Genomic DNA, 51,034 nt, shown 5'->3' on the forward strand with positions numbered 1-51,034 from the left:
ATTCTTTTAATTAAATGATAAAAAAGTAATTTCTGACTAATAAAACATCAAAACAAATACCAATCGGTCAAATAGCAATCAACAATAGACCTAATGGACACAAATGATGCCTTTACGATAAACCCTCCACATCCATTTACTAAATATTAATCCATCATACGAAGTTAAGCCCACTTCCACTAAGAACAGAAGTGAGCTTAGTTATTATCGAATATTATTCGGCCGTTTTTGCTTGCAGATTTTCAAGTTGAATCTGTAGCTCTTCATATTTAGCGACCAACGCAGCTTCTTGTTCAATTGGTGTTGCTGCGGCATTCAAATCAACACTTGAATCAACTTCCGCCCCCATACTTTCAAGCTGTGCTGAAATAGCATCTACACGATATTGAGCTTCTGCTAGCGCGTCACTATTTGCGAAAGCTGCTGTAGAAATCACTGTTGCAGCAAGTAAAGCTAAAGTTGTTTTTGTAAGTGCATTCATAATATTTCTCCATTACTTGATAGTTTTCAATTCTAATAAAGGTTTTTATTAAGAAGGACTGCGCCCCCACGAGAGAAACAATAGCAATAGGTTTTCATTAAAAAAGCATCAAAGAGCTGCTTCCCTGTTTGATTCAGAATGAAAACGATAAACTCTCGATTGACTACTAAAAGTAAGAGTAGGTAAAGAAAAACTGACGAAATAAAAGAAATACAGACACTTTACTTAGAGACTTAACCTCCAAATAAAGCACTATAATGTTGATATTTTTTTTAAGAAATGACCTTGGAAGAAATAACAGGAATGGAATAACTAACAATCATTTTTTTAGTGGTGATATCCACCTTATAAGCGAGCACCTCAACCCCCTTAGAAAGCACATCTTCAAATGCCAATGCATATTTTTCATCAATATGAGCAGCCGGAGAAACAGAATCAATCCCTGTATGACTCACACAAAAGAACAAAACAGCCCGATGACCTTCCTCAACCATCTTGGCGAGCTCATACAAATGCTTACGCCCTCGATCTGTTACTGCATCAGGAAAGTAACCATTACCATCTTCCTCTAATAAGGTAACGTTTTTCACCTCAACATAGCACTTTTGACCTTCATTTCCTGTTAAGAGCCAATCAATACGACTATTTTCACCATATTTCACTTCGGCTTTTATGCCGCTATAATCAAGCAACTCTTTAACCACATCATTTTCAATCGCTTCGCCAATCAACTTATTCGGCAAACCTGTATTAATACAAGCCAGATGCTTGTTATCAATCTCAACCAACTCCCACGTATAACCTAACTTTCGTTTCGGATTCGTACTTTTGGAAAGCCACACACGAGCGCCGTCTTGTTGGCAACGCTTCATCGAACCTGTATTTGGACAATGCGCAACCACTATCTCGCCATTCGGTAGTTGGATATCAGATAAAAACCGTTTATAGCGTTTAATCAATCGACCTTCTATTAATGGGGTAGGAAAATCCACATCATTACTCCAATGCTTTTATAGACATAATATAAATAAAAAACGGCCCTCTTTAACTAAAAAGAGAGCCGCCTATCTATGAGTTCAAATAAAACAATTAACGAGAGGGAACTATTCCCACTCAATCGTTGCTGGCGGCTTAGAAGAAACATCATAAGCCACACGAGAAATGCTCTCGATTTCATTGATAATACGGCCAGAAACTGTTTCCAATAACTCGTACGGAAGATGAGCCCAACGTGCTGTCATAAAGTCGATAGTTTCAACTGCTCGAAGTGCTACTACGTATTCGTAACGACGACCGTCACCAACCACACCTACTGATTTAACAGGCAAGAAGACCACAAACGCTTGGCTCGTCTTGCCATACCAACCAGAACGACGAAGCTCTTCGATAAAAATCGCATCCGCACGACGCAAAATATCAGCGTATTCTTTCTTCACTTCACCCAAGATACGCACACCAAGACCTGGCCCAGGGAACGGATGACGATAAACCATGTCATGAGGCAAACCAAGTGCAACACCTAGTTTACGCACTTCGTCTTTAAACAACTCACGAAGTGGCTCAACCAACTCCATTTTCATGTCTTCAGGCAAACCACCCACATTATGGTGAGATTTGATAACGTGAGCTTTACCTGTTTTAGAAGCAGCAGACTCAATGACATCTGGGTAAATTGTGCCCTGCGCAAGAAACTCGATGTTGTTCAATTTCGAAGACTCTTCATCAAAGATATCAATGAAGGTGTTACCAATAATTTTGCGTTTTTTCTCTGGGTCATCTTCCCCGGCCAACTTACCAAGGAATAGATCCTCCGCATCAACACGGATCACTTTTACGCCCATGTTATCAGCAAACATCTTCATAACTTGATCGCCTTCGTTCAAACGAAGTAAACCGTTATCAACGAAAACACACGTCAATTGATCTCCGATTGCTTTATGCAACAAGGCCGCTACAACAGAAGAATCCACACCGCCAGACAAAGCCAATAGAACTTGCTTGTCGCCCACTTGCTCACGCATTCTTTCGATAGCATCTTCAGCGATATTGGCCGGCGTCCACAAAGTGTCACACTCACAAATATCTACGACGAAGCGAGATAGAATTTTTCCACCTTGTTTCGTATGCGTTACTTCTGGATGAAATTGAACACCGTAAAACTTTTTAACTTCGTTCGCCATTGCAGCAATTGGGCAACTTTCTGTAGACGCCATCAAAGAGAAGTCCGCAGGCATTGCAGATACTTTATCACCGTGACTCATCCAAACATCTAATGCAGCAACGCCATTGTTCGCCACGTGATCTTGAATACCTTCCAATAAAGAAGAACCTTCGTGCTTACGGATTTGAGCATAACCAAATTCACGTAACTCAGAACCTTGAACTTTACCGCCCAATTGTTCTGCCATTGTTTGCATGCCGTAACAGATACCGAAAACAGGCACACCCAAAGTGAACACGGCTTCTGGAGCACGCGGAGAACCCGGCTCAGGAACAGATTCAGGACCACCAGCTAAGATGATACCTTTAGGTGCAAAATCAATAACCTCTTGATCTTCCATATCAAAAGCACGAACTTCACAGAAAACACCGATTTCACGAACACGACGTGCAATCAGCTGAGTGTACTGAGAGCCAAAATCAAGAATAAGAATTTTATGAGCGTGGATATCTTGCGACATTGTTAGCCATTCCTTTCACTCTATCTAAAAAGAGCATCGTCTTTAAAAATAGAAGTAGTTAATCAATAGATAGTAAGGGTAAAAAATAAAGATGGGGCGTGTTATACGCCCCATCCGAACATCAAATTATCAAGCGATTAACCCACGTGATAATTTGGTGCCTCTTTCGTAATCGTCACATCATGGACATGACTTTCACGCATACCGGCACCGGTAATTTGAGAGAACTGAGTTTTCGTACGCATCGTCTCAATGTCTGGAGATCCAGTGTAACCCATTGAAGAGCGAACGCCGCCCATCAACTGATGAATAACAGCCACCATTGGCCCTTTTGATGGTACACGACCTTCAATTCCTTCTGGAACCAGCTTCTCGACGCTGCTTGAATCTTGGAAGTATCGATCACTTGAACCTTGAGACTGAGACATAGCACCAAGTGAGCCCATGCCACGATACGCTTTAAATGAACGACCTTGGAACAAAACAACTTCACCAGGCGCTTCATCTGTACCTGCAAGCAAACCGCCCACCATGATGACACTTGCACCGGCCGCAATTGCTTTACCGATATCTCCAGAAAAACGGACACCGCCATCAGCAATAACAGGAATGCCACGAGGGTTCATCGCTTCTGCTACATTCGCTACCGCACTGATTTGAGGAACACCCACACCAGCAACGATACGAGTAGTACAAATTGAGCCTGGGCCGATACCTACTTTCACGCCATCAGCACCCGCATCTGCAAGCGCAATCGCCGCATCCGCTGTTGCAATGTTACCGCCGATCACTTGGATATGAGGAAACGTTTCCTTCACCCAACGAACGCGATCGATAACACCTTTTGAATGACCATGAGCCGTATCAACGACAATAATATCAACGCCCGCATCAGACAAGGCTTTCACACGATCTTCAGTATCAGCGCCAGTACCAACAGCCGCACCCACACGCAAACGACCTTGGTCATCTTTACACGCATTTGGATAGGTTGTTGCTTTATTAAAATCGGTTACCGTTACCATGCCGCGTAATTCAAACTGCTCATTCACGATCAGCACTTTCTCAATACGATTTTCGTGAAGCAATTTACGGATAGAACCAGAAGACGCACCTTCAAGTGCGGTTACTAGTCGATCTTTCGGTGTCATGATATCAGCAACGCTTTTATCAAAATCTTTAACGAAACGAACATCACGGCTTGTAACGATACCGACAAGATCAGTACCTTTAACAACAGGTACACTAGAAATACTGTTTGAGGCAGTTAATGCCATCAATTCATGCACAGTCGCTTCTGGATGAATGGTAACAAGATCACGAACAATACCGCTTTCGTATTTTTTAACACGACGAACTTCTTTCGCCTGCTCTTCAATGGTCAAGTTTTTGTGCACAATGCCTATGCCGCCTTCTTGAGCCAAAGCAATCGCCATGCGATGTTCGGTAACAGTATCCATTGCAGAAGACGTAAGCGGAATATTCAGCTCAATGTCTTTCGTGATTTTAGTTTTAAGGCTAACATCCTTCGGAAGAACTTCGGAATAGCCAGGGATGAGCAATACGTCATCAAACGTTAGAGCTTCTTGAACGATACGTAACATAAGGGGAGTTTCCAATGCCAACAAGGGTGTTAAGATGGCAAGTAATTCTACTCCTATAGTTGCATTCGGTAAATCAAAACCACGAGAGATTGATGAATAATTTTACAACTTCTGCCTCACAAGAAACCGCATTTAGTGTCTCGCAGCTAAATAGACAAATACAACAACTACTTGAAGCCAGTTTACCTTGGATCTTAGTCGAAGGTGAAATCTCCAATTTGGCCAAGCCGGGTTCGGGACATTGGTACTTTTCACTCAAAGATGACAAAGCACAAATTCGCTGCGCCATGTTCAAAAGCAAGAACAACACAGTACGCTTCAATCCAAAAGATGGCGACAAGGTTCGGTTGCGTGCTCGAGTGACTTTTTATGGTCCTCGCGGTGACTGTCAGCTCAGCGTTGAAAGTATGAAATCGGCAGGCGAAGGCGCACTTCAACAAGCTTTTGAGCGACTCAAAACCAGTCTACAGCTAGAGGGCTTGTTTGACGCAAAGCACAAACAACCATTGCCAACCAAACCTGAACGTGTCGCAATTATCACTTCTCCTGTTGGCGCAGCCGTGCGCGACATGATCATCGCCTTTCGTCGCCGTTTCCCCTTAACGGAACTCACTATTCTACCTTCGTTAGTACAAGGCAAAGACGCAGCGAAAAATATCTTAAGGCAGTTACAACGAGCAGACGACAGTGGTCATTTCGATGCCATCGTGCTTGGTCGTGGTGGTGGTTCATTAGAAGATTTATGGAGTTTTAACGACGAGACTTTAGCCCGTGCCGTTTTCAATACGAAAACGCCGATTGTTTCTGCAGTAGGCCACGAGACAGACTTCACCATTACCGATTTTGTTGCCGACGTTCGCGCCGCCACACCCACGGCGGCGGCGGAACTATTAAGCCCAGATTGTAATCAACTGATTCGACAAATCGAGCAACAAGAAAAACAACTGGCTCGACGTATGTCTCGCATTCTCGAACAAAGCCAGCAACAGCTCGATTTCACGACAAAACGCATTCGTCACCCGAAAGAGCGCATTGATCAACAACAAAACCAACTAAATCAACTGATGCATCGTTTGCAGCAAAACATTCAACGCAAAGTATCAGAGCAACATATTCAGACGAGCAACCTCGTCCACCGACTTGAAAGAAACAGCCCTACTCGTCGTATTAATCAAGAAAGGCAAACGCTCAACAATATAGACACGCGACTTGCCCATGCTCTACGTAACAACCTAACCAACAAACAAACCGCTTTTGCTCGCATCATAGATAAACTCAACCTCGTCAGCCCACTCAATACTTTATCTCGCGGCTACGCCATTGCATCGAAAGGTAAACAAGTCATTCGTTCTATTCATGACGTAGAGAAAGGCGATGCTATTAAAGTCAGAGTTCAGGATGGTGAAGTCAGCTGTACGGTTAAAACAACTAAGGCGATAAGTTAGTTTATCTTTCAAAATATTGCTTTCGCCTTCATAAATACCCAAGATGAACCTCATGTTTAATTTGTGGTCAAACCTGTCACACATATACATTTTCATACATTTTTTCCGACTTACGTCGTCGGTTTATTTTTTCATTTTTTACAACAAAGAGCTTTTATGAATATCACCCATATATTGCAGTCCTTTATTCCTACACAAAAAAACAATCGCTCTATATTCTACTCTCTTTGCATTACCTCTTTGAGTCTACTCACAATCAGCTGTAGCCTCACAGAGATAGACAGCTCTAATGATTTTGAAAATAATGGCCGAGACACAACCGCATTGAAGCGCGATTTTTTGTACTTAAAAGAAAGTCTACCACCAGGATTACCCTATCCTGACGCCAGCTTTCAAAATGGCCTACAACAACAAATCGCCTATTTGAATCGGATCTCAGACAAACAGTACTTACTTGAAAATACACAGACAAACACCGAAGACTTAAAAACTGTCGCCAACGAAATTAACAGTTGGCTACAAAACCCAGCTCAACAACCACAACTTATCGCCCACCAATTAGCCGGACAAGATAAAAGAGGCAACGTACAAATCACCGGCTATTACGTTCCTATTTTACCTGTGCGTCATTTGCCTGATGAAAAATACCGCTACCCCTTATACCGAAAGCCAACACAAAGAGATGAAAATGGTAATTTCCCGTCACGGGAAGAAATCGATTTTGAAAGTGCGTTAGTAGGACAAGATTTAGAAATTGCCTACACCTCAGATTTAGTCGACAATTTCTTCTTACATGTACAAGGCTCAGGCGTTGTTGAATACGAAGATGGCGAACAAAAACTGTTGTCTTGGGGCGGTGTGAATGGCCACGCCTATCGGAGTATAGGAAAAGAATTGATCGAACAAGGTGAAATAGATCGAGCCGATATTTCAGCACAAAGTATTCGCCAGTGGCTAGCAGACAACCCTGACCGCATGAGAGACATTCTTTCAGCTAACCCAAGCTATTTGTTTTTTAGTGAAGGACCGCGTGATCCTGTTGGTGCCGCAAACGTACCACTAACACCTTTGTATTCTGCGGCCGTTGATCCGAGTGTTATCCCACTGGGTTCTATCTTGTTAGCCCAAGTACCTAAACTCGATTCCTACGGAAATTTGGTTGGTCATGAGTTTCGTCTTCTGCTAGCTCAAGACAAAGGTGGTGCGATTAAGGGCCCAGGACATATAGATTGGTATCAAGGCATTGGTGAAGAGGCACATTTCCATGCTGGACAGCTTAAACATTTTGGGAAGATCTGGTTACTACTACCTCTGAATCCGAGCCCTAAAAAGCTTATTGCTAATTGATAAAACCTTACGAATAAACAGCTATTAATAAAACGCCGCTGCTCATGTCTCAATTTGAACATAAGCAGCGGTATTTTTAAATTTCGTAAAAATATAAACTCAAATTATATGATTATAAATTAACGATAATCACTCAATTTGAATGAAACTGGCAGACTAATTCTCAGTTCGGTTTCTTTCATATCGCTAGTAAACTTAGGCAAAGGTGTCGATTTTCTAATCATGTCCAATACTGCTTTATCTAAGCGCTTATAGCCTGAACTCCCAGTAATCGACACATCCGACACTGAACCATCCGCGTGGGCAATAAAAGACAATGTCACGACACCTTCTTCATTACGTCGTCGAGATGCTCTCGGGTAACGTTTATTTTGTGCCAATATAGAAAGTAACTGAGTTGTATAATTTGCCTTGGTTCCAGGATTACCACCACTGTTTGCTGAGTTACCAGAACCTGTCGTTGCTTTCATGTTCGCCATTGATTCCGGTGCATTCTTCTTCGGTGTCGGCTTCACTACTGGCTTAACATCTTTCTTAGGTTCAGGTTCAGGTTCGACAATCGGTTCTGGCTCTTGTTCTGGTTCAACCTTTTTCACCTCAATAGGAGACTCTTGCTTAACCTCAACGGGCTCAGGCTCAATTTCTGGTTCTGGTTCTGGTTCTGGTTCTGGTTCTGGTTCGACTATTGGTTCTGGCTCTTGTTCTGGTTCAACCTTTTTCACCTCAATAGGAGACTCTTGCTTAACCTCAACGGGCTCAGGCTCAATTTCTGGTTCTGGTTCTGGTTCTGGTTCTGGTTCTGGTTCGACTATTGGTTCTGGCTCTTGTTCTGGTTCAACCTTTTTCACCTCAATAGGAGACTCTTGCTTAACCTCAACAGGCTCAGGCTCAATTTCTGGCTCTGGTTCGACAATCGGCTCTGGCTCTAGTTTAACTTCTGGCTCAGGCTCAGGCTCAATCTCTGATTCTGGCTCAACAATTGGATCTGGCTCAACCTCTTCTTGAATGTCTTCAACATCTTTTGTTTCTTCTTGAGCAAGCGTTGTTTGTGCTGATGCTCCGAGATCTCCCATCATACCAAGACCAAATTCAATTCCTTGGGAACCTGCTGCTTGGCTGCCTTCAACTGGGTTATAAAACACTGTATAAAAAGCACCAGCATGAACCGAAATAGCCAGCCCACCAGCAACAATCCAATGACGCGTGGAAATCATTCTTTTCCTCGCTCAAGTTGAGTTGCCAGACTGACTTTCGTTAACCCAGCCAAACGAACCTGATTAAAAATCGGTCGTAACTTATCTAATGAAATAGCGCCATCCGCTTTAATTTGCACCCAGAATCCTTCTTTATTCAAAGACGACGAAAACTTCTCGTCCAAATAAGGCTGTACGCTTTCTATTGTTTGTAATTGATCATCAACATAAAGACTATTATCCCCCCCTACGACGATAACAACGTTTGGATCGTTTGCTGCGCGGGTTTCGTTAATAGAATGTGGAGGGACCACTGCAATAGGGTCTGCTTTTTTAATTTGACCGGCGACCATAAAAAACACCAACATTAGAAAAACAACGTTGATCAGAGGTACCATATTGTCATCATCGCTGGCGATACGCTTGGCGAACTTCTCATCTATTTTCATGGTGTCTCCGGCATAGCAAAAGCATTAGCAATAGAGACCGTTTTGGCGCCATTAAATTTTAGACGATCAGCAAGATGCATCAAGGTTTGTAATGTCACCCCATCTTCCGCTTTAATGATAAATATACTTTTCTGATGATCTTTAATGAGCCCTTGAAATCGTGTTTGATCCGTAAAGTGAATAACTTGTTTATCTACCCATACTTGATCATCGTTTAATTTTAAGGTCAGTATGACATTTTCTTTTTCTTCAATTGTTTCTTGGCTATCAGTCGGCACAGACAATGGTGTATCAACAATACGCCAAGGTACAAAACTTGAGGTCAACATAAAGAAAAGCAAAAGAATAAACACCACATCAATAAGTGGCGTTAAACTAATGGCATTTTTACGTTTCGGTTGAGAAAGGTTAAGCGGCATGTAACATCTCTTGCGCCGCTTTTTCTGTCAGAGCTTTTGCTTCTTTACTGGTAAACACCTGAGTAACAGCATCATTCATATTATGAGCAATACGCTCTACTTTACGCTCTAACCAACTTTGCAATGTCACCACAGGAATCGCAACAGCCAAACCTACAGCAGTGGTTAATAAAGCCTGCCATATACCACCAGATAATACAGAAGGGTCAACTTGACTGCCTGCACCTTCCATTTGTTGGAAAGCGGTAATCATGCCTAAAACCGTACCTAACAAACCAAGCAAAGGACTCAGGGTCGCGATAATTTCTAAAGGACGAAGATAAGAACGAAGTTGACTGAGCTGATTCATTGCACGACGCTCTGCTTCTTCACGTATTAAATCAGCACTGATATTTGCACTTAATAAAGCGCGCATGGTGTAACCCACTAAAGCATCGATCGGACGCTTTTCATCTAGTTTTTCTAATGACTTTTCACCTTTGCCATTACGCCAATCATCTAATGCTAACTGCGACGTTTTAAGACTTTCGGCACGCAACGAAGAAAACTGCCATAACTTTAAAAGAACGATTGTCAGAGCAACAACTGAAAACACCATCAAAATCCATACGACGGGACCACCTACCTGCAAAAAATCGATAATTCCTTGCTGTACTGAATCTTCCACAACACTCTCCATTGAATAAAAAACACCACAGTATAAATGGTATTCATTCTCAACAGCATTTTCAATAAATAGTTTGAGTTAGTTTGTAAATAGCTACATTGGTAAAAACTAATAATTATTATGTATCAACGTCAAATAAATCATTTTAAATAAACGTTCACTCGGAAAATTAAACCATTAAATTTAAGAACCAAGCTCAATCTTCCTAAGTAGTCGCTGATACATATTCCAAGCACATAAGCCTGCCAGTAAATTGCCGATCAAAACCCCAACAAAAAGTCCTTTTAGACCCGCCAGTTCAGAACCAATCCACAAACAAGGTAAAAAGAAAACGAATAAACGCAGTGCTGAAATACTTAACGCTGTATAAGATTTTCCTAAAGCATTTGCAACAGACACCATCAGCATGCAAATACCTAAAGAACCAAGACTGATGGGGACTAAAACTAAATGCCAATTTAAAATCTCAGAAACTGCTTTCTCGCTTGTCATTAAATTCGCCAAAAAATCTGAGGCAAGGAACGTCACAATCGCCACAAGCAATTGAAAACCGAGAACAAAACGACAAGCAATCGACACAACTTCTCGTATCTCTGCTATTTTGTTTGCGCCGAGTAAACGACCAACCATAGGCGGCATAGACATAGTTAGCGCCAAAACAGAAACAATAATAAAGAATTCAAAGCGTGACCCTAACGCCCAAGAAGCAACCGCCGCGGTTCCAAATCCAGCAATCAGTTTCGTCGCCAATATAGAGGAAGCCGAAGGCAATAGCTGACTGACCATTGCCGGTCCCATGATGTGGCCAATCGACGCCAAACTTTTCCCTACATTAAGGTCTTTCCAATCAAACGATACCCAATGCTTTCTTGTCACTTGTGAAGCAACAATTAACAAGCCAATAATAAATGACAGTATGGTTGCTATTGCTGCACCGTTTAAGCCAAGATCTAAAGTAAAAATGAAAATAGGGTCCAATATCAGATTCAAAACACTGGTCACCACCATCATAATACCAGGTAAAAAAGTATTGCCGTTGGATCGACAAATACTGTAATAAAAATACGTTAATGCACCAACAAAAACACTGAATAGCCAATAAGGCCAATAAGCGTCGATAACAGGAAAAACAGACTCAGGCGCACTCAACAACGTCAAAATAGGATGGCGTAACCACCAAATAAGTAGGCAGAAGCACACCATACCTACGCTGCCAATCATTAAAACCAAACCACCAAGCTGTTTCGCATAATTCTCATTTCCAGCACCAAGCGCTCTAGCAATAATGGCTGTCGTAGCAATACCAAGACCTACCTGCAAACCAATGACAATCATTTGAATCGGTAAGGTAAAGCCTTGAGCGGCCAATGGAAGAATACCAAGTTGACCGATAAACGCACTGTCCACAAGCTGAAAACTCATCATCGACAAGACGCCAAATAACATAGGCCATGTCATAGAAAAAAGTTGTTTCGCTAATGAAGTGGTCGACTCAGATTGGGAAGACATGACGTTCTCTTGAGATAAATAAATGGACTGAGATTCTACCTCATTTTAGGCATATTTAATGAGAAAACATCTTCATAATTCCACTTGTCTAAAGCGACTTCCGTACTTCAACATAATCAAAGCCAAAACCGAAAATAGTAAAAAGCCACTCGCTAATGGCATTACCGTAGAATGATAAAACTGGCCAACAGTAGTAGATAAAAGAATCGCTAATAGACTTGAAAGCGATGAAATCAAAGACGCGCCTAACCCAGCCATTTTCCCTAAAGGCTCCATTGCCATGGCATTCACATTACCGAACACCATGCCAAGACAAGAAAACATAACCATACCCAAGCCCATAAAAAGTACAAAAGGAGGTACGCCGTCAAAATACAAAGCCGAGATCAACAACAAAAACGACACTGTGATGAGCACTTTTAAAGCAGAAGTCACACAACGCAGCATACCGACACGCTGCACAATTTTACCGTTATAAAAATTAACAATTGAAATACCGATGGCGAACATCGCAAAGAAGAAAGGAAAACGATCACCCGTTTGATAAATATCCTGAAATATCGATTGGGCTGTACTAATGTATAACATCAAGCCTGCGAACATGCAGCCGAGTAACACCGTAAACGCCACCACATCTCGACGCCGTAAAATGATACCAATATCCATCATTAATCGAACTCGATTAATGGGAGTTCTATTCTCTTTAGACAGCGTTTCTGGCTGTCTTACCATGAGCCAGACAGCTGCGACTGTTGCCTGAACAATAAGCAAGGCAAAAATCCAATACCAGTTTGCCACATGAATAATTAACTGACCGACCGTTGGTGCTAATAAAGGCACTAAAATAAACACCATCATCACAAAAGACATAATTCGCGCCATTGCCACGCCTTTGTACATATCTCGAATTAACGCCCTTGAAGCAATTTTGGGACCTGCAACACCAAACCCTTGAATCATGCGTCCAATTAAAAACTCAGTCAAAGATGAAGCAGACAGAGCTACCAATGAGCCGACAATATAAATGCAAATACCAATCAGAATACTTTTTTTACGGCCTATCGCATCAGACAATGGGCCAAAGACAATTTCACCAAACACCATCCCAAAAATCAGCGCAGAAACAATCCACTGTGTTTTTTGATAATCCTCGATTGCTAGCGCTTCAGCAATATAAGGAAACGCTGGCAACATAGAATCCATACTTAATGCCGTCAGAGACATCATTAAAGCAAATAATGCTACTAGCTCTTTTTCAGGAAGACGTTTAATGGATTTATCAATGGCTGGAGAAATGGAATCTGGCATATATCGCTCTGTAAAACGTCAAATGAAATAAGTTTACTCGTAGAGAGTCTGAATGGAAAAATAGTTTATATATTATGCTTTTATAGCGTCATAAGACATTGAAATAACAAGATAACAAGCTGCACGATTCGTGTAAATTTCGTATGATAACCTCTTTAGACCATCCCGGTTATTTAGAAGGACTGTATGGAATTTACTTGGATTTTATTCGCATTTGTCTGCGGCCTAGCCGTTAAGGTAATCAACTTACCACCGCTAATTGGCTTCTTATTGGCTGGTTTTCTACTAAATTATTTGGGTTTCGAAGCAAGCAGCACTTTGGACTCTCTTGCAAACATCGGCATCACTTTAATGCTCTTTAGTATCGGTCTAAAGTTACATGTTAAAGACTTACTAAAACGCGAAGTATGGGCCTCTACACTTAGTCACATGAGTTCTTGGACAATTCTTTTTGGTGGAATAGCTCTCTTACTTGGTACTTTAAGCTTACCCTATTTTGGCGTTCTCGATCTCAAAACGGCGGCACTTATTGGTTTCGCGTTAAGCTTTTCAAGCACAGTATGCGTCATGAAATTACTTGAAGAAAACGGTGAACTCAAAACCCGTCATGGACAATTATCTCTTGGCATCTTAGTAATGCAAGACATCGTCGCCGTGGTTTTCTTAGTCGCGGCAACGGGGAAAATACCATCTATTTGGGCGCTTGGCCTCTTCGCATTATTACTGGTTCGTCCTCTTATTAATAAAATTGTCGATCGCGTGGGCCATGGTGAAATGTTGCCATTAACCGGTATATTTCTAGCGCTTGGTGGTTATGAGCTATTTTACCTTGTTGGTGTAAAAGGCGATTTAGGCGCATTAATTTTTGGTATTTTATTAGCTTCGCACCCGAAATCAACTGAAATGAATAAGTCTTTGATGAATTTCAAAGACTTATTTTTGATTGCCTTCTTCCTTTCTATTGGTTTTACCGCTTTACCAACGCTTGAAATGGTCGGTATGAGTGTCATCATCACACTCATCATTTTGGCTAAATTTGCCCTTTTCTTTGGTTTATTAACCAAGTTCAAGCTGCGTGGCCGAACGTCTTTTTTATCTGCTTTGATCCTCTCAAACTACAGCGAATTTGGCCTCATTGTTGTTGCCCTAAGTGTGACCAATGGTTGGTTAGAAAAAGAATGGCTAGTAATTTTAGCGCTTGCCGTGTCTTTTTCATTCGTTATTACGAGTGTTATCTACCGCCAATCACATCGTCTCTATCGAAACAACAAAGAAGCCATTCGTCAGTATGAAAGTCCAAAATATTTACCTGAAGATGCATTCACTCAACCTAGAGACGCTGAGGTACTAATCGTTGGCTTAGGTCGAGTTGGACGAGGCGCTTTTGACTCCCTTAAAAATCTCATTGGCGACAATGTTACAGGTATGGATGCAGATCGAAACCGTATCAAGCTCATGCAAGATATAGGTGAAAACGTCTTCTATGGGGATGGTGAAGATGCCGACCTTTGGGAGCGACTAGATACTAAGAAATTTCAACTGGTCATGTTGGCACTACCAATCGCAGAAGACAGCACCAATATCGCCATACAATTACGTAAAGCCAACTACCAAGGCCATATCGCGGCGATTGCACGCTATCAAGATGAGCGAGAAACCTTGTTAGCCTCAGGCATTGATAATGTCTTCAACTTCTACACGGAAGCCGGTACTGGTTTTGCAGAAGAAAGCTTGACCCTAATTCGCCCACAGGAAAACCTAAAAACGACAATATAAAGGGCTCGTGAGCAACTTAACGCTTTGCTTCATCCAGTTTTGCTTTCACCGCTTCGGCTTGCTCAGTCAATTCTGAATAGCCTTTTATGTCGCCGCTGCGCTGAGCTTGCATCGCTTTCTCGAGTAACACGCCATATTCTTTATCGAGTTTTTTAATAGGATCAGATTTCAAAAAGTTAAACATAGTTAGCCTGTTTTCATAAGTTAATGTATTGATAAAAAGAATACGACGCTAACATGAATTTAGATCTTTTCTAACCTAATACTTTATTCTATAGACATAAAAAACGCTGATCAGATGTCTCTGATCAGCGTTTTTTATAGAACAGAACTAAGATTTAAACGTCTAAGAAGTCCATGATACCTTCTGCCGCTTTACGGCCTTCATCAATGGCGGTAACCACTAAGTCAGAACCACGAACCATATCACCACCAGCGAAGATTTTTTCATTCGTGGTTTGAAACATAAACTTGCCTTTACTCGGAGCAACAACGCGACCACGAGAGTCTGTTTCGATACCGAATTTTTCAAACCAAGGTGCAGGACTCGCTTGAAAACCAAAGGCAACAAGAATCGCATCAGCAGGAATAATCTGCTCGCTGCCTTCAATGATCTCAGCACTACGGCGGCCGTTTTCGTCTGGCTCGCCCATTTGAGTTTCTACGACTTTGATACCTTCAACTTTACCATCACCAATGATTTCTACTGGTTGACGGTTGAAAAGGAACTGTACGCCCTCTTCTTTAGCATTCTGTACTTCTTTACGAGAACCCGGCATGTTTTCTTGGTCACGGCGGTAAGCACAAGATACGCTCTTCGCGCCTTGGCGAATCGCTGTGCGATTACAGTCCATTGCCGTATCACCACCACCTAAGACAACCACTCGCTTGCCTTTTAGGTTAATGTAATCCGCTTCGTCTTCTTCAAAATCTAAACAGTGATTCACATTAGAAATCAAATAATCCAAGGCATCATAAACACCAGGTAAATCTTCACCTGGAAATCCGCCTTTCATGTATTTGTAAGTACCCATGCCTAGGAAAACAGCATCGTATTCTTCCAATACATGTTCAAACGGTACGTCATCACCAACCGATGTGCCTAAGACAAACTCAACACCCATTTCTTCAAAAATTTCACGACGGCGAGTCATGACACTTTTTTCCAGTTTAAACTCTGGAATACCAAAGGTCAGCAAGCCACCAATTTCTGGGTACTTGTCAAAAACCACAGGTTTAATACCGTTACGAACCAAGATATCAGCACAGGCAAGACCGGCAGGACCAGCACCAACGATTGCCACTGTTTTATTAACTGGCACGACGTTAGACATATCAGGACGCCAGCCTAAAGCAAACGCCGTATCTGTGATGTATTTCTCAACAGAACCGATGGTCACTGCACCAAAGCCGCCTTCGCCAAGCGTACAAGCGCCTTCACAAAGTCGATCTTGTGGGCAAACACGACCACATACTTCTGGCAAAGAGTTAGTCTGATGACTCAACTCTGCTGCTTCCAAAATACTGCCTTCACTAACCAGCTTTAACCAATTAGGGATGTAGTTGTGAACGGGGCATTTCCACTCACAGTATGGGTTACCGCACTCTAGGCAACGGTGCGATTGATCTTTCGCACCAGCCTCTTCGAATGGTTTATAAATTTCGACGAATTGCGCCTTACGTGTAATTAAAGGCTTCTTCTTAGGATCCTTACGATCCACTTCGACGAATTGAAATGCATTGTTCAAGCGCTCAGACATAAGCTGCTATCTCCTCGGCCGTTTACAACTAAACGGCACTTCTCTCAAATGGGTCAGACTGATTTGTTCATAGCACTTGGCTTTATAGCCAAGTGCTATAACAGCGCGTTTTATTCCGGACGTTGACGAGTACTAGCCAATAGCGCGCCTAAACTCGCTGCTTTTGGTTTTACTAGCCAGAACTTGCCAATGTAGTCATAGAAGTTCTCTAAGATTTCATGGCCCCATTCGCTGTCGGTTTCTCGCACATACTCTTCGATGACAGAGCGAAGGTGTGAACGATACTCTTCCGTTAACTCTGTACCAATACGGTGAATTTCCACCAATTCGTGATTATATTTATCAACGAAAGTACGGTCCAAATCGAGTACATAAGCGAAACCACCGGTCATACCCGCACCAAAGTTGTAACCTGTATTACCCAGTATGGTGACCATGCCACCAGTCATGTACTCACAACAGTGATCACCAGCACCTTCAATCACCGTATGCGTACCTGAATTACGTACCGCAAAACGCTCACCGGCTGTACCCGCAGCGAATAATTTACCGCCCGTTGCACCATACAAACAAGTGTTACCAATGATCGCTGAAATCTGGGATTTGAAAGAAGACCCACGCGGCGGACGAATAACAAGCTTACCGCCTGTCATACCTTTACCAACGTAGTCATTCGCATCACCATCCAGATACATATTCAAACCACCGGCGTTCCAAACACCAAAACTTTGACCCGCTGTACCAGTCAATCTCAATGTAAGAGGAACATCGGACATACCTTGGTTACCGTAACGTTTCGCTATTTCACCAGATAAACGTGCGCCAATAGAACGATCACAGTTAGTCACGGTAAATTCGAATTCGCCTCCTTCTTTCTCTTCAACGGCATCTTTCACCGCATCCCACATACGAATAGCGTGCTCGCCTTTATCATGTGGTGGATTAAAAGGCATATCGCAATATTGTGGCTTATCAGCAGGAATCAGGTCATTGTTCAAAATGGACGACAGATCCAAATTACGTTGCTTATCGGTTTCACCAGGAAGCGTCATCAATAAGTCTGTGCGACCAATCAAATCCTGTAGACGTGCTACACCTAATTTAGCCAACCATAACCGAGTATCTTGCGCCATGAACAAGAAGAAATTCTTGATCATATCAACCGTACCGATGAAATGGTCGTCACGTAATGCTTGATCCTGTGTCGCAACACCGGTAGCACAATTGTTAAGGTGACAAATTCGTAAGAACTTACAACCCATTGCAATCATTGGCGTGGTACCAAAACCAAAACTCTCTGCACCCAGAATAGCTGCTTTCACAACATCCAAGCCGGTTTTTAATCCGCCGTCTGTTTGTAGGCGAATTTTGCCTCGAAGATCATTAGAGCGAAGCGCTTGTTGAGCTTCTGCCAAACCCAATTCCCAAGGCGAACCCGCATGGCGAATCGACGTCAGTGGTGACGCTGCTGTACCGCCGTCATAGCCAGAAATCGTGATCAAATCTGCGTAGGCTTTTGCCACACCCGCCGCGATCGTACCGACACCCGGTTCAGAAACCAGCTTCACAGAAACCAGAGCTTCTGGGTTAACTTGTTTCAAATCGAAAATCAGCTGAGCCAAATCTTCAATTGAATAAATGTCATGATGTGGTGGAGGCGAAATCAAAGTCACACCCGGTACGGCATAACGCAAACGCGCAATAAGACCGTTTACTTTACCGCCTGGTAACTGACCACCTTCACCGGGTTTCGCACCTTGCGCCACTTTAATTTGCAGCACTTCTGCGTTAACTAAATATTCTGGTGTCACACCAAAACGACCAGAAGCAATCTGCTTAATTTTAGAGCGACGTTCCGTACCATGGCGAGCTGGATCTTCACCACCTTCACCAGAGTTCGAACGACAACCTAATTCATTCATCGCTTGAGCCAATGCTTCGTGTGCTTCTGGTGACAAGGCACCTAAAGACATACCAGCAGAGTCAAAACGAGGCAGTATGCTTTCAACCGACTCTACGTCATCAACAGAAATTGCTTTTGCTTTATCGGACAAAGCAAACAAGTCACGCAACATAGACGCCGGACGCGTGTTAACCAATTCTGCATACTTACTGAAATCTTCAAATTTACCGCTACCTACTGCTGTTTGTAAATTACGCACAACATCAGGGTTAAAGGCATGATATTCAGCATCATGAACGTATTTTAGATAGCCGCCTTGTTGAATTGGCTTACGCAATTTCCAAGCATTGCTTGCAATCGTCGCTTGATCTTGTTGGAAGTCTTCAAACTTGGCGCCTTTAATACGGCTAGCCACACCTTTGAAACAAAGATCAACAACCGCAGTATCCAAACCAATGGCTTCAAATAGTTGCGCACCACGGTAAGAAGCCATAGTAGAGATCCCCATTTTAGAGAGAATCTTCATCAGGCCTTTGTTAATACCTTTGCGATATTTCGTATGGCAAGAAATTGGGTCGCCCAATACTTCGCCTTTATCGATCATGTCATTAATCAAACGGTATGAAAGATACGGATAAACCGCTGTTGCGCCAAAGCCAAGTAACACAGCAAATTGATGCGGATCACGAGCAAAACCAGTATCCGCAATGATGTTTGAATCACAACGAAGCCCTTGAACGGACAAGTAATGATGTACAGCACCAACGGCCATTGGCGCTGGAATTGGCAAATGTGTCTTTTCTAGATCACGATCCGTCAACACAAGAATCACAGCGCCATCGCGTACTGCTTTTTCTGCGCTGATTTGCAGATCTTTAATCGCCTGTTCAAGCGATACATTCTCAGGATTGTAATTTGTGCTCAAACGAACCAAACGGAAACGGTGGTCATTCATTGCCAACAAACGGCTGTATTTACGTGGCGACAATACTGGCGAAGACATGATGATACGGTTCGCGTGCTTTGGCGTTTCTTCAAACAAATTACGCTCAACACCGATGCAAGTTTCCAATGACATTACGATAGATTCTCGTAATGGATCAATTGGTGGGTTTGTCACCTGAGCAAATTTTTGACGAAAGTAATCGGTTAATGGACGTGTCTGGCTAGACATAACCGCCATTGGCGTATCATCACCCATAGAACCAACCGCTTCATGACCGCTTTCAGCCAATGGACGGAAAATTTGTTCACGCTCTTCAAAAGACACCTGAAACATCTTTTGATAAATCAGCATTTCGTCTTTCGTAAAAGGGACAAATTCTTGAGACGATTCTTGCAACAAAGATTCGATACGAATCGCTTCTTGCTTCAACCATTTTTTGTATGGGTGTAAGGCTTTCAAGCGATTATCGATGTCATTGGTATGTAGGATTTTACCGTTTTGCGTATCGACAACCAGCATCTGCCCTGGACCAACACGACCTTTTGCAACCACATCTTCAGGCTTGTAATCGTAAGTACCGATTTCAGACGCCAAAGTGATAAAGCCGTTTTTCGTCACAACCCAACGGGAAGGACGCAAACCGTTACGGTCCAACATACAAACCGCATGACGACCGTCTGTCATTACCAAACCAGCTGGACCATCCCACGGCTCCATGTGCATAGAATTGTATTCGTAGAAAGCACGTAACTCAGGGTCCATATTTTCTACGTTTTGCCATGCCGGTGGAATAATCAAACGCGCTGCACGGAATACATCCATGCCACCTGTAACAAGCACTTCCAACATGTTATCCATAGAAGAAGAGTCAGAACCCGTCAGGTTAACCAGAGGCTGTAAATCTTGCAGCTCAGGAATCAATGGCGAGCGCAGTTTATTCGCACGCGCCAAAGCCCAATTACGGTTACCTTCTATCGTGTTGATTTCACCATTGTGAGCCAACATACGAAACGGCTGAGCAAGCGGCCATTTAGGCAAAGTGTTTGTTGAGAAACGTTGGTGGAATACACAAATCGCTGTTTGCAGTTTTTCATTGCCTAGATCTTTGTAAAAAGACGGTAAATCCACAGGCATCATCAAACCTTTGTAAGACAAGACCTTGTCTGACAAAGAACAAACATAGAAGTTTTCATATTGCGTCAATGCGATTTCGGCTTGACGACGAGCAACAAACAAACGCGTCGCAAAGGTACGCGCGTCCATACGGTTACTATCGACAAACACTTGTTCGATACGAGGCAAACATTCCACAGCAATACGACCAAGACAAGAAGAGTCCGTTGGCACATCACGCCACCCTACTACTTTTAGCCCTTGTCCTTCTAATTCTTTTGTCAAAACATCACGCTGCTCTGTCGCTAGCGCTTCGTCTTGATCCAAAAAGACCATGCCAATGCCGTATAGATCTGACAAAGTATGTTTAAACAAAGTGTCTGCTTCTGCTCGTAAGAAAGCATCTGGCTTCTGGATTAATAGACCACAACCGTCACCGGTTTTTCCATCGGCAGCGATACCGCCACGGTGCGTCATACATGTCAAAGATTGAATCGCTGTTTTAAGCAATTCATGGCTCGTATTGCCTTCCATATGTGCAATTAACCCAAAGCCACAGTTATCTTTGAATTCGCCAGGACGATAAAGACCTGCATTCATACACCAACTCCCACAGTTGAAACGTAAAAAATAATAATTAGATAAAAATTGAATATCAGATGGCGGTGCTATAAAGCGACAATGTAAATAAATTCGCTTTAAGAATGACTATTATTTACTGAAGAGACCACCCAAATGGACGATTATATTACCCTGACAGAAAGCACTACTCAAATTAGCATAGGCATGATTTATGTTATGTTGGCGTTTTTTATAGGGTATTTAGAGGCAAATACGAAGGAGTTAGAGAATTATCTGTCGCCAGAGTTTTTGCAAACAGAAAATTCCACTGTTCATACAGGTTTTTTAGGTGATTACAGTTAATTTTACTAAATTACAGTATTTCTAATACAAAATTTTCACAAAAAAAGCTTGAAAGGCGCTTTAGACGTTTGAAATTTGAACTAAAAACAGTGATTTGTTCTTACAACAGAATAAATCACTGCGCTTTGTTAATATCGTCTTGTATTCCACGAGCACTGCGCGCCCAAGGGTTAAGTGCACGAATATCACTAGGAAGTGTTTCTGCTGCAGCAATGGCTTCACTTCGGTTACGGTAAGTACCATAAACGACGACAAACCAATCCCTATCCTTGTGTTTCGATTTGAAATAACCAAACGCCTCCACACTGCCTTGAGCACGAATAAAGTCTTTTACTGCATTTATATTATGTGTCCCTAAGAGTTGCAGAGTGTAACGATTAGGGTTCTGTGATAACCACCACTGTGTTTTGTCAGCAGGGTCTTTCGTTACAGCCACATTTTCTTCCGGTGGCTTAACAGCCTCTTCAGGCGCTTCAAAAACAGGAGCAGTTTTAACTAACGGTGCCTCCGATCCAACAGGTGCTAACCCAATTGGGGCTAATCGGATAGGTGCAGTTGGAACGATTCCTATATTACTCGCCGTAGTGCTTGGCTCAGCACCGACTGGAGCTCTGTTCGATGCACCATTGGACGTACTAATTGGTGGTAGTGAGCTTCCTGTCGGAATCGGTGGCAGAACGATCTCACCCTCTTGTCCAATTTTACGCTGCATAGCGTCAATCCGAGCAATTGTTTCTGGCGATGACTGCCCTTGCCTTGGACTTAGTGGAATCACATTATTGGCTCTATCTATCGCAGGATCTGGCGATTTATCAGAGAAAAGTACAGCAACCAAAATACCAAGCATAACAACAGAAAGCAGCGCCATATGAGCCAAAGGAAAGCCCATAGCAAGATTAAAACGCATGCCCGGTTTCTTAAATTTGTCGCCACTCCCCATCATTGCCTGAGCAATCTGATTGATTTGTCCAGGATAGCCGCCCGACTCTTGATGAATTTGCACTATTTGCTTTTCATCAAAAGGAAGGTTAATACCGCCGCCTACCGCACGAACTCGATGAAGTAAATAAGCTCGAGTCTGCTCTAATGAATAAGGCGCAAGTGTGAAAGAGTGACTCAGTTGCTCATAGCGGGAACGCTGGTAGGCATCTAAATTACGAGAAAGAGGATATTCACTAAACAAAACAATATGAGGAACTGTTTGATTATCTGTTGCTAAGGACATCATATCCAGCAGCATACTTACAGCATCTGTATTCAGTTCTTGAGCATTATCGACTAAAACAAGAGTAGATCGGCCTTTTTCTTCAGCATCATGAGAAAACTTAAGTAAAGGACCAAAAGTGGTTTCATTTGGCGGCTGTTTAAAATGATCTGCAAAACCAGCATAGATAGCTTGTAATAACTGACCCGCAGTCATCAACATAGAAGCTTTAACGCTGCTCACTATGACGGTGTCATCTTGGTGTCGATCAAATTCCATCATGAAGCGGCTTTTACCACTCCCTTGAGGCCCTTGAACAACAGAAAGTAAGCTACTGTATCGACTTAGATGCTCAAGCAAGGCAAGTTGTTGATTACCTTCTTCGGATGCGAAATAGACAGACGTGTCTTTTGAGCCAAAAGGATCCCTCAGCGTCGCTTTTGAGGGCTGATTGAGCTCTTCCTCTAAATCAAACTGAAACTCTGGCTTAGGCATAGTCGTCCTTCAACAATAATTCACCAAAAAAATCAAACAATATGAGCCTGTTTACTCGCCTCTAGCGCATCCGAAAGACTGTCATTAAAGTCTTCCATCGGAAAGTCCGAAGTAACAATAGCGTCACCTAGTGACGCTAATAAAACCAAACGCAAGCTGCCATCTAACACTTTCTTATCCAGTGCCATACGCTCAACAAAGCTTTCTAGCGTCATAGTTTGAGGCGGCAAAACAGGTAATTTAGCGGCTTGAAAAAGTGCAACAGAGCGGCTCACATCTTGCTCAGTTAGATTGCCCATTCGCCAAGAAAGGTCAATTGCTAAGACACTTCCCGCTGCAACGGCTTCGCCATGCAACCAGTTACCATAACCCATTTCAGTCTCAATCGCATGACCGAAAGTATGACCAAGATTTAAAATAGCACGAATGCCACCTTCTCTTTCGTCTTGTGCAACAACCTTCGCTTTTGCCAAACAAGATTGATAAATCGCGTCACTAATTTTATCGTTATCTAACGACATCAACGCAGGCATCTCTTGCTCTAACCAATCAAAAAATGGTGCGTCACAAATTAAACCGTATTTAATGACTTCTGCCATACCCGCCGACAATTCACGTTGCGGTAGGCTCAATAAGGTTTCGGTATCAATAATCACCGCTTGAGGCTGATAAAATGCGCCAATCATATTCTTGCCAAGAGGATGATTCACACCTGTTTTACCGCCAACAGAAGAATCCACTTGTGATAACAAGGTAGTCGGAACTTGAATGAAAGGCACACCACGCTGATAGGTTGCCGCTGCGAAACCAGCCATATCACCAACCACTCCGCCACCAAGGGCTATTACTGTGGTTGTTCTATTATGTTTAGCTTCTAGCAAGGCCGTCAAAATATTGCCGTATATTTCCAATGTTTTGAAAACTTCACCATCAGGCAATACACAAGTATCTACTTTATAGTCTGCAGACAACATCGACACCATAGCATCAAGATACAAAGGCGCTATGGTGTCGTTTGTCACTATCATGACTTGTTTACCATGAATGGCGTCATCAAATAGTGCTTTTTGCTGACGAATACCATATCCGATAAATATAGGGTAGCTGCGATCACCAAGATCAACGGTTAACGTACGCATTAAGATACAGAAGTCTCCATGTTGAGATGTCGTTTTATCGCGTCCAGCACTTTATTGGCGACAGCCTTGGGATGACGCGCATCAGTTTCTATTACTAAGGTCGCGACTTCTCGATAAAGAGGATCACGCACCTCAAATAACTTCCTTAAAGTGGCTTTAGGATCGCCTGTTTGCAAGAGAGGTCGATGCGTACTTTTCGACGTACGATACAATTGCTGCGAAACAGAGGCATACAAATAAACCACCAATGCATCATCGCGAAGAAGGTCTCGATTTTCTTTACGCATTACAATACCACCACCCGTCGCTAATACAGAATTACCTGTATCTTCTTGAATGATTGCTGTTAAAGCTTGAGTTTCTCTCTTTCGAAAGCCGTCTTCTCCTTCCCTTTCAAAGATCCAGGGAATATCAGCACCAGCATTGTCTTCTATGACTTTATCTAGATCATAGAACTCTTTGCTCATCGATTGAGAAATCAAACGGCCTATCGTTGTTTTTCCAGCGCCCATTGGGCCTACTAAAATAATATTGGGGACTTTTATCATTGTATTCAATTACATCGGAGTTAAGCAGATTTAGACTGCGGCCTAGTTATCTGACATTTGTAGCAGCTTTGGCGTAATAAATACAAGTAATTCAACCTTTTCTTGTTGTTTAAGGCGCCTTTTAAATAACTCACCCAACCATGGAATAGCACTCAAGAAAGGCACACGACTTTCGGACTCGAACTGCTCTTCCCTAAAAATCCCTCCCAAAACCAAGGTTTCTTGGTTTTTCACCACTACTTGAGTTTTTAATCGATTCGTCTCTAAGCTGGGAACACCGTTGACCAAATCCCCCACCGAGTCTTGATGGATATTCAACGACAGCAAAATACGATCTCCGTCTTTTACAAAAGGCGTTACCTCCAACATCAGAGCTGCCTGTCGAAAATCGACACTCACCTCGCCATCACTTACCGTCTGATACGGCACTTCCGTACCCGATTCAATCCGAGCCATTTGACCTTCTGAAGTGACGATTTTTGGTTTCGAAACAATGTCTGCAGTTCCTTCGCTTTCCATCATATCCAACGTAAAAGACAATAAGCTAGCCCCGCCAATACGGGTGAAATCAAGATTTGTCGTCGGCACTAAAGCACTTAAATCTACAGCACCACCAATTGATGAACCTACGCCCTCAGACAATTGCGTCGTCCAATTCACACCAAACTGAGATTGCGCCGTACGGCTAACTTGAGCAATTTTGGCGCTAATTTCAATTTGCCTTAGCGGCACATCTAACCAAGCTAAGGTTTCTTGCAAGCCACCGAGTACATCGCAAGAGTACGTCACGATTGAATTCGTACGACCATCAACAATTAAAGATAAAGATGGATACAATATTTGTAAGTGCTTACCAACTACCTCTGCTTTAGCGTGTTTTATCATCCAATAAGAGCGCTGACAGTTAAATGAATTCGATATACCCTCATTCATTTCCGCATTTAGCGCCGGCATTAAAATCGCCACCCGGCCTTGCCATTCAAGATGAATGTTCGGTTGTTGCGCAACCGCTTCCATTACATCCTTCCAGCTAGCGTCTTTAATCGACAACGTAAGCTCTTCTTTTATTTCAGGACTAATCACCACACTTTCACCCATCTGCGACGCCAGCCACGGCAACACTTCTTGCAAAGAGCGAGATTCAAAGTACACATCCATCGCAAGACCAAGGCGCGACAAAAACAACATAATGACCAGCAGCACAACTTTCATTTGAAATTTAATCATCCATGTCACCTATTTTACGAACCGTTAATGCTATTTGAGAGCCCTCTTTAGTCATTAACGTTACCTGATCAAAAGTCACTGTATCGACAGTTAACCCAGCTGAAGGTAACCAGCTTCCTTGGCGAACCCAATGACGCTGTTGCTTGTATTCTAAAAGAGCAGATGCGTTCTCACCCACTCTCATGGTCGATAAAACTTGCCAATCTTTTTCTACGAAAGGATAACTCCGTAATTTTGTTGGTAACCAATTATGGTATTCCCGATTTGCTTTAGGTATTTTAATATCGAACAACAAGCACCCTTGCCACTGACCATTCGGCAACCTTTGCCAATGAACCGATTGCATACCAAGAGCAACATGCTCTTCTACTTTTTCAAGTAAGGTTTGCCACTCAATCAACCCCGCCGTGCCCTCAATAAACCATTGAGTAGGTACAGCATTTTTTTCCGAAAAAATATGATGGCTCACCCAAACCTCATTTAAAAACGTCATTCCTTTAAGTCTATTCGCCTGTCCTTGTATTTTTTGCCACTCCGTTTCTGCTCGTTCTTTTCGCTTTATGTGGCGTTCCAGATCATCCTGAGCGCCAGATAGCAAGGGATACCAAATAGCCAGTTGCAACATAATAAAGATACAAACTGTCGAGCCTGTAATATTACAGAGGGATGAAATATCAATTTTTAGATATTGAGATAGAAGCATCTATCACCTCGCTATTGAATCCAGAAGGTTTATCAGCGGTGAGTTGCTCCCATTCAAATTGCAAAGACGAATCACCTTCACGCCAACGTTCAATCAATGTCGCCAGTTCACGCTGGGGCAAGGTCACCTGAAGAAACGCTTGATCAAAACCTGCATCGAACTGCATAAGACGAACTGAAGTAGGTAACGCCTGAATCAATCCGAGTATAGATTCAGCAAAAGGTGAATTTACTTGATCAGACTCCCATTCAGAGATAAGCGTTAAGGTTTTTTGACGGTCAATAAGGGCTATTTCTGTTTGTTGTTGCAAGTTCCAAAAATAGACATATGCTCCACTGTGTACAAGTAAACTCAACAACACCAAAATGAACCAAAGCCTCTTTGTTTTTGTATTTTTTTCTTTATCAGGCTGGTAAATAGACAAGGCATGTTTCCGTAAACTAGACCAAGAAGTGTTCCGAACTGACGCATCAGCCCATTGTGTTTGAGACATTAAAAGACAAGATGCGCCAAGCATTTTAAAAGGCGAACACAATTGATTTGCCCATTCATTTGAGCATGCAAACACCGTCAGTTGTGTCTGATTTCTATCTAGCACAACTTGACGATAGTTAAACATGAGCGCTTCAGGTGCAGTAAAGGTGGTTTCAGTGGCATAACTCAACGCAGCTAAAGGCGCCAACGAGATAGGAACAAGATGATCGATTTTGTGCTGTGTGACTGAAATCCAGCTATCGGGAATCACGACAATTATTTTGGCGCTGCCTGCTCTATTATTGAAAATCGGGCGATGGAAAGTATCGTCGTTTAGAGGAATATCTTTAAACGAAATATCTTTTTGAATAGATTCTAACTGTATCGAATCAGGAGAGATGTCTTGGTTTTGAGGATGGCAAATAACCATTCCATCAACGTCAGAGCTGTCGAAAAGTGTGCATTTTTGCGACGAGTACACAGCCACAAAATAGGCATTCATAAGCTTCATTATTCATCCTTGAAATAGTAAGCAATAGAGCGAAAGTTTATTTTTGGCTTCCTTACCAATTAATTAACAAGATAACACGATTTGATGCAAAGTTAAGCGCCATTTTTGCGAAGATCTTAGGTATAATTCTATTTTCTATACAGCATGAATTGGTTTTATATGGTCAAGGCATTCAAAATATTATTTATTCTAAGTCTTCTGGGTGCATTATGCGCTGTAGGAATAACTTATGCCGTTTATTACAATGTAAAAGACCGTATTCCAACGGTTGCCGAATTAAAAGATATTGAATTACGTATCCCATTACGTATTTATACCGCTGACAACCAGCTCATTGGTGAGTTTGGCGAGCAACGCCGTTCGCCTATCAGCCATTCTGAAATACCAAAAAATTTAGAACATGCTATTTTAGCCGCGGAAGATACTAATTTCTACCATCATCCTGGTGTTGATGTATTAGGTTTAGGCCGAGCTGTTGTTCAGCTAATCACCACTGGCGAAAAACAAGGCGGTGGTAGTACCATTACAATGCAGGTAGCAAGAAACTACTTTCTATCATTCGAACAAACTTACACACGTAAATTCACAGAAATTTTTATCGCATTAAAAATGGAGCGTGAGCTTAGCAAGCACGAAATTCTCGAACTTTATGTTAATAAGATTTATCTAGGTAACCGTGCTTATGGTTTTGAAGCCGCAGCACAAGTTTACTATGGTAAAAACCTTGTAGACTTGAACCTTGCGCAACTCGCCATGATTGCTGGACTTCCAAAAGCACCCTCTCGTTATAATCCCGTAGTGAACCCTTCACGTGCACTGATTCGTCGCAATTGGATTCTACAACGCATGTTGTCATTAGGTATGATTGACAAAGTAGCTTACCAAACTGCTGTTGAAGCACCAGTCACTTCCAAAAATCACGGTATCACGCCAGACATTGAAGCTGGCTACATCGCAGAAATGGTTCGCTCTGAACTTTATAGCACTTTCGGTGACGACCTTTATAGTACAGGCATGACGGTTCACACAACCATTGATGCTGGCCGTCAAAAAGCAGCGAATCAAGCCGTATTTAATGGCGTTCTAAGTTATGACACTCGTCATGGCTATCGTGGCTCTATCGAAACGCGTATCGATTTAATCGATGCGCCGCTAGAAGAACAAGAAAAAGTCTTACAAGAGATTCCGAGATTTAGTAATTGGCAAACTGCTTTAGTGATCGCAACAGAAGAAACCAATGCAGATGTTCGTTTGGCGGATGGCAGCCGTGCAACTTTATTATGGGATGCAGTGAAGTGGGCAAAACCCTATATTGATGAAAATTCACAAGGTCAATCACCTACTACCATGGAAGACGTTCTGGTACCAGGAGACATCATTCGTCTACGCCCAGATGAAACGCTAGGCTGGGTGTTAACACAAAAACCAACCGTCCAAACCGCTCTTATTTCTCTCAACAGTAAAAACGGTGGCATTCAAGCGTTAGTCGGTGGCTTTAACTTCTACGAAAATAAGTTCAATCGAATCACGCAATCAAAACGCCAGCCTGGCTCGAACTTTAAACCTTTCGTTTACGCCAGTGCATTAAGCCGAGGCTATACAGCAGCGAGCATCATCAATGACGCACCTGTTGTCTTTAATGACACAAATCTAGCTTCCGCATGGCGACCAACCAATGACGGTGGAAGATTCTATGGCCCGACTCGTTTACGCCAAGCTCTTTATCGTTCACAAAATATTGTGTCGGTTCGTTTGCTTGATGAATTAGGGATTCGTCCAACACTTAATTTCTTACGTCGCTTTGGGTTTGATCCTGACGAACTGCCTCACAACCTTTCTCTTTCATTAGGCAGTGCAAACTTATCACCACTACAAATCGCCACAGGTTATGCGGTATTTTCTAATGGCGGATATCAAATACAACCTTATTTGATTGATAAAGTCGTCGATAGAAACAACGAAGTGTTATTCCAAGCCAATCCATTGACGGTTTGTATAACTTGCACGACGCTTGAAAAAACCACCAATAACGAACCTCAAATGGGATTGTTTGAAACTAATGACGGCATTCAGAGTTTGCCATTAGCACCTCAAGTTCTCGACCCAGAAGTGAACTACATTATTTATGACATGATGCGTGATGTTATTAAATACGGTACTGGACGACGCGCTCTTGTACTGCGCCGTGATGACATAGCTGGTAAAACGGGTACGACAAATGATGGCCGTGATGCATGGTTCTCAGGCTTTAATGGAGACATAGTGACATCTGTCTGGAGTGGCTTTGATAATTCTTCACCACTTGGTCGTGGGGAATGGGGTGGCTCCGTATCATTACCACCTTGGATTGACTACATGCGCTACGCCTTAAAAGACACTCCGTCTTCTTTTGTGACTAAACCTTCCTCTTTGGTCACTGTACGCATTGACCCTAAAACGGGAGAACGCGCTTTACCAGGTCAAGCAAATGCGATTTTTGAAATATTCAGAAAAGATCACGTTCCACCAGAGCGAGAATTGAATTTGCCAGCCTTGAATAATAATGTAGGTAATGAAGCACAAGAAGAGAAACAAGAAAACACTGCGTTGGAAAATTTATTTTAATGATTCTATCTGACTAATTTCAGATAGAATCCCAATGCCTAAGTAAGAGTTAATATCGTTTACCAGCCAGTATTAACTCTTACTTAGTTAGGTAAAGCACACAACTTTTTATACGGGCCTTTAATAAATAACACCAAAATAACCACTAATAAAACAAGTGAGATATAACAAGTCGGAATCACAACATTTAGATTCGAACCGCCTCTCATTCCAGCCTGAGCTGTTGGACAAATAGCACCAGCAGAAAAGAACTCAGCGATAGATGCCAATAAAGCGATAATAAACGCCACTCCCCAACCAATGCTAAAGAAGTGATGCTTACAACCTTTGTGCGGCACTAACAATGACACCAGCATTAAACTATAAGCAGCCAAAACTACATAACACACAGGGATCGAAAATAAATGCGGGCAGGCATTCGCTTGAAAGTTCTGATAACTAATAATCAATGCACCAAAAAAACCGTATGATACAAGCGCTAAAAGGCTCAAGAAAATAACTCTATTGGTATTCATAATACTCACTCTCTTTAAACAAGTGTTTCCTTTTTTTAATAGGAAACAGTCGGTATATAGGTTTCGTTGTGATAGTTGCCACTTACTTTTGACTGAGTACCGTTTAAGTAATCAACTTGTATGTCAGTGGCTGTCAATTCAGATAAGCCGAATACCATGGTGTGGCTTTGATCTGAACACAAGCCTTCGCCAACAATATACGTTTGTTTTACTACACTGCCATCCGCTAAGGTCACAGTCACTTTTGCGCCAATAGATTCAACCGTGTTAGCCAGCTTAACTTTCAAGAAATTATTACTAGGCGCGTTGCTTAAGAAAACCTTTTGCTCCCCTAATAAATTAATGTGGACCAGATCAGGTGCACCATCTTGGTTAAAATCAGCCGTTAGAGGAGAAATACCAAAAAAACGATTTTGCACACCCGCTTTATCGCCTACTTCGCTGAATTCACCAGAATGGGTTTGAAGTAAGAAGCGGCCATCTAAACGCCAAAAAGGCACAGCATGAGTTGGGAAACCAACATAATTTTCTGAAACCACTAGGTCATCTTTACCATCAAGATTAAAGTCTTCAAAAATGGCACCCCATGAAAATTCATAGTCAGCCAGTTTACGCTCTTGTGCAGTATCTTCGAATTCGAAGCCGCCTTGGTTTTCGAACATCAACCATTTTTTATGCAAGATTTGCTCTTCTCTTAAATCACCTCGAACAATGGCATCCGGCGTGGTTGAACCGACATTAGAAAAAAAGAAATCAGGCAAATCATTATTACCCAAATCACTCACGGCAATGCCCATAGGGTAAGAGAAATAATCGCTGGTTGGGTTTGGCATATTTTTAAACTTAAGGTCACCTAGATTTTTCCAAGTACGAACCTGACCAGTATCGTGAGCAACAACTAAGTCTTCTAAACTGTCATTATCGACATCAATAAAAATCGCTTGAAACGTATTATGCTGATATTCAAGTCCTGAAATTTTAGTAATGTTTGTAAACCCTGTACCCGTGTTTAGATACAACCCACTAACACCACCATAAACTTGATTGAAAATGGTTTCTCCTTCAACGTGCTCGCGAGCGATATAACCAGACACATACATATCGAACAAACCATCACGATTCAAATCTGCAATTGCAACAGAAAGCGGAACCGTTTTTTCATCAAGATCAAGGTCTAGCTTAACACTCGTAAAGACACCAGAGTTGTTCGTGTATTGCCATACACCAGATTGGCGAGCAATTAACATGTCAGTATCACCGTCATGGTCCAAATCCATTGTCACAGCACCATAGGTGTCATCAGATGTATTTTTACGCCATTGAGTCGATACAGTAATATCAACAAATTCACCACCTCTATAGGCGTAGAAAACGTCATTCTGATCCATGCCACCACCAATAAATAACTCTTCCACACCGTCATTATCAATGTCTATTATTGCGCTCGCAGTAAAAGGCAAAGTACGAGCTTCATCGTAACTAGGTACAAATGGCAACGTTTTCTCAGTAAAGGTTGGAATGGTCAATCCGTCACTGGATACACCATAATCATCCGCTCTATCGTGAACACTTAACCAAGTCAGCGCAGCAAACAAAAGAGCAATCGCTAACACGGCATAGCAAATAATCGATGTCAGTAATTTTTTAATACTCATTTTTTCGCTTCTCCATTGACTAAACACACACTAGGCTTATTTTTAAATACCATGAAAAGAGACAGACTAAACACAATAAAAAATGCCACATTCAAAGCGATAGGCATGACATGTTTACCTAATTGAGGAGCAACCAGATAAACGAGAAAGCTGGCGACTATAAGCAAGATAGGGTTAAAAAAAGCCATCCATTTTGGATAATGTGTCTTTCCTTTAAAAATTAAAACAACGAAAATGACAGAGAGAAGCAGTGTCGTGACTCGAACCACTTGTAATAGGGTTTCATAACGTAAATCATATAAGGCCACCAGCGCGTCTATTTCTGCGCTTTCAGGTAACTGCATTAGCGCTGAAATACTGGCTCTTGAGCCTATCCAAACTACGCCGACCATAAATCCCATTGAACCAATAATAAAAGCACTAAACGCTAACTTGTTCGAGGCAGGCTTCAACATGAGATATAAATGATAACAACCGACTGGATAGAGCAAGGCTCCGAACACCCCTAAAAAGTGACCAAGGCTAGTACGATCAACATTAATGCCCTGCATAAAGCCAAAACCACCATCGGCAAAACGAGCCAGTGGATCATAATGTAGTAGGTACTCTCCTGCACCAACCACTACTGAAGCCAATAGTCCCATTATTCCTGTTAACACAAAGACATTCATAACCCCCCTATTTAACACTGAATAAAAAACAAACAATTAAATTATTAAGTGTAGAGGCTTATATAGAAAAAAGGTTCCAAAAATGAAACTTTATATCACATATGTAATTAGACGATTCCGTCTTCCTATGATTTTTTGACAATAAAAAAAGGCGATACCTGATTCAGGTATCGCCTTTTTTAAAACCATATTTTTACTTAAGCACCGAAGTGATCAAGATTCTCAAGCGGGTAAAAATCTGGGTATGGAAGCATTGCCACACCAGAGTCTACTGCGGCACGAGCAACCGCTGCAGAAACCACATTAAGAAGACGAGCATCCATTGGTTTTGGCAAGATGTATTCTTTACCGAAACTCAATGCAGTGCCACCATATGCTGCAACAACATCGGCTGGCGCTGCTTCTTTTGCAAGATCTTTCAATGCATGAACCGCTGCCACTTTCATTTCTTCGTTAATCTTAGTAGCGCGAACATCTAATGCACCACGGAAGATGAAAGGAAAGCCAAGTACGTTATTTACTTGGTTAGGGTAGTCAGAACGCCCCGTCGCCATGATCAAGTCATCACGAGTGGCACGAGCCAACTCAGGATTAATTTCTGGATCAGGATTTGAACAAGCGAAAACAATTGGATTCGCTGCCATTTTACTAAGCTGATCAGCAGAGAACAAATCAGGGCCAGATACACCAATGAAAACATCAGCACCATCAATAGCATCATCCAATGTACGTTTGTCAGTGTCGATAGCAAACATAGCTTTAAACTGATTCAAATCGTCACGACCAGAGTGAATCACCCCCTTACGGTCAAGAACAAAAATGTTTTCACGTTGTGCACCACAAGCAATAATCAGCTTCATACACGCTGTTGCTGCGGCTCCAGCACCTAGGCAAACGATTTTTGCATCAGCAATGTTTTTACCTTGAAGTTCAAGCGCATTTAACAAACCTGCCGCCGTCACAATCGCCGTACCATGTTGATCATCATGGAAAACAGGAATAGAACAACGCTCAATCAATTGACGTTCGATTTCAAAGCACTCAGGCGCTTTGATGTCTTCCAAATTAATGCCACCGTAGGTGTTAGCAATACGAGCAACAGTATCAATAAAAGCTTGTGGGCTTTCGGATTCGACTTCTACATCAACAGAGTTAATACCAGCAAAGCGTTTAAACAATAAACCCTTACCTTCCATTACTGGTTTACTTGCTAATGGTCCTAGATTACCCAGACCAAGGATTGCAGAACCGTCAGAAATAACAGCAACCAGATTACCCTTACCTGTGTAACGGTAAGCATTTTCTGGATCTTTTGCGATTTCACGACAAGGCTCAGCCACACCTGGGCTATAAGCTAGAGAAAGGTCACGGGCGGTGGCCGTTGGTTTAGTAATAGTAACGCTCAGTTTGCCTGGAACTGGATACTCATGGTAGTCCAGTGCAGCTTGCATAATATCTTCTGCCATTGTGATGTTTCCGTCTATTTGGTGTTATTAATTAGTTTTATATAGCCAAACTGGTCCTTGTTTCTAAACTCCTAAAAGTCTCGAAAACGGAACCTTATCATTCTGTCTCATAAGAATAGTCGATCTACACAACTCTTTAAAGTATGAAACCATAGCAATATTCTATCACTTAATGATGAATAGAAGATTTGATCTCCGACAAATCATTAGGATGCCTTACAGAAAGCACCCAAGACTTAAATATTGCCTTACTATTTCTTCTTTGATGTTGCCAACCTCGCACCTCTATTTCCTTACCTTCAAGATAAAACACTTTTTGGGCAGGCCAATAATCCATGGCAGAGGATGACAAATTGATCACTAGATCCAGATTGGTTTCTAACCACCAACCGCCTCGGTTCTTAGTAACAGATGTGATGGTGACACGAGATATTGCAAATCCAGCTTTTGGCTGCCATTGCAAGGTTTGCTGCCATAATCCTTTATGTGCACTGCGGGCTTTGGTTTCAGCGCCTTCAAAGCACACTTGATATGCCAAATTAGGAGGTACTGCAATACGATAACCAAGTCCTTCGGATAGTAGCTGACTTGTTAGTGAAATACGATCTTTATCAAAAAGGTAATATAAGTACCGACCGTATCTGTCTTGGCCACTTCTTGCTTCTTGAATATAAACAAACTGATCAACAAGTGAACGAAGAAACGTTGTCGCTTCAACGGCATAAGGATCATGACGACCATGCTTATGATCTAGCTCTGGTGTGTCTATTCCTACCAAACGAACCTTACGCCCATCGACTAGGTGTATTGTATCCCCATCCACCACTCTTTTAATTTTAGCTTTTTCAAGTTCACCGGTTGCCCTGCATAGTTCGGCGGCTTGAATCGAGAAGGACAAAAACAAAAAAAGCGCCAAGAAAACTTGGCGCTTTTTTAGTGCGTTCACAATCATTCCACTGCTTATTGAGCAGTAGTACGACGTGCTCCGAAACGCTTGTTAAAGCGATCAACACGACCACCAGTATCCAACATTTTTTGCTGGCCTGTGTAGAAAGGGTGGCAGTTGCCGCATACATCAAGGTGCATGTCTTTGCCTGCAGTCGAGTTAAGATTTAGAGTGTTACCACAAGTACAAGTTGCAGTAAGCGCAGAGTAAGCTGGATGAATATCTTTTTTCATTGTATTTACCTTTGGTATTATGTGCCGCCACTTGATCAATAGAAATGGGTAATAAATTACCTGCCAAGCACCGCACGGTTTGCTGTACAGAAATTGTACCGCAGTTTTAAGAACTGCCTACTTTATTGATGAATCGTAAAATAAGCAACTTTTTTATTACTCTATCCTTATAAATGCCACACTTTCTCGTGCCTTTTTAATAAAATTGTCCCTCGCACCGAACCACCACTCTGTCGTACACTTAATTCATTACTCGATATTCTATTTTTTCTGCTTTATTAAATTTTCTGCTTTCATTAAACAAGGGTTTAACCTAACGCATGCAAGAGGCGCTTCTTACTCCTTATCCTTTCATCAAGGTCGCTTTACCTGTACCTATGCGCACTTTATTTGACTATAAAGTACCAAAGGCCATCGCCCTAAGGCATACATTAAAACCAGGAATGCGAATCAAGGTACCTTTTGGAAAAAGCAGTCGTCTCGGTGTTATTGTTTCTTTAAGTGAAACCAGCGATTGGGATCCTGAACAAGTCAAACCCCTTACCTCATTATGCGATGAAAGCTCTGTTATTACAGAAGAACTGATGGCGCTGTGCGAATGGGCCGCACGTTATTATCATCACCCTATTGGCGATGTGATTTTTCACGCTCTGCCCGTTCTCTTGCGAAAAGGGGAAAATGCTGAATTTCGTACAGAAAATTGGTGGCTAACCACTCAGGAAGGTCAAAACCTTGCTCTTGATCAATTAAGCCGAGCGCCTCGACAGCAAGATTTCTTAAAGGCTGTTCAGCAGCACCCAAATGGATTGAGCCAACACGCTGCTTCTGTTTTAGATCTTGCCCCTGCAGCAGGAAAAACGCTAGAAGAAAAAGGTCTGCTACGCAGAGAACCTCGCTCCTTTAATAAAAGTGGAGAAAAACACGCTCACCAGATGCAAGTTCCACCTACGCTAAACCCTGAACAAACCATCGCCACAGAAGAACTTCTCGATCATAGAAGTCATTTCAATGTGGCGTTATTAGATGGCGTCACGGGCAGCGGTAAAACTGAAGTATTCTTACGCGTCATGGAACGCCTTATAGATGAAGGCAAACAAATTCTCGTCATGGTGCCAGAAATTGGCCTAACTCCTCAGACTCTCAAACGCTTCGAAATCCGCTTTAATACTGACATCGTATTAATGCATTCCAACATGAGTGATAGAGAGCGCTTAGATGCTTGGCTATTGGCCGCGAATGGGCATGCAAAAATCATTATCGGCACACGTTCATCCGCTTTTATTCCCGCACCGAACCTTGGCCTTATTGTTATCGATGAAGAACACGATACTTCTTATAAGCAACACGAAGGTTTTCGCTATCACGCCCGTGATCTTGCGATCAAACGTGCTCAGTCGCTTGATATTCCAGTTTTACTGGCATCAGCAACACCCTCCTATGAAAGTTTAACCAACGCTCTACAAAAGAAATTCACTTGGTTAAAACTTAGAAAACGTGCCGGAAATGCTCATATTCCAGAAATGGAACGCGTAGACCTTCGAGGAAAAACCTTGATTCACGGCTTCAGTGAATATGCTCTTGCCAGCATCAAATTGTGTTTAGAACGTAAAGAACAGGTACTCGTATTCTTAAACCGCCGAGGTTACGCACCAACACTTATGTGTCATCAATGTGGTTGGATTGCCGCATGTGATCATTGCGATGTGAATCTCACCGTTCACAAACGCGCGAACAAACTGCATTGTCACCACTGTGATACACAAAAAGCCTTACTGCATACTTGCCCAGAATGTCAGTCAGAAGAACTCTTCACCGTCGGCGAAGGAACAGAACAGATAGAAACTCAACTGCACACGCTTTTTAAAGACACGCCTATCTTACGAATCGATAGAGACAGTACCCAGCGCAAATCGGCAATGGCAAAGCTAACGCAAAAAATTCATGAGCATGATCAAGCAATCCTTATTGGTACTCAAATGCTCGCCAAAGGCCATCACTTTCCCAATGTAACCTTAGTGATCATTATGGATGCGGATGCGGGACTTTTCTCATCTGATTTTCGAGGCATGGAACGAACCGCACAACTAATCACTCAGGTCGCAGGTCGAGCTGGCCGGGCGAAAAAACCAGGCCACGTATTATTGCAAACCTACCATCCGGATCATGCTGCCATAGAATGCTTATGCAACCTTGGCTACGAACATTTTGCCATTGATGGTTTAGCAGAACGTAAGTCCTTATCGCTGCCGCCCTTTTATCATCAAGTCATTATTCGCGCAGAATCTAGCAACGAACAGGAAGCCATGCAGCTTTTAGCAGCGATGAGAAACGACCTAGAACCTTATTTTTCAAAAGAGGTCTATCTTGTTGGCCCTTATGCCGCCATCATTGTACGCAAGGCAGGACAACATAGAGCTCTCGTATCCATTAAGTCTCCACACCGCGGCCCTTTACATCAAGCGACCCAGATGATCACTCAATGGCTAGAACAGTCAACAAGACAACACAAAATTCGTTTTGCTATTGACGTTGATCCACTGGAAACTTACTAATCAAGCAAGCATAATGTGCGCATTGCACACGGTGTCTCAACTTATAAAAGCTAAAAGCCCAAACTATGTTTAATCCCATTCAAATTGCAGCAAAAAACAGTCGTCCGAAAAAAGGCGCGACTCGTCGATCTTCTCCACCGCCAAAGCGTAAAACGCCATGGTGGTTATGGCTTTTAGTACCTATTATTTTGATAGCTTTTATTTATGGATTGACACAACTTAGTCAAGTTGAACCAAAAACAAAACCAGCACCAATTACAAAACCTCAAGTGCAGCCCAAACCAATAGCACCTAAGGTACAACCAAAAGTGAAAGCAGAGCCGGCTGCCAAAGCCACGCCAAATAAAGACACGTTCGAGTTTTATCAAATACTTCAAGACAGTAAAGTTGATACCAGCCATGTAGATGCTTATCAATCAACACCTCGTGGTGAGCAAGATTTTTATTACATGCTTCAAGCTGCATCGTTTCGAAGTCCAGAAGACGCAGATCGTATGCGCGCCAATTTGATTTTATCAGGTTTGGTTGAAGCCAGCGTTCGTAAAACCATCGGTGAAAATGAGCAGCCTTGGTATCGAGTGACCCTTGGGCCTTATGAGTCACGTTCGAAAATGAATCGAGCAGAAGACAAACTCGTTTCAATGGAAATATCCCCTTATTCTTATAAAATCCCAAAAGAGTAATAAAACCGAGCAAGAGCAATTACAACCATTAATTGCAATGCACACAGAATGTGAAAACCTCTTCTATGTGCAATCTTCGCTTGAAATCCCTTCGCTCGTCCCCATTTCGTTAGTATCGAAACTGGAGTAAACCATGACAACGATTCTTACTGTACGTAAAGGCAACCAAGTCGTCGTAGGCGGCGATGGACAAGTTTCTCTAGGCAACACCGTTATGAAAGGCAATGCTCGTAAAGTGCGCCGTTTATATCACGGTGAAGTCATTGCTGGATTCGCAGGCGGCACGGCCGATGCATTCACTTTATTCGAACGATTCGAAGGTCAGCTTGAAAAGCATCAAGGCCATCTCGTTCGTGCTGCGGTAGACCTTGCTAAAGATTGGCGTTCAGACAGAGCTCTACGCAAGCTAGAAGCTATGCTGATCGTCGCAAATAAAGAAAGCACCTTAATCATCACAGGCACAGGCGACGTTGTTGAACCTCAGCATGGTGCACTGGCTATCGGTTCAGGTGGCAATTATGCCGAAGCTGCAGCACGTGCTTTGATCGATAACACAGAGCTTTCTGCAAAAGACATAGTTGAGAAAAGCCTTAACATCGCAGCCGATATTTGTGTCTTCACAAACCACAGCTTAACGGTCGAAGAAATCACCATCGATCCACAAATTGAAGACAAGTCCGCTGCAACGAACTAACAGGTGCAAACACCAAAATACGCTAAATAAGCACTTGAACACTCAAGAACATAAAGAGAATGAATATGAGCAACATGACCCCAAGAGAGACGGTTAACGCCTTAGATAAGCATATTATTGGCCAACAAAAAGCCAAACGCGCGGTAGCCATTGCACTACGTAACCGCTGGCGTCGCATGCAACTTCCTGAAGAAATGCGCGCAGAAGTAACACCAAAAAATATCCTCATGATTGGGCCAACAGGTGTGGGTAAAACCGAGATTGCTCGTCGTCTGGCTAAATTATCAAACGCACCTTTTATTAAAATCGAAGCCACTAAGTTTACCGAAGTCGGTTACGTAGGCCGCGACGTCGAATCTATCATTCGTGATCTAGTCGAAATGGCAATCAAAATGCTTCGTGAACAAGAAACTGCGAAGCTACGTCATAAAGCCGAAGACGCCGCTGAAGATCGCATTCTCGATGTCTTGTTACCTCCTGCTCGTGGCGGTGATCCAGAATTAGAAGACAACAGTACTCGTCAGACTTTCCGTAAAAAACTACGGGAAGGTCAGCTTGATGACAAAGAAATAGACATAGACGTTACAGATACGCCAGTTGGTGTAGAAATCATGACGCCACCTGGTATGGAAGAAATGACCAGCCAGTTACAAAACATGTTTTCTAGCTTTGGTTCGAACAAAACCAAAAAGCGTAAAATGAAAGTTAAAGACGCTTTGCGCCAAATTCGTGATGAAGAAGCGGCTAAATTAGTCAACGAAGAAGAGCTAAAAGCACGAGCGGTTGATTCAGTGGAACAGAACGGTATTGTGTTCTTAGACGAGATCGATAAGGTCGCAAAAAGCTCTGAACGCTCAGGTGGCGAAGTGTCTCGTGAAGGTGTACAGCGTGATTTATTGCCTTTGGTTGAAGGTTGTACCGTGAGCACAAAATACGGTATGGTGAAAACCGACCACATTTTATTTATCGCGTCTGGTGCATTCCACCTGTCTAAACCATCAGATTTGATTCCTGAACTACAAGGTCGCTTACCGATTCGTGTCGAGCTAGATGCGCTTACCGTGGATGACTTCAAACGCATTTTGGTTGAACCAAGCGCATCACTAACGAAACAATATGTTGCTTTGGCTAAAACCGAGAACATCAATTTAAATTTCACCGAAGAAGGCATTCACCGTCTTGCTGAGATTGCTTTCCAAGTAAATGAACGTACTGAAAACATCGGTGCCCGTCGTTTACACACGGTGCTAGAGCGCTTGTTAGAAGAAGTGTCTTACTCTGCCAGCGATATGCCAGATGATCAAACGATTGATATCACAGCCGCTTACGTAGACGAGCAACTGGGTGAAATCGCTGAAAATGAAGACTTAAGCCAATACATTCTGTAGGAAACCATTATGGCAACACCGACGCCAACACACATTCACTATCACAAGCAGTCTCGTGAGTTGGCGTTGATCTTTGCTGACGGTCAAAGCTTTCGCCTAAGTGCTGAATATCTGCGTATTCACTCGCCTTCGGCAGAAGTTCGTGGACACGGTATGCAAATGCCAATCCTCCAGTATGGAAAAAAAGATGTAAAAGTGAACAACGTGGAAGGCGCGGGTAATTATGCGCTGAAAATTTCCTTTGATGATGGTCACGACACAGGTCTTTATACATGGGAGTATCTCTACAACTTAGGCAAAAACCATGATGAACTTTGGCAAATGTATCTAGACCGCCTTGAAAAAGAAGGTCAGACGCGGGACACTTCGGTTATTCAAATTCATCAGCTTTAAATCGCTGTTTCAAACCATTATCAGGAAAGCCTCATGGGTTCACTTAGCTTGTCAGCAATCAGCGCTATTGAAAGTGCTATCAATCTTGCCTTAAAACAAGACACGCCTTCTCAAGATCGTCTGACTAAGTTAGCGGGACAACAGGTTTTTCTGTATATCGAAGACTTTTCCTTCATTTTACAAATCCATATTCTTGAACAAGGCGTCATGCTGCATCGTCCAGAAAGTTTAGACGAAGTAGAACTCGACTCGCGCCTCGACACATTAGTACAAGGCCCAAGTTCAGCCTATAGAAAATTACTCGAAGGCGACGGCTTTTTTGATGGTGACCTACGCATTCAAGGCAATGCACAAGCCTTGATGACACTGCATAAAGTCATGGAGAATTTCGAGTTCGATTGGGAAGGTTTACTAGCCGACTATATCGGCGACTTACCCGCTTCAACCTTGGCGCGTTTACTGCGTACGCAATGGTCATGGAGCAAAGAGTTCACCACCAATGCCCGCATTCAGCTTGTGAACCACTTACAAACAGACAGCCAACTTTTACCGAGCAAGATTGAAATCGAACACCACATCGATAACTTAGAGAAGTTTGGTACGCAACTTGATCGAACAGAAGCAAGATTGAGAATGTTAGAAAAGAAACTGTCTAACTAGCTTTCGCCCTGCTCAAGTAAACACCCCCAATAGTCACCACAAAGCCCACTATTTGAATCATGGTCATCGACTCTCTAAACAAGAAATAGCTTTCTACCGCCGCCAAAGGTGGTGCGAGCAATAACATGGTAGATACTTGAGACGCTTTGGTTTTTCTCAGTAGAAAAACCATTAAGAAAACCCCACAGCCCGACAATACAAGAACACCCCACACAACCAGTGCAAAAGACTGCCATTGCATAACAAATAACTGTTCACCAAGGAAAAGCATAAAACCGCAGGAAACGACACTAGCCGCAAGGTTCTGCACCGCCATGGAACTGAAAATATCAGACGATGAAATAGACATTTTTTGATAAGTGACGCCAAGAGAAAGCGCTAATATCGCGGTACAAGCGAGTACCAAAGTGAGTACAGAAACACCACCACTGCCTATGTTTAATGCTGGGCTAACGACCAACAGCAAACCAAACATACCGACAAATATTCCGATAATGCCTTTAAAAGAGGTTTTCTCTTTTATCAATAAGAATGCCAACAAGGTAACGAGAGCGGGTTGTAATGCGCCAATTAGCGCCATGATTCCTGCCGGTAATCCTTTGGCGATAGCAACATAAGCGAAACCGAGATAAAAGCCATTCATCAACATACCAGCAACAATATGCTTAGGTAGTTCCTTCCACTTAGGAAAAGGTCGACGCAGCAATAACGCAATAGTTGCGAATAATAAACCGGCACACACAAAACGAATGCTCAGATACACATTAGGGTCAATCAATCCGACAATGAATTTACCGGTGATAAAACCCATCGACCATATGAGCACTAGAAGTAGGTATAAAAACGCCATTAAATTTATTCCGCTAAATACATTAGATAGACACTCGTTAAGTTGATAACAAGCAACTTTAAAAAAACAGGAAAATGCTTTGTTACTATTAGAACGACTCTCTTATTACTTTACTGCTTAAGCCCAGTCCAATCAGAAAATGCAACTTAGCAAACGCCGCTTCGTAGGTCATATCTTTACCTGACGTGACACCGGCTTCAACTAGCGCAGAACCTGCCGCATATGCGCCAGCAACCACACTGCCCGCTCCACATTGGCTAATATTCACAACCACCACACCTCGATCCGTAGCGGTTTTCAATAGCGCTAGTAAGTCAGCATTCTTATCTGGAGCATTGCCCGCTCCATAACTTAATAACACGGCACCTTTCACTTTCTCGTTTAACAAACCTTGCCAATGCTCTGCTTGTACGCCAGGAAAAACAGGAAGAATAGTGACCGCATCTTCCGCCATTTCTGGAATCTGAACGGTCATAGGAGGTGCTGCCTGCGAGCTTTCTTGCCAACACCAATCAATTCCCAAGAGACCACGCTCTGGGCAATTTGGAGAACTGAATGCTTGCCAGTCACTGGTGTGTCCTTTGTGCGCTCGATCGCCTTTAATCAAACGTCCACCAAAGAACAAAGACACGCCGCCTACATGGCCGGACCCTTCACTAGCAAACGCTTCACAGGCTGAGATGGCCCCCAACACATTGATCATCGCATCTGTTCGAGCTTTAAACATTGGTACCTGCGAGCCAGTAACGATAATTGACTTATCACTGTCTGCAAACATAAAAGACAAAGCCGCTGCTGTATAAGCCATGGTGTCTGTACCGTGTAAGACAATAAATGCGTCGAATTCTTGCCATTTGCTGTCGATATCACGAGCAATCATAGTCCAATCTTTTGGCGCGGCATTGGAAGAATCGATCAGATCAGGATAGCTCTGTATAACAAAGTCATGAGTCAGTTCATCAAATCCGTTCAATTGCTTAGCAAGATGGTCTGCAAAGGCCACATCTGGCACTAGCCCCTGCTCAGATGGCACCATGCCAATGGTACCGCCAGTGTAAGCAATGTAAATCTTCATCTGATTTCTTCCTACTTCTAAAATTTTATTTTAAACGAAATGTTCGACCTGATTTTACGTCTAAAAAAAGGCGCTTATCACAAAGAAAAAGCGCCTTTCGTTTATTCATTAAGTAAAACACATATTACATACGTTCTAGTGTTTCGATACCTAATAATGACAAACCGAGTTTCAATGTTGATGCAGTATTAAGAGCCAATTGAAGGCGACTCTGTTTCACATCGTCTTCTGCGTTCAAAATTGGGCAGGCTTCATAAAATGTCATGAAAGTACCCGCTAAATCATATAGGTAAGCACACAAGAAATGTGGCATGCCATCATTCGCGACTTGCTGAATGGCTTCTTCGAACTGACACAATTTAACCGCTAACGCGCGTTCTTGATCAGCAATAATTGAAATATTGCCAGTTAAGCTCGCTACATCCATCTCAGAACGTTTTACAATACTCGCCACGCGAGAATAAGCGTATAACAAATAAGGTGCTGTATTACCTTCAAAGCTCAACATGGTATCCCAGTTAAAAACATAATCACTGGTACGATTTTTCGAAAGATCAGCGTATTTCACGGAAGAAATACCAACAACACGAGCAATGTTACGCAGCTCTTCTTCGTCCATATCTTCGTTTTTAGACGCAACTAATTTATAGGCGCGTTCTTGCGCTTCTTCCAATAATGCAGATAATTTCGCGACACCACCAGAACGTGTCTTGAAAGGCTTACCATCGCTGCCCATCACTGTACCAAATGGCATATGCTCTAATTTAGTCTCTGGCTTCACAAAGCCCGCTTTACGGGACAAGGTGAAAATTTGTTGAAAGTGCAAAGACTGGCGAGCATCAACAAAATACAGAACTCGATCAGCATTCAATGTGTGTTGACGAAAACGAACCGCAGCTAAGTCCGTTGTTGCATATAAAAAGCCACCACCGGTTTTCTGCACAATAACGGGCGTGATTTCACCTTCTTTATTGGCAAATTCTTCCATGAAAACACATTGCGCACCATTAGATTCTTTTAATAAACCCTGCTCTGTTAACTCATTCACGACGTTTTGTAGATCATCGTTATAAGCACTTTCTGGCATCACATGCTGACGCTCTAAAGAGACACCCAACATGGCATAAGTTTCTTCACAGTGATGCAAGGAAATCTCGATAAATTCATCCCAAAGCTTCAAGCACTCTTCATCGCCAGATTGCAATGCAACAACCAATTCACGAGCCCGTGTTGCAAAAGCTTCGTCATCGTCAAAACAGGTTTTCGCTGCACGATAAAAGGTTTCAAGGTCTGATAACACCATGCTGATTTCTGTATTTTCAGCTCGAAGACGTTCCATGTACGCCAATAGCATACCGAATTGGGTTCCCCAATCACCGACGTGGTTTTGACGAACGACGTTATGACCCAAAAACTCCATAGTACGAACGACGGCGTCACCAATCACGGTAGAACGTAAATGACCAACATGCATCTCTTTCGCAAGGTTAGGCGCTGAATAATCCACGACAACGGTTTCTGGCGAAGTAACTTCATTCACATCAAGACGTTCGCTGGTGCGAAGCTGAACAAGCTCTTTGCCTAACCAGATATTTTTCAGAAAAATATTAATAAAACCCGGTCCAGCGATTTCGATCTTGTCAGCAATATCAGATAAATCTAACTTTTCTAAGGTGGATTGAGCAAAATCACGAGGGTTCATTTTCAATGCTTTTGCCGCGCCCATAATGCCATTCGCTTGGTAGTCACCAAATTGTGCTTTCGCAGACTGACGAACTAAAGCCGGTGCCGTATCTAATGCGCCAGAGGCAACCATTGCCGCTTGAATACGTTGATTAAGAAGAGTTTGAATATTCACTAAAGAAGACCTTTAAACAGTGTGTGTTGTTTTAATGGCAACACATCAGAATCACACAGCCCTCTGATTGTTTGTGCAATCAGAGGGCTGAATTCAAGAAAATAATGGCGCTAATGATAACTGATTTTCGTGCTTTTAGCGAAAGAACAGCTTACAAGCTTCATTGTTATTTTCGTCTTGATATGGATAACCCAGTTCATCCAAGTAATGGGTTACATCGGTTTCTTCGCCTGCCGCTTGCAAGCCGACTAGAACTCGACCATAAGCATCACCATGATTGCGATAATGGAACATGGAAATATTCCACTGCCCTCCAAGCATGTTAAGGAATTTCAACAATGCACCAGGACGCTCAGGAAATTCAAAACTATAAAGTAACTCACCTTTTTCACTGCGCAAATGACCACCAATCATATGACGAACATGAACTTTGGCGGTTTCATCGTCGGTTAAGTCAGTGATTTCGTAATCTTTCAAATCATCCAATAGTTCTTTACGACTATGAGGACTACCACCCAAAGCGACTCCGACAAAGATCACCGCTTGTTTATCATCACCATATCGGTAATTAAACTCGGTAATGCTTCGACCAACCAAAGCCTGACAGAAATCCTTAAAGCTACCTGGATGTTCTGGAATTTTTACCGCGATAATGGCTTCACGTTTTTCACCTAACTCAGCGCGTTCTGAAACATGTCGTAAGCGGTCAAAGTTAACGTTCGCGCCACTATTGATAGCAATTAAGGTTTGACCTTTCGCCCCTTCTCGCTCGATGTATTTTTTCAGTCCTGCTAACGCACAAGCACCAGCAGGTTCAGTAATAGCACGAGTGTCATCGTAGATGTCTTTAATCGCCGCACACATTTCATCTGTCGTCACTGTGATCACTTCATCAACGGTGTCTTTGGCAATATTAAAAGTGTTTTGCCCAATTTCGGCTACAGCAACACCTTCTGCAAAAATACCAACTTGAGCCAAACGCGTTGGTTTGCCTTTTTCCAATGCGATTTTTAGACAAGCTGCATCTTCCGGCTCAACACCGATTATTTTAATGTCAGGGCGTAGATATTTAATGTAAGCAGAAACACCAGCGATTAAACCGCCACCGCCAACAGGAATAAAAATCGCATCAATATGACCCGTTTTCTGACGTAAGATTTCCATGCCAATCGTACCTTGACCAGCAATAGTATCTAAGTCATCAAATGGATGAACATAGACTTGGCCTGTTTTCGCCATGATCTCGCGAGATTTTTCAGATGCTTCATCAAACGCGTCGCCAAATAAAATCACTTCTGCGCCGTGATTTCGCACTGCACTGACTTTCACTTCTGGCGTAGTGGCTGGCATAACAATCGTCGCTTGAATACCCAACTTTTTTGCGGCTAATGCCAAACCTTGAGCATGGTTACCAGCGGAAGCGGCAATCACACCTTTCGCTCTTTCTTCTGGGGTTAACTGAGAAATTTTGTTGTATGCCCCACGAATTTTGAAAGAGAATACAGGTTGTAAGTCTTCTCTCTTCAAAATAATCTCATTGCCTAATCGATTAGATAATTGATTAGCACGAGACAGTGGTGTTTCTACGGCAACGTCATAAACGCGCGCCTGTAGAATTTTTTTAATCATGGAGTGGGGCATAGTACTTCCTAAACGAAATATAAGCCGTCCGTGTTGTTATTCTTTACAACACCTCTATTACAGTAAATTTCCTGCGATAAAAAAGACGGACTTTGCGAATCAAAAAAACGAACATGAAATATACTCTTTCACTCCTCTTCACGCAAAGACAGATCTAGCTAAAAACAAAAGCGAAAGTCGATAAATACCAACAATAGACTGATCTAACAGGGTAACAATCATAAAATGAAGCGCCTATAATATCTTAATCATCAGAGGCGACTTTTTTCTAAAGCGCTGTGAAAAACAATAACTAAAGGCTTACATCATGAATCAAGACGAACTCAAGCAAGCGGTTGCTAAAGCCGCCGTAGATTACATTCTTCCTATGCTGGAATCTGACACTATTGTTGGCGTTGGAACAGGCTCGACAGCGAATTTGTTTATTGATGAACTGGCGAAACACAAACTAGACTTCGATGGTACAGTGGCCAGTTCTGAAGCCTCAGCTGAGCGACTTAAAAAGCATGGGATTCCTGTCTACGATTTAAACAGTGTTAATGAGATCCGTGTCTACGTAGATGGCGCAGATGAATCTAACGAATACCTACATTTGATAAAAGGTGGCGGTGCCGCATTAACTCGCGAGAAAATCGTCGCCGCTTGCAGTGAAGAGTTTATTTGTATTGCAGATGAATCGAAGCTCGTCAGTCTATTAGGTGACTTCCCTTTGCCTGTTGAGATTATTCCAATGGCGCGCGGTCATGTTGCTCGTGAATTGGTTAAGCTTGGTGGCGATCCAGTTTATCGTGAAGGTGTAGTGACAGATAATGGTAACCACATATTGGATGTTTACAACTTAGAAATTCTTGACCCAATCGCATTAGAAAAAAGCATCGATGGGATTGTGGGTGTGGTAACGAATGGGCTTTTCGCCAAACGCTCCGCAGATGTTTTACTCATTGCGACAAACGATGGTATCAAGACACTAAAAAGATAACCTAAGCAGCATGCACAACTTCTTTTATTCAGAAGGGTTGCATGCTGAATAGTATTAATTAGAACCAACGACTTCTTCTCATCAAGAGAAACTGACCTCCTCCCAAAACAACTAAAGCAGCACAAAATAACCAAAATGCAGCACCACTCTCTGTACCAGGCATACCGCCGATATTAATCCCAAACAATCCGGTCAGAAAACCCAACGGCATAAAAATACCTGACAAAATGGAAAGCACGTACATTCGAGCATTCATTTTTTCTGCCTGTAAGTTGGCGAACTCTTCCTGCATTAACAAACAACGTTCACGCAGCGATTCAAGGCCCTCCACATAACGAGTAATATCGTTAGCGGCTTCCTGAACTTGGGCAATTTGCTCTGTGGTCATCCAAGCATACGACTCTTGAGACAACTTATTGATGGCTTCTTTTTGAGGTACCAAAAACCGTCGCAAACGAATAATTTCAAGACGTCGTTTTACCAATGAATCGCGCTGACCAACTTCGATTTGCTCGCCGATACTTTCCTCTAAATCGGCTAGCTCATCTTCTAAGCTGGTAATCACAGTTGCCATGCGCCCAGTTAATGTTTCAGTCAGAGTCGAAACAATATCGGCGGTATTAATTGGGCCTTCATTATTAGAAAGGTCTCGCACAACATCTTGTACAGACAATAATTTCCGGCGACGACTCGACACAATAAAATGTGGTGTTACCCAGAGACGTAAAGACACCATGTCCGATGGATTGGATTCAGGGTTTAAATTAACGCCTCGCAGTATTAACAGTAAACCTTTACCCATTCTGATTGTACGTGGACGAGTCTCTTCGGCAAATAAAGCCTCTACGACTGTATCAGGCACGTCATCTAGACTTGATAACCACTCTCGACCATCATCACCAAGACCATCCAAATGTACCCAACGATTACCATGTTCTGGTAACGTTTCTGGTAAATCAGAATCAGATAACGTAGTAGCACCACCTTGACCATCAAGCTCTAAGTTGTATACAACAAACGCAGACATATCTATTCCTCTTAATAGTTTGTGTAGATTATCCGAAAAATCATGCTTTCCCTATTTATTTTCTCGCTAAAGAAGCACCTTGGCTGACACTCTGTATTTAGAATGGCATAATTTCAACAACCCTAAATAATAAGGAAATGCCAGACCATGCAAAACCTATCTGATGTTTTAGCATCGAGCTCCACACCGAAAACATTGCAAACTGTTTTAACGGTAACCACTGACACTTGTATAGCCATTTCTGATGCGCTTAAACAAGGTTCATTGGCTGGTATATTAGGCATGGCTGGAAATGAAAACGTTCAAGGAGAAGAACAGAAAAAGCTAGATGTCATTTCTAACGATATGCTAAAAGATGCGCTAGCAGCCTGCTCAGCAGTAAGAGCCATAGCATCAGAAGAAGAAGACTATATTGTTCCGGCTAATACTAACGGTGAATATTTTATCGCCTTTGACCCTCTCGATGGATCATCGAACATCGACATCAACGCAATGGTCGGCACCATATTTTCAATCTACCATCAAACAGGTAACAAACCAGCAACAGAAGCTGATTTCCTGATTCCCGGTAAAGAACAAGTCGCTGCCGGGTATGTACTTTACGGTCCTTCGACTATGTTAGTTCTTACTACTGGTGAAGGTGTTAACATGTTCACTTATGATCCAACAAAACAAGTCTTCACATTGACTCATGAAAATATTCAAATTCCAAAAGAGACTCAAGAGTTTGCTATCAACATGTCTAATCAACGTTTTTGGTCTGACAGTATTCAGAACTACGTGAATGATTTAGTAAAAGGCAAAGACGGTTCTCGTGATAAGAACTTCAACATGCGCTGGGTTGCTGCAATGGTCGGTGACGTACACCGCATTCTTTGTCGTGGCGGCGTCTTCCTTTATCCATGGGATAACAAAGACCCTGCTAAAGCCGGCAAACTGCGCCTTATGTATGAAGCGAACCCAATGGCAATGCTGCTAGAGCAAGCTGGTGGTAAAGCTCATACACACACTCAACGAATCTTAGACATTCAACCAGAAGCCATTCACCAACGTGTCGCCGTTATTCTAGGCGTGGCAAATGAAGTGGATAAGTGCTTAAGTTATTAACAGCTGAAGTTTTATTACATTTCTTTATTCTGTATAACTACAGCCCTGATCGGTTCTTCTATCAGGGCTTTTTTGTTCAGTTTTTACCTAAAAGAGGAACCTCTTTGTTGGCATTTACTCTGACACATCAAGTTACGAACAAGACAGCGCAAGTAAATGAGCAATAAGACACTCTCACTTCCAAGCCCGATCTTTTCATTTCCAACAGACG

General features: G+C 42.5%; 43 protein-coding genes. 13 read left to right on the forward strand and 30 right to left on the reverse strand.

Features of this window, described 5'->3' with window-relative positions; all coding sequences use genetic code 11:
• Positions 1-214 precede the first annotated feature (214 nt).
• The 4 genes from MUS1_RS14085 to guaB form a co-directional block, all read right to left on the reverse strand.
• Positions 215-481, reverse strand: coding sequence for a hypothetical protein (locus MUS1_RS14085; RefSeq protein WP_036163581.1), 267 nt, complete (start codon positions 479-481; stop codon positions 215-217).
• Positions 482-753: 272 nt separating this feature from the next.
• Positions 754-1,473 carry a DNA/RNA nuclease SfsA gene (sfsA, locus tag MUS1_RS14090; RefSeq protein ID WP_036163582.1) on the reverse strand — a complete coding sequence of 240 codons (720 nt, stop codon included), beginning with the start codon at positions 1,471-1,473 and terminating at the stop codon, positions 754-756.
• Positions 1,474-1,584: 111 nt separating this feature from the next.
• Complete coding sequence (gene guaA, locus MUS1_RS14095) at positions 1,585-3,162, reverse strand: glutamine-hydrolyzing GMP synthase (RefSeq protein ID WP_036163583.1); 1,578 nt, start codon at positions 3,160-3,162, stop codon at positions 1,585-1,587.
• A gap of 137 nt (positions 3,163-3,299) precedes the next feature.
• A complete protein-coding gene (gene guaB, locus MUS1_RS14100; RefSeq protein ID WP_036163585.1) occupies positions 3,300-4,766 on the reverse strand; it encodes an IMP dehydrogenase in 1,467 nt (488 codons plus the stop codon).
• A 92-nt stretch (positions 4,767-4,858) separates the two neighbouring features.
• Between guaB and xseA the strand changes: the two genes are divergently transcribed.
• Together xseA and mltA are read left to right on the forward strand one after the other, a co-directional pair.
• Complete coding sequence (gene xseA / locus MUS1_RS14105) at positions 4,859-6,211, forward strand: exodeoxyribonuclease VII large subunit (RefSeq protein WP_036163587.1); 1,353 nt, start codon at positions 4,859-4,861, stop codon at positions 6,209-6,211.
• Between the two features lie 156 nt (positions 6,212-6,367).
• Complete coding sequence (mltA, locus tag MUS1_RS14110; RefSeq protein ID WP_036163588.1) at positions 6,368-7,558, forward strand: murein transglycosylase A; 1,191 nt, start codon at positions 6,368-6,370, stop codon at positions 7,556-7,558.
• Between the two features lie 119 nt (positions 7,559-7,677).
• Here the strand turns inward: mltA and MUS1_RS14115 are convergent, their stop codons facing one another.
• The 6 genes from MUS1_RS14115 to MUS1_RS14140 all read right to left on the reverse strand — a co-directional run bounded on the left by MUS1_RS14115 (position 7,678) and on the right by MUS1_RS14140 (position 13,103).
• Positions 7,678-8,772 carry an energy transducer TonB gene (locus MUS1_RS14115; protein ID WP_036163589.1) on the reverse strand — a complete coding sequence of 365 codons (1,095 nt, stop codon included), beginning with the start codon at positions 8,770-8,772 and terminating at the stop codon, positions 7,678-7,680.
• Positions 8,769-9,200 carry an ExbD/TolR family protein gene (locus MUS1_RS14120; protein WP_036163590.1) on the reverse strand — a complete coding sequence of 144 codons (432 nt, stop codon included), beginning with the start codon at positions 9,198-9,200 and terminating at the stop codon, positions 8,769-8,771. Before MUS1_RS14120 ends, MUS1_RS14115 begins: the two co-directional genes overlap by 4 nt.
• The gene (locus tag MUS1_RS14125; RefSeq protein ID WP_036163592.1) at positions 9,197-9,619 is read right to left on the reverse strand and encodes an ExbD/TolR family protein; all 423 of its coding nucleotides are present in this window, start codon (positions 9,617-9,619) and stop codon (positions 9,197-9,199) included. Before MUS1_RS14125 ends, MUS1_RS14120 begins: the two co-directional genes overlap by 4 nt.
• Positions 9,609-10,286, reverse strand: a complete 678-nt coding sequence (locus MUS1_RS14130) for a MotA/TolQ/ExbB proton channel family protein (protein ID WP_211236478.1) — start codon at positions 10,284-10,286, stop codon at positions 9,609-9,611. The genes MUS1_RS14125 and MUS1_RS14130 overlap by 11 nt, the downstream gene beginning before the upstream one ends.
• A gap of 183 nt (positions 10,287-10,469) precedes the next feature.
• On the reverse strand, positions 10,470-11,795 hold the full coding sequence (locus MUS1_RS14135; protein WP_036163595.1) for an MATE family efflux transporter: 1,326 nt from the start codon (positions 11,793-11,795) through the stop codon (positions 10,470-10,472).
• Positions 11,796-11,867: 72 nt separating this feature from the next.
• Positions 11,868-13,103: a multidrug effflux MFS transporter gene (locus tag MUS1_RS14140; RefSeq protein WP_036163597.1), complete on the reverse strand. Its 1,236-nt coding sequence runs from the start codon at positions 13,101-13,103 to the stop codon at positions 11,868-11,870.
• 186 nt (positions 13,104-13,289) lie between these two features.
• Between MUS1_RS14140 and MUS1_RS14145 the strand changes: the two genes are divergently transcribed.
• Positions 13,290-14,879 (forward strand): cation:proton antiporter family protein, encoded by a 1,590-nt coding sequence (locus tag MUS1_RS14145; RefSeq protein WP_036163599.1) that lies wholly within the window; start codon positions 13,290-13,292, stop codon positions 14,877-14,879.
• Positions 14,880-14,895: 16 nt separating this feature from the next.
• On the opposite strand, the gene MUS1_RS16090 is transcribed toward MUS1_RS14145, so the two are convergent.
• The 3 genes from MUS1_RS16090 to gltB all read right to left on the reverse strand — a co-directional run bounded on the left by MUS1_RS16090 (position 14,896) and on the right by gltB (position 21,201).
• Positions 14,896-15,063 carry a DUF6435 family protein gene (locus MUS1_RS16090; protein ID WP_156924896.1) on the reverse strand — a complete coding sequence of 56 codons (168 nt, stop codon included), beginning with the start codon at positions 15,061-15,063 and terminating at the stop codon, positions 14,896-14,898.
• Positions 15,064-15,217: 154 nt separating this feature from the next.
• Positions 15,218-16,639, reverse strand: coding sequence for an FAD-dependent oxidoreductase (locus tag MUS1_RS14150; RefSeq protein WP_036163601.1), 1,422 nt, complete (start codon positions 16,637-16,639; stop codon positions 15,218-15,220).
• A 110-nt stretch (positions 16,640-16,749) separates the two neighbouring features.
• A complete protein-coding gene (gltB, locus tag MUS1_RS14155) occupies positions 16,750-21,201 on the reverse strand; it encodes a glutamate synthase large subunit (protein WP_036163602.1) in 4,452 nt (1,483 codons plus the stop codon).
• Positions 21,202-21,336: 135 nt separating this feature from the next.
• On the opposite strand from gltB, the gene MUS1_RS14160 reads away from it, so the two are divergent.
• Positions 21,337-21,525, forward strand: coding sequence for a hypothetical protein (locus MUS1_RS14160; protein ID WP_036163603.1), 189 nt, complete (start codon positions 21,337-21,339; stop codon positions 21,523-21,525).
• 115 nt (positions 21,526-21,640) lie between these two features.
• Here MUS1_RS14160 and MUS1_RS14165 read toward each other — a convergent pair whose 3' ends face one another.
• Genes MUS1_RS14165 through MUS1_RS14190 form a run of 6 tightly spaced genes read right to left on the reverse strand, consistent with a single transcriptional unit; the run spans position 21,641 to position 27,826 of the window.
• A complete protein-coding gene (locus MUS1_RS14165) occupies positions 21,641-23,224 on the reverse strand; it encodes an SPOR domain-containing protein (protein ID WP_036163604.1) in 1,584 nt (527 codons plus the stop codon).
• 32 nt (positions 23,225-23,256) lie between these two features.
• Positions 23,257-24,363 carry a 3-dehydroquinate synthase gene (aroB, locus tag MUS1_RS14170; protein ID WP_036163605.1) on the reverse strand — a complete coding sequence of 369 codons (1,107 nt, stop codon included), beginning with the start codon at positions 24,361-24,363 and terminating at the stop codon, positions 23,257-23,259.
• Positions 24,363-24,911 carry a shikimate kinase gene (locus MUS1_RS14175; RefSeq protein ID WP_036163607.1) on the reverse strand — a complete coding sequence of 183 codons (549 nt, stop codon included), beginning with the start codon at positions 24,909-24,911 and terminating at the stop codon, positions 24,363-24,365. Before MUS1_RS14175 ends, aroB begins: the two co-directional genes overlap by 1 nt.
• Before the next feature lie 42 nt (positions 24,912-24,953).
• Complete coding sequence (locus MUS1_RS14180; RefSeq protein WP_036163609.1) at positions 24,954-26,138, reverse strand: type IV pilus secretin PilQ; 1,185 nt, start codon at positions 26,136-26,138, stop codon at positions 24,954-24,956.
• The gene (locus MUS1_RS14185) at positions 26,131-26,841 is read right to left on the reverse strand and encodes a hypothetical protein (protein ID WP_036163610.1); all 711 of its coding nucleotides are present in this window, start codon (positions 26,839-26,841) and stop codon (positions 26,131-26,133) included. Before MUS1_RS14185 ends, MUS1_RS14180 begins: the two co-directional genes overlap by 8 nt.
• Positions 26,813-27,826, reverse strand: coding sequence for a hypothetical protein (locus MUS1_RS14190; RefSeq protein WP_036163612.1), 1,014 nt, complete (start codon positions 27,824-27,826; stop codon positions 26,813-26,815). The genes MUS1_RS14185 and MUS1_RS14190 overlap by 29 nt, the downstream gene beginning before the upstream one ends.
• A 159-nt stretch (positions 27,827-27,985) precedes the next feature.
• On the opposite strand from MUS1_RS14190, the gene MUS1_RS14195 reads away from it, so the two are divergent.
• Entirely contained in the window at positions 27,986-30,430 is a 2,445-nt protein-coding gene (locus MUS1_RS14195) for a penicillin-binding protein 1A (protein ID WP_036163637.1), read from the forward strand.
• Positions 30,431-30,513: 83 nt separating this feature from the next.
• On the opposite strand, the gene MUS1_RS14200 is transcribed toward MUS1_RS14195, so the two are convergent.
• The 6 genes from MUS1_RS14200 to rpmE form a co-directional block, all read right to left on the reverse strand.
• The gene (locus MUS1_RS14200) at positions 30,514-30,945 is read right to left on the reverse strand and encodes a hypothetical protein (protein WP_036163614.1); all 432 of its coding nucleotides are present in this window, start codon (positions 30,943-30,945) and stop codon (positions 30,514-30,516) included.
• 35 nt (positions 30,946-30,980) lie between these two features.
• Positions 30,981-32,600: a CRTAC1 family protein gene (locus MUS1_RS14205; RefSeq protein WP_051436349.1), complete on the reverse strand. Its 1,620-nt coding sequence runs from the start codon at positions 32,598-32,600 to the stop codon at positions 30,981-30,983.
• A complete protein-coding gene (locus MUS1_RS14210) occupies positions 32,597-33,271 on the reverse strand; it encodes a DUF6796 family protein (protein WP_051436350.1) in 675 nt (224 codons plus the stop codon). Before MUS1_RS14210 ends, MUS1_RS14205 begins: the two co-directional genes overlap by 4 nt.
• Positions 33,272-33,468: 197 nt before the next feature.
• Complete coding sequence (locus MUS1_RS14215; protein WP_036163615.1) at positions 33,469-34,737, reverse strand: malic enzyme-like NAD(P)-binding protein; 1,269 nt, start codon at positions 34,735-34,737, stop codon at positions 33,469-33,471.
• Between the two features lie 169 nt (positions 34,738-34,906).
• The gene (locus MUS1_RS14220; protein WP_036163616.1) at positions 34,907-35,689 is read right to left on the reverse strand and encodes a thermonuclease family protein; all 783 of its coding nucleotides are present in this window, start codon (positions 35,687-35,689) and stop codon (positions 34,907-34,909) included.
• An 8-nt stretch (positions 35,690-35,697) separates the two neighbouring features.
• Positions 35,698-35,916 (reverse strand): 50S ribosomal protein L31, encoded by a 219-nt coding sequence (gene rpmE / locus MUS1_RS14225; protein WP_036163617.1) that lies wholly within the window; start codon positions 35,914-35,916, stop codon positions 35,698-35,700.
• A 320-nt stretch (positions 35,917-36,236) separates the two neighbouring features.
• On the opposite strand from rpmE, the gene MUS1_RS14230 reads away from it, so the two are divergent.
• From MUS1_RS14230 to MUS1_RS14255, 6 genes are all read left to right on the forward strand, one after another.
• The gene (locus MUS1_RS14230; RefSeq protein ID WP_036163619.1) at positions 36,237-38,468 is read left to right on the forward strand and encodes a primosomal protein N'; all 2,232 of its coding nucleotides are present in this window, start codon (positions 36,237-36,239) and stop codon (positions 38,466-38,468) included.
• Between the two features lie 65 nt (positions 38,469-38,533).
• On the forward strand, positions 38,534-39,151 hold the full coding sequence (locus tag MUS1_RS14235; protein WP_036163621.1) for an SPOR domain-containing protein: 618 nt from the start codon (positions 38,534-38,536) through the stop codon (positions 39,149-39,151).
• A 133-nt stretch (positions 39,152-39,284) separates the two neighbouring features.
• Complete coding sequence (hslV, locus tag MUS1_RS14240; RefSeq protein WP_036163623.1) at positions 39,285-39,845, forward strand: ATP-dependent protease subunit HslV; 561 nt, start codon at positions 39,285-39,287, stop codon at positions 39,843-39,845.
• A 65-nt stretch (positions 39,846-39,910) separates the two neighbouring features.
• Entirely contained in the window at positions 39,911-41,233 is a 1,323-nt protein-coding gene (gene hslU, locus MUS1_RS14245; RefSeq protein WP_036163624.1) for an ATP-dependent protease ATPase subunit HslU, read from the forward strand.
• Between the two features lie 9 nt (positions 41,234-41,242).
• On the forward strand, positions 41,243-41,626 hold the full coding sequence (locus tag MUS1_RS14250) for a gamma-butyrobetaine hydroxylase family protein (RefSeq protein ID WP_036163625.1): 384 nt from the start codon (positions 41,243-41,245) through the stop codon (positions 41,624-41,626).
• A 33-nt stretch (positions 41,627-41,659) separates the two neighbouring features.
• Positions 41,660-42,286 (forward strand): ubiquinone biosynthesis accessory factor UbiJ, encoded by a 627-nt coding sequence (locus MUS1_RS14255; protein ID WP_036163626.1) that lies wholly within the window; start codon positions 41,660-41,662, stop codon positions 42,284-42,286.
• Here MUS1_RS14255 and MUS1_RS14260 read toward each other — a convergent pair.
• The 4 genes from MUS1_RS14260 to ilvA form a co-directional block, all read right to left on the reverse strand.
• Positions 42,279-43,136, reverse strand: a complete 858-nt coding sequence (locus tag MUS1_RS14260) for a DMT family transporter (protein WP_036163627.1) — start codon at positions 43,134-43,136, stop codon at positions 42,279-42,281. The genes MUS1_RS14255 and MUS1_RS14260 overlap by 8 nt on opposite strands.
• Positions 43,137-43,224: 88 nt before the next feature.
• Complete coding sequence (locus MUS1_RS14265) at positions 43,225-44,211, reverse strand: asparaginase domain-containing protein (RefSeq protein WP_036163628.1); 987 nt, start codon at positions 44,209-44,211, stop codon at positions 43,225-43,227.
• A 124-nt stretch (positions 44,212-44,335) separates the two neighbouring features.
• Positions 44,336-46,069, reverse strand: coding sequence for an arginine--tRNA ligase (argS, locus tag MUS1_RS14270; protein ID WP_036163630.1), 1,734 nt, complete (start codon positions 46,067-46,069; stop codon positions 44,336-44,338).
• A gap of 135 nt (positions 46,070-46,204) precedes the next feature.
• Positions 46,205-47,710: a threonine ammonia-lyase, biosynthetic gene (ilvA, locus tag MUS1_RS14275; RefSeq protein ID WP_036163631.1), complete on the reverse strand. Its 1,506-nt coding sequence runs from the start codon at positions 47,708-47,710 to the stop codon at positions 46,205-46,207.
• A 307-nt stretch (positions 47,711-48,017) separates the two neighbouring features.
• Here ilvA and rpiA point away from each other — a divergent pair, with 307 nt between their 5' ends.
• Positions 48,018-48,689, forward strand: coding sequence for a ribose-5-phosphate isomerase RpiA (gene rpiA / locus MUS1_RS14280; protein WP_036163632.1), 672 nt, complete (start codon positions 48,018-48,020; stop codon positions 48,687-48,689).
• 58 nt (positions 48,690-48,747) lie between these two features.
• Here rpiA and MUS1_RS14285 read toward each other — a convergent pair whose 3' ends face one another.
• Complete coding sequence (locus MUS1_RS14285) at positions 48,748-49,716, reverse strand: zinc transporter ZntB (RefSeq protein ID WP_036163633.1); 969 nt, start codon at positions 49,714-49,716, stop codon at positions 48,748-48,750.
• 147 nt (positions 49,717-49,863) lie between these two features.
• Here MUS1_RS14285 and MUS1_RS14290 point away from each other — a divergent pair, with 147 nt between their 5' ends.
• Positions 49,864-50,823 (forward strand): class 1 fructose-bisphosphatase, encoded by a 960-nt coding sequence (locus MUS1_RS14290; protein ID WP_036163635.1) that lies wholly within the window; start codon positions 49,864-49,866, stop codon positions 50,821-50,823.
• The last annotated feature ends 211 nt before the right edge of the window (positions 50,824-51,034 follow it).

Source organism: Marinomonas ushuaiensis DSM 15871, assembly GCF_000521805.1.
In the GTDB taxonomy this organism is placed as follows: Bacteria; Pseudomonadota; Gammaproteobacteria; order Pseudomonadales; family Marinomonadaceae; genus Marinomonas; species Marinomonas ushuaiensis.

Coding starts and splice junctions, on each gene's coding strand:
- MUS1_RS14085 (WP_036163581.1), bottom strand. CDS start 481: ATGAATGCACTTACAAAAACAACTTTAGCTTTACTTGCTGCAACAGTG.
- guaA (WP_036163583.1), bottom strand. CDS start 3,162: ATGTCGCAAGATATCCACGCTCATAAAATTCTTATTCTTGATTTTGGC.
- guaB (WP_036163585.1), bottom strand. CDS start 4,766: ATGTTACGTATCGTTCAAGAAGCTCTAACGTTTGATGACGTATTGCTC.
- xseA (WP_036163587.1), top strand. CDS start 4,859: ATGAATAATTTTACAACTTCTGCCTCACAAGAAACCGCATTTAGTGTC.
- mltA (WP_036163588.1), top strand. CDS start 6,368: ATGAATATCACCCATATATTGCAGTCCTTTATTCCTACACAAAAAAAC.
- MUS1_RS14115 (WP_036163589.1), bottom strand. CDS start 8,772: ATGATTTCCACGCGTCATTGGATTGTTGCTGGTGGGCTGGCTATTTCG.
- MUS1_RS14120 (WP_036163590.1), bottom strand. CDS start 9,200: ATGAAAATAGATGAGAAGTTCGCCAAGCGTATCGCCAGCGATGATGAC.
- MUS1_RS14125 (WP_036163592.1), bottom strand. CDS start 9,619: ATGCCGCTTAACCTTTCTCAACCGAAACGTAAAAATGCCATTAGTTTA.
- MUS1_RS14135 (WP_036163595.1), bottom strand. CDS start 11,795: ATGTCTTCCCAATCTGAGTCGACCACTTCATTAGCGAAACAACTTTTT.
- MUS1_RS14140 (WP_036163597.1), bottom strand. CDS start 13,103: ATGCCAGATTCCATTTCTCCAGCCATTGATAAATCCATTAAACGTCTT.
- MUS1_RS14145 (WP_036163599.1), top strand. CDS start 13,290: ATGGAATTTACTTGGATTTTATTCGCATTTGTCTGCGGCCTAGCCGTT.
- MUS1_RS16090 (WP_156924896.1), bottom strand. CDS start 15,063: ATGTTTAACTTTTTGAAATCTGATCCTATTAAAAAACTCGATAAAGAA.
- MUS1_RS14150 (WP_036163601.1), bottom strand. CDS start 16,639: ATGTCTGAGCGCTTGAACAATGCATTTCAATTCGTCGAAGTGGATCGT.
- gltB (WP_036163602.1), bottom strand. CDS start 21,201: ATGAATGCAGGTCTTTATCGTCCTGGCGAATTCAAAGATAACTGTGGC.
- MUS1_RS14160 (WP_036163603.1), top strand. CDS start 21,337: ATGGACGATTATATTACCCTGACAGAAAGCACTACTCAAATTAGCATA.
- MUS1_RS14165 (WP_036163604.1), bottom strand. CDS start 23,224: ATGCCTAAGCCAGAGTTTCAGTTTGATTTAGAGGAAGAGCTCAATCAG.
- aroB (WP_036163605.1), bottom strand. CDS start 24,363: ATGCGTACGTTAACCGTTGATCTTGGTGATCGCAGCTACCCTATATTT.
- MUS1_RS14175 (WP_036163607.1), bottom strand. CDS start 24,911: ATGATAAAAGTCCCCAATATTATTTTAGTAGGCCCAATGGGCGCTGGA.
- MUS1_RS14180 (WP_036163609.1), bottom strand. CDS start 26,138: ATGATTAAATTTCAAATGAAAGTTGTGCTGCTGGTCATTATGTTGTTT.
- MUS1_RS14185 (WP_036163610.1), bottom strand. CDS start 26,841: ATGCTTCTATCTCAATATCTAAAAATTGATATTTCATCCCTCTGTAAT.
- MUS1_RS14190 (WP_036163612.1), bottom strand. CDS start 27,826: ATGAAGCTTATGAATGCCTATTTTGTGGCTGTGTACTCGTCGCAAAAA.
- MUS1_RS14195 (WP_036163637.1), top strand. CDS start 27,986: ATGGTCAAGGCATTCAAAATATTATTTATTCTAAGTCTTCTGGGTGCA.
- MUS1_RS14200 (WP_036163614.1), bottom strand. CDS start 30,945: ATGAATACCAATAGAGTTATTTTCTTGAGCCTTTTAGCGCTTGTATCA.
- MUS1_RS14205 (WP_051436349.1), bottom strand. CDS start 32,600: ATGAGTATTAAAAAATTACTGACATCGATTATTTGCTATGCCGTGTTA.
- MUS1_RS14210 (WP_051436350.1), bottom strand. CDS start 33,271: ATGAATGTCTTTGTGTTAACAGGAATAATGGGACTATTGGCTTCAGTA.
- MUS1_RS14215 (WP_036163615.1), bottom strand. CDS start 34,737: ATGGCAGAAGATATTATGCAAGCTGCACTGGACTACCATGAGTATCCA.
- MUS1_RS14220 (WP_036163616.1), bottom strand. CDS start 35,689: ATGATTGTGAACGCACTAAAAAAGCGCCAAGTTTTCTTGGCGCTTTTT.
- rpmE (WP_036163617.1), bottom strand. CDS start 35,916: ATGAAAAAAGATATTCATCCAGCTTACTCTGCGCTTACTGCAACTTGT.
- MUS1_RS14230 (WP_036163619.1), top strand. CDS start 36,237: ATGCAAGAGGCGCTTCTTACTCCTTATCCTTTCATCAAGGTCGCTTTA.
- MUS1_RS14235 (WP_036163621.1), top strand. CDS start 38,534: ATGTTTAATCCCATTCAAATTGCAGCAAAAAACAGTCGTCCGAAAAAA.
- hslV (WP_036163623.1), top strand. CDS start 39,285: ATGACAACGATTCTTACTGTACGTAAAGGCAACCAAGTCGTCGTAGGC.
- hslU (WP_036163624.1), top strand. CDS start 39,911: ATGAGCAACATGACCCCAAGAGAGACGGTTAACGCCTTAGATAAGCAT.
- MUS1_RS14250 (WP_036163625.1), top strand. CDS start 41,243: ATGGCAACACCGACGCCAACACACATTCACTATCACAAGCAGTCTCGT.
- MUS1_RS14255 (WP_036163626.1), top strand. CDS start 41,660: ATGGGTTCACTTAGCTTGTCAGCAATCAGCGCTATTGAAAGTGCTATC.
- MUS1_RS14260 (WP_036163627.1), bottom strand. CDS start 43,136: ATGGCGTTTTTATACCTACTTCTAGTGCTCATATGGTCGATGGGTTTT.
- MUS1_RS14265 (WP_036163628.1), bottom strand. CDS start 44,211: ATGAAGATTTACATTGCTTACACTGGCGGTACCATTGGCATGGTGCCA.
- ilvA (WP_036163631.1), bottom strand. CDS start 47,710: ATGCCCCACTCCATGATTAAAAAAATTCTACAGGCGCGCGTTTATGAC.
- rpiA (WP_036163632.1), top strand. CDS start 48,018: ATGAATCAAGACGAACTCAAGCAAGCGGTTGCTAAAGCCGCCGTAGAT.
- MUS1_RS14285 (WP_036163633.1), bottom strand. CDS start 49,716: ATGTCTGCGTTTGTTGTATACAACTTAGAGCTTGATGGTCAAGGTGGT.
- MUS1_RS14290 (WP_036163635.1), top strand. CDS start 49,864: ATGCAAAACCTATCTGATGTTTTAGCATCGAGCTCCACACCGAAAACA.